The sequence below is a fragment of the Clostridium sp. MCC345 genome (assembly GCF_018785345.1).
In the GTDB taxonomy this organism is placed as follows: domain Bacteria; phylum Bacillota; class Clostridia; order Lachnospirales; family Anaerotignaceae; genus Anaerotignum_A; species Anaerotignum_A faecicola.
The window spans coordinates 57672-115342 of sequence record NZ_WQPP01000009.1 but is presented as its reverse complement, the minus strand read 5'-3'; the positions used below and the strand labels follow the sequence as shown (position 1 = coordinate 115342).

At 49.1% G+C, this 57671-nt stretch carries 50 protein-coding genes (2 of these 50 cut by a window edge); 15 read left to right on the top strand and 35 right to left on the bottom strand.

Annotation, left to right across the window (positions count from 1 at the left end; translation table 11 throughout):
* A protein-coding gene (gene clpB, locus GPK49_RS02430) for an ATP-dependent chaperone ClpB (protein WP_215676622.1) crosses the window boundary here: on the bottom strand, nucleotides 1-2242 show its 5' portion. It extends 344 nt beyond the left edge of the window; 2242 of the gene's 2586 nt are visible here — the first part of the coding sequence; it begins with the start codon at nucleotides 2240-2242; its stop codon lies beyond the left edge, outside the window.
* Between the two features lie 283 nt (nucleotides 2243-2525).
* On the opposite strand from clpB, the gene GPK49_RS02425 reads away from it, so the two are divergent.
* The gene (locus GPK49_RS02425; protein ID WP_215676621.1) at nucleotides 2526-2909 is read left to right on the top strand and encodes a hypothetical protein; all 384 of its coding nucleotides are present in this window, start codon (nucleotides 2526-2528) and stop codon (nucleotides 2907-2909) included.
* Between the two features lie 141 nt (nucleotides 2910-3050).
* Here GPK49_RS02425 and GPK49_RS02420 read toward each other — a convergent pair whose 3' ends face one another.
* The 11 genes from GPK49_RS02420 to GPK49_RS02370 form a co-directional block, all read right to left on the bottom strand.
* Complete coding sequence (locus GPK49_RS02420) at nucleotides 3051-3215, bottom strand: hypothetical protein (protein ID WP_215676720.1); 165 nt, start codon at nucleotides 3213-3215, stop codon at nucleotides 3051-3053.
* Between the two features lie 12 nt (nucleotides 3216-3227).
* Nucleotides 3228-5993, bottom strand: a complete 2766-nt coding sequence (gene mgtA, locus GPK49_RS02415; RefSeq protein ID WP_215676620.1) for a magnesium-translocating P-type ATPase — start codon at nucleotides 5991-5993, stop codon at nucleotides 3228-3230.
* Between the two features lie 24 nt (nucleotides 5994-6017).
* Nucleotides 6018-6329 carry a DUF3784 domain-containing protein gene (locus GPK49_RS02410; RefSeq protein WP_215676714.1) on the bottom strand — a complete coding sequence of 104 codons (312 nt, stop codon included), beginning with the start codon at nucleotides 6327-6329 and terminating at the stop codon, nucleotides 6018-6020.
* Between the two features lie 183 nt (nucleotides 6330-6512).
* Nucleotides 6513-7013, bottom strand: coding sequence for a winged helix-turn-helix domain-containing protein (locus GPK49_RS02405; protein WP_016408523.1), 501 nt, complete (start codon nucleotides 7011-7013; stop codon nucleotides 6513-6515).
* A gap of 15 nt (nucleotides 7014-7028) precedes the next feature.
* On the bottom strand, nucleotides 7029-9692 hold the full coding sequence (mgtA, locus tag GPK49_RS02400; protein ID WP_215676619.1) for a magnesium-translocating P-type ATPase: 2664 nt from the start codon (nucleotides 9690-9692) through the stop codon (nucleotides 7029-7031).
* Nucleotides 9693-9988: 296 nt separating this feature from the next.
* The gene (locus tag GPK49_RS02395) at nucleotides 9989-10519 is read right to left on the bottom strand and encodes a hypothetical protein (protein ID WP_215676618.1); all 531 of its coding nucleotides are present in this window, start codon (nucleotides 10517-10519) and stop codon (nucleotides 9989-9991) included.
* On the bottom strand, nucleotides 10516-11370 hold the full coding sequence (locus tag GPK49_RS02390) for a metal ABC transporter permease (protein ID WP_016408526.1): 855 nt from the start codon (nucleotides 11368-11370) through the stop codon (nucleotides 10516-10518). Before GPK49_RS02390 ends, GPK49_RS02395 begins: the two co-directional genes overlap by 4 nt.
* Nucleotides 11367-12080, bottom strand: coding sequence for a metal ABC transporter ATP-binding protein (locus tag GPK49_RS02385; protein WP_016408527.1), 714 nt, complete (start codon nucleotides 12078-12080; stop codon nucleotides 11367-11369). Before GPK49_RS02385 ends, GPK49_RS02390 begins: the two co-directional genes overlap by 4 nt.
* Before the next feature lie 12 nt (nucleotides 12081-12092).
* Nucleotides 12093-13121 carry a metal ABC transporter substrate-binding protein gene (locus GPK49_RS02380; protein WP_215676617.1) on the bottom strand — a complete coding sequence of 343 codons (1029 nt, stop codon included), beginning with the start codon at nucleotides 13119-13121 and terminating at the stop codon, nucleotides 12093-12095.
* Nucleotides 13122-13244: 123 nt separating this feature from the next.
* Entirely contained in the window at nucleotides 13245-13547 is a 303-nt protein-coding gene (locus GPK49_RS02375; protein ID WP_124984527.1) for an AraC family transcriptional regulator, read from the bottom strand.
* Between the two features lie 31 nt (nucleotides 13548-13578).
* Complete coding sequence (locus GPK49_RS02370) at nucleotides 13579-13971, bottom strand: transcriptional repressor (RefSeq protein WP_215676616.1); 393 nt, start codon at nucleotides 13969-13971, stop codon at nucleotides 13579-13581.
* 401 nt (nucleotides 13972-14372) lie between these two features.
* Between GPK49_RS02370 and GPK49_RS02365 the strand changes: the two genes are divergently transcribed.
* The 3 genes from GPK49_RS02365 (at nucleotide 14373) to GPK49_RS02355 (ending at nucleotide 18310) form a co-directional block, all read left to right on the top strand.
* Nucleotides 14373-14588, top strand: a complete 216-nt coding sequence (locus GPK49_RS02365; RefSeq protein WP_215676615.1) for a hypothetical protein — start codon at nucleotides 14373-14375, stop codon at nucleotides 14586-14588.
* A complete protein-coding gene (locus GPK49_RS02360) occupies nucleotides 14506-17586 on the top strand; it encodes an S-layer homology domain-containing protein (protein WP_215676614.1) in 3081 nt (1026 codons plus the stop codon). Before GPK49_RS02365 ends, GPK49_RS02360 begins: the two co-directional genes overlap by 83 nt.
* A 337-nt stretch (nucleotides 17587-17923) precedes the next feature.
* The gene (locus GPK49_RS02355; RefSeq protein ID WP_318283817.1) at nucleotides 17924-18310 is read left to right on the top strand and encodes a response regulator; all 387 of its coding nucleotides are present in this window, start codon (nucleotides 17924-17926) and stop codon (nucleotides 18308-18310) included.
* A 112-nt stretch (nucleotides 18311-18422) separates the two neighbouring features.
* Here GPK49_RS02355 and GPK49_RS02350 read toward each other — a convergent pair whose 3' ends face one another.
* The 3 genes from GPK49_RS02350 to tgt all read right to left on the bottom strand — a co-directional run bounded on the left by GPK49_RS02350 (nucleotide 18423) and on the right by tgt (nucleotide 20711).
* Nucleotides 18423-18866, bottom strand: coding sequence for a hypothetical protein (locus tag GPK49_RS02350; RefSeq protein WP_016407327.1), 444 nt, complete (start codon nucleotides 18864-18866; stop codon nucleotides 18423-18425).
* A 169-nt stretch (nucleotides 18867-19035) separates the two neighbouring features.
* Nucleotides 19036-19476, bottom strand: a complete 441-nt coding sequence (gene yajC, locus GPK49_RS02345) for a preprotein translocase subunit YajC (protein WP_016407328.1) — start codon at nucleotides 19474-19476, stop codon at nucleotides 19036-19038.
* 101 nt (nucleotides 19477-19577) lie between these two features.
* Complete coding sequence (gene tgt / locus GPK49_RS02340; protein WP_118578832.1) at nucleotides 19578-20711, bottom strand: tRNA guanosine(34) transglycosylase Tgt; 1134 nt, start codon at nucleotides 20709-20711, stop codon at nucleotides 19578-19580.
* Between the two features lie 208 nt (nucleotides 20712-20919).
* Here tgt and GPK49_RS02335 point away from each other — a divergent pair, with 208 nt between their 5' ends.
* Nucleotides 20920-22071, top strand: a complete 1152-nt coding sequence (locus tag GPK49_RS02335) for a THUMP domain-containing class I SAM-dependent RNA methyltransferase (protein ID WP_215676613.1) — start codon at nucleotides 20920-20922, stop codon at nucleotides 22069-22071.
* 92 nt (nucleotides 22072-22163) lie between these two features.
* Here the strand turns inward: GPK49_RS02335 and GPK49_RS02330 are convergent, their stop codons facing one another.
* The 8 genes from GPK49_RS02330 to GPK49_RS02295 form a co-directional block, all read right to left on the bottom strand.
* On the bottom strand, nucleotides 22164-23717 hold the full coding sequence (locus GPK49_RS02330; protein ID WP_118578836.1) for a D-alanyl-D-alanine carboxypeptidase family protein: 1554 nt from the start codon (nucleotides 23715-23717) through the stop codon (nucleotides 22164-22166).
* The gene (locus tag GPK49_RS02325; RefSeq protein WP_215676612.1) at nucleotides 23714-24643 is read right to left on the bottom strand and encodes a putative ABC transporter permease; all 930 of its coding nucleotides are present in this window, start codon (nucleotides 24641-24643) and stop codon (nucleotides 23714-23716) included. The genes GPK49_RS02330 and GPK49_RS02325 overlap by 4 nt, the downstream gene beginning before the upstream one ends.
* A 13-nt stretch (nucleotides 24644-24656) precedes the next feature.
* Nucleotides 24657-25613 carry a tRNA (adenosine(37)-N6)-dimethylallyltransferase MiaA gene (gene miaA / locus GPK49_RS02320; protein WP_215676611.1) on the bottom strand — a complete coding sequence of 319 codons (957 nt, stop codon included), beginning with the start codon at nucleotides 25611-25613 and terminating at the stop codon, nucleotides 24657-24659.
* Nucleotides 25614-25625: 12 nt separating this feature from the next.
* Nucleotides 25626-27632: a DNA mismatch repair endonuclease MutL gene (gene mutL / locus GPK49_RS02315; RefSeq protein ID WP_016407334.1), complete on the bottom strand. Its 2007-nt coding sequence runs from the start codon at nucleotides 27630-27632 to the stop codon at nucleotides 25626-25628.
* Nucleotides 27633-27653: 21 nt separating this feature from the next.
* The gene (gene mutS / locus GPK49_RS02310; protein WP_215676610.1) at nucleotides 27654-30275 is read right to left on the bottom strand and encodes a DNA mismatch repair protein MutS; all 2622 of its coding nucleotides are present in this window, start codon (nucleotides 30273-30275) and stop codon (nucleotides 27654-27656) included.
* Nucleotides 30276-30367: 92 nt separating this feature from the next.
* Complete coding sequence (locus GPK49_RS02305) at nucleotides 30368-30772, bottom strand: YlbF family regulator (protein WP_016407336.1); 405 nt, start codon at nucleotides 30770-30772, stop codon at nucleotides 30368-30370.
* An 11-nt stretch (nucleotides 30773-30783) separates the two neighbouring features.
* Complete coding sequence (gene miaB, locus GPK49_RS02300; protein ID WP_016407337.1) at nucleotides 30784-32220, bottom strand: tRNA (N6-isopentenyl adenosine(37)-C2)-methylthiotransferase MiaB; 1437 nt, start codon at nucleotides 32218-32220, stop codon at nucleotides 30784-30786.
* Between the two features lie 118 nt (nucleotides 32221-32338).
* Nucleotides 32339-32836 carry a prolyl-tRNA synthetase associated domain-containing protein gene (locus GPK49_RS02295; protein ID WP_318283816.1) on the bottom strand — a complete coding sequence of 166 codons (498 nt, stop codon included), beginning with the start codon at nucleotides 32834-32836 and terminating at the stop codon, nucleotides 32339-32341.
* 388 nt (nucleotides 32837-33224) lie between these two features.
* Between GPK49_RS02295 and GPK49_RS02290 the strand changes: the two genes are divergently transcribed.
* From GPK49_RS02290 to GPK49_RS02265, 6 genes are all read left to right on the top strand, one after another.
* On the top strand, nucleotides 33225-34478 hold the full coding sequence (locus tag GPK49_RS02290; RefSeq protein WP_215676609.1) for a glycerate kinase type-2 family protein: 1254 nt from the start codon (nucleotides 33225-33227) through the stop codon (nucleotides 34476-34478).
* A gap of 219 nt (nucleotides 34479-34697) precedes the next feature.
* A complete protein-coding gene (nadA, locus tag GPK49_RS02285) occupies nucleotides 34698-35603 on the top strand; it encodes a quinolinate synthase NadA (RefSeq protein WP_215676608.1) in 906 nt (301 codons plus the stop codon).
* Between the two features lie 13 nt (nucleotides 35604-35616).
* Nucleotides 35617-36798, top strand: a complete 1182-nt coding sequence (locus tag GPK49_RS02280) for an L-aspartate oxidase (RefSeq protein WP_016407341.1) — start codon at nucleotides 35617-35619, stop codon at nucleotides 36796-36798.
* Nucleotides 36795-37649 carry a carboxylating nicotinate-nucleotide diphosphorylase gene (gene nadC / locus GPK49_RS02275; protein ID WP_124984521.1) on the top strand — a complete coding sequence of 285 codons (855 nt, stop codon included), beginning with the start codon at nucleotides 36795-36797 and terminating at the stop codon, nucleotides 37647-37649. The genes GPK49_RS02280 and nadC overlap by 4 nt, the downstream gene beginning before the upstream one ends.
* 18 nt (nucleotides 37650-37667) lie before the next feature.
* On the top strand, nucleotides 37668-38207 hold the full coding sequence (locus GPK49_RS02270; RefSeq protein ID WP_016407343.1) for a transcription repressor NadR: 540 nt from the start codon (nucleotides 37668-37670) through the stop codon (nucleotides 38205-38207).
* A gap of 113 nt (nucleotides 38208-38320) precedes the next feature.
* A complete protein-coding gene (locus GPK49_RS02265) occupies nucleotides 38321-39049 on the top strand; it encodes a YebC/PmpR family DNA-binding transcriptional regulator (RefSeq protein ID WP_016407344.1) in 729 nt (242 codons plus the stop codon).
* A 98-nt stretch (nucleotides 39050-39147) separates the two neighbouring features.
* Here GPK49_RS02265 and GPK49_RS02260 read toward each other — a convergent pair whose 3' ends face one another.
* From GPK49_RS02260 to murA, 12 genes are all read right to left on the bottom strand, one after another.
* Complete coding sequence (locus GPK49_RS02260) at nucleotides 39148-42243, bottom strand: AAA family ATPase (RefSeq protein WP_215676607.1); 3096 nt, start codon at nucleotides 42241-42243, stop codon at nucleotides 39148-39150.
* Complete coding sequence (locus tag GPK49_RS02255) at nucleotides 42240-43373, bottom strand: exonuclease SbcCD subunit D (RefSeq protein ID WP_215676606.1); 1134 nt, start codon at nucleotides 43371-43373, stop codon at nucleotides 42240-42242. The genes GPK49_RS02260 and GPK49_RS02255 overlap by 4 nt, the downstream gene beginning before the upstream one ends.
* Before the next feature lie 88 nt (nucleotides 43374-43461).
* The gene (locus GPK49_RS02250; protein WP_215676605.1) at nucleotides 43462-44052 is read right to left on the bottom strand and encodes an FMN-dependent NADH-azoreductase; all 591 of its coding nucleotides are present in this window, start codon (nucleotides 44050-44052) and stop codon (nucleotides 43462-43464) included.
* 262 nt (nucleotides 44053-44314) lie between these two features.
* Nucleotides 44315-45199, bottom strand: coding sequence for a site-specific tyrosine recombinase XerD (gene xerD, locus GPK49_RS02245; protein ID WP_118578872.1), 885 nt, complete (start codon nucleotides 45197-45199; stop codon nucleotides 44315-44317).
* A 168-nt stretch (nucleotides 45200-45367) separates the two neighbouring features.
* Nucleotides 45368-45943: a stage II sporulation protein M gene (locus GPK49_RS02240; protein ID WP_215676604.1), complete on the bottom strand. Its 576-nt coding sequence runs from the start codon at nucleotides 45941-45943 to the stop codon at nucleotides 45368-45370.
* Nucleotides 45944-45984: 41 nt separating this feature from the next.
* Nucleotides 45985-46518, bottom strand: coding sequence for an NUDIX hydrolase (locus tag GPK49_RS02235; RefSeq protein ID WP_215676603.1), 534 nt, complete (start codon nucleotides 46516-46518; stop codon nucleotides 45985-45987).
* 76 nt (nucleotides 46519-46594) lie between these two features.
* Nucleotides 46595-47791: a pyridoxal phosphate-dependent aminotransferase gene (locus GPK49_RS02230; RefSeq protein WP_016407351.1), complete on the bottom strand. Its 1197-nt coding sequence runs from the start codon at nucleotides 47789-47791 to the stop codon at nucleotides 46595-46597.
* Nucleotides 47792-47820: 29 nt separating this feature from the next.
* Nucleotides 47821-48369, bottom strand: coding sequence for a hypothetical protein (locus tag GPK49_RS02225; protein WP_016407352.1), 549 nt, complete (start codon nucleotides 48367-48369; stop codon nucleotides 47821-47823).
* A 160-nt stretch (nucleotides 48370-48529) separates the two neighbouring features.
* Nucleotides 48530-49327: a sporulation initiation factor Spo0A C-terminal domain-containing protein gene (locus GPK49_RS02220; protein WP_215676602.1), complete on the bottom strand. Its 798-nt coding sequence runs from the start codon at nucleotides 49325-49327 to the stop codon at nucleotides 48530-48532.
* Nucleotides 49328-49680: 353 nt separating this feature from the next.
* The gene (ftsZ, locus tag GPK49_RS02215) at nucleotides 49681-50865 is read right to left on the bottom strand and encodes a cell division protein FtsZ (RefSeq protein ID WP_118578878.1); all 1185 of its coding nucleotides are present in this window, start codon (nucleotides 50863-50865) and stop codon (nucleotides 49681-49683) included.
* Between the two features lie 237 nt (nucleotides 50866-51102).
* Complete coding sequence (locus GPK49_RS02210; RefSeq protein WP_215676601.1) at nucleotides 51103-51921, bottom strand: FtsQ-type POTRA domain-containing protein; 819 nt, start codon at nucleotides 51919-51921, stop codon at nucleotides 51103-51105.
* Between the two features lie 20 nt (nucleotides 51922-51941).
* Complete coding sequence (gene murA / locus GPK49_RS02205) at nucleotides 51942-53204, bottom strand: UDP-N-acetylglucosamine 1-carboxyvinyltransferase (protein ID WP_215676600.1); 1263 nt, start codon at nucleotides 53202-53204, stop codon at nucleotides 51942-51944.
* Between the two features lie 139 nt (nucleotides 53205-53343).
* Here murA and GPK49_RS02200 point away from each other — a divergent pair, with 139 nt between their 5' ends.
* From GPK49_RS02200 to GPK49_RS02185, 4 genes are all read left to right on the top strand, one after another.
* Nucleotides 53344-54273, top strand: coding sequence for a P1 family peptidase (locus GPK49_RS02200; RefSeq protein ID WP_215676599.1), 930 nt, complete (start codon nucleotides 53344-53346; stop codon nucleotides 54271-54273).
* Between the two features lie 115 nt (nucleotides 54274-54388).
* Nucleotides 54389-55678, top strand: coding sequence for a glutamine-hydrolyzing GMP synthase (gene guaA / locus GPK49_RS02195; protein ID WP_118578886.1), 1290 nt, complete (start codon nucleotides 54389-54391; stop codon nucleotides 55676-55678).
* A gap of 133 nt (nucleotides 55679-55811) precedes the next feature.
* Entirely contained in the window at nucleotides 55812-56729 is a 918-nt protein-coding gene (locus GPK49_RS02190; RefSeq protein WP_318283815.1) for a DUF4300 family protein, read from the top strand.
* 79 nt (nucleotides 56730-56808) lie between these two features.
* A protein-coding gene (locus GPK49_RS02185) for an iron-containing alcohol dehydrogenase (protein ID WP_215676598.1) crosses the window boundary here: on the top strand, nucleotides 56809-57671 show its 5' portion. It continues 307 nt past the right edge of the window; only the first 863 of its 1170 coding nucleotides appear in the window; the start codon lies at nucleotides 56809-56811; the stop codon falls past the right edge of the window.

Here is a 57671-nt window from a genome sequence, read left to right as displayed (position 1 = left end):
ATGCTTCTACTGCCGCTCTTGCGTCCGCTGTAATCTCGCCGTTGGCATCAATGCCATCCAACAGGTAGGAGGAACCAAGGTTGGAGGTCAGGATGATAACGGTATTCTTGAAGTCTACCGTTCTGCCCTGCGAATCTGTGATTCTGCCGTCATCCAATACCTGCAGCAGGATATTGAATACATCGGGATGGGCTTTTTCCACCTCATCGAACAGGATAACGGAATAAGGTTTCCGACGAACAGCCTCGGTCAGCTGACCGCCTTCCTCATAGCCGACATACCCGGGAGGCGCACCAATCAGACGAGACACGCTGAATTTTTCCATGTATTCGGTCATATCGATACGAACCATGTTCTTTTCATCGTCAAACAGGCATTCTGCCAGTGTTTTTGCCAGCTCTGTCTTACCAACACCGGTAGGACCGAGGAACAGGAACGAACCGATGGGTCTGTTTGCACTCTGGATGCCGGCACGACTTCTCAGAATTGCTTCGGAAACCTTTGTAACGGCTTCCTCCTGCCCGACAACTCTTTCGTGCAGAATATCCTCCAGATGCAGCAGCTTATCTCTTTCGCCCTCCATCAGCTTTGCAACAGGAATCCCTGTCCAACGCTCAATGATACGGGCAATTTCTTCTTCTGTTACTTTGTCACGCAGCAGGGTATTTCTGCCGCTGTTTTCCTCTGCAAGGTGTTCCTTCTCCTGCAATTCCTTCTGGAGCTGAGGCAACTTGCCGTATTTCAGCTCTGCCGCCTTATTCAGGTCATATTTTCTTTCTGCCGCTTCGATTTCGGCATTGACATCTTCAATTTCCTCTCTCAGCTTCTGCACAACGCCGATGGCATCCTTTTCATTCTGCCATTTTGCCTGCAAAGCAGAGAAGTTTTCACGCATTTCAGCCAGTTCCTTCTGGATTTCCTGCAAATGCTCCTTAGACAGCTTATCGTCCTCTTTTTTCAGTGCCGCTTCTTCGATTTCATGCTGGATAATCTTTCTCTGGATGATATCCAGCTCAGTAGGCATGGAGTCCATTTCGGTACGAATCATCGCGCACGCTTCATCCACCAGGTCAATCGCTTTATCAGGCAGGAATCTATCCGAAATGTATCTGTTGGACAGGGTTGCCGCCGCAATGATTGCCTGATCCTGAATTTTTACGCCATGATAAACCTCATATCTTTCCTTCAGACCACGCAGGATTGCGATGGTATCCTCAACCGTAGGCTCATTGACCATAACCGGCTGGAACCGACGTTCCAGAGCAGGGTCTTTTTCCACATACTGTCTGTATTCATTCAGTGTAGTTGCACCGATACAATGCAGCTCACCTCTTGCCAGCATAGGCTTCAACAGGTTGCCTGCATCCATTGCGCCGTCCGTTTTGCCTGCACCGACAATCGTATGCAGCTCATCAATAAAGAGGATAATCTTACCTTCGCTCTTTCTAACCTCATTCAGAACGGCTTTCAGTCTCTCCTCAAATTCACCACGGAATTTTGCGCCTGCAATCAGAGAACCCATATCCAGAGAGAAGATGGTTTTATCCTTCAGGCTGTTGGGTACATCCTCTTTCACGATACGCTGTGCCAAACCTTCTGCAATGGCGGTTTTGCCGACACCGGGTTCACCAATCAGAACAGGGTTGTTTTTCGTCTTTCTGGACAGAATACGGATGACGTTTCTGATTTCATCGTCACGCCCAATCACAGGATCAAGCTTTTTGCTTCTTGCCTTTTCCACCAGGTCTGTGCCGTATTTCTTCAAAGCATCATAGGTTGCTTCGGGAGAATCACTGGTTACTCTGGTGTTGCCACGGACGGTTGCCAGAATTTTCATAAAGCCGTCTCTGTCCACGTTGTACTGACGGAACAGCTCCTTCAAAGCGGCATTGGGTGCATTGACCATTGCCATAAAGATATGCTCTACGGAAACATATTCGTCCGTCATATTTTCTGCCAGCTTTTCTGCCGCGGTCAGTGCTTTTTCCAGATCAACCGCAACTCTTGTTTCGCCGCCGCTGACACGAGGCAGCCGTTTTACCTCATTCTCCACTGCCTGCGTCAAGCCGTTGACATTGATATTCATCTTCTGCAGCAGTCCCGGAATCAAGCCATCCTCCTGCTGGAGCAAAGCCAACAGCAAATGCTGCTGATCCAACTGCGGATTCCCATATTCAACTGCATTCGACTGGGCGTTTTGAATGGCCTCCAAAGATTTTTGTGTAAATTTCTGTAAGTTCATAACCATTCCACCTTTCAAATGTTTTTTACAAATTCAGGTGATGGGGGATAGCTCCATTCGGGTATCTCCTTATCACAAGACCTATTATATACTGTTAGCACTCGCTTGTAAAGAGTGCTAACAAAATTTTTTTGTAAATTTTTTGTGACGAAAGCATGAACCGTTTAGACATATTTTCCCAGTCAATCTCCGATATCCATAAAATAAGAGGAAACTTTTTGCATTTTTTTGCGTCTGAATAGGTGGAAGAAAAGAAGAAATCACAATAAAAGGAGGCAAAAAGATGAAAAAGCTGCTGACATTGCTGCTTGCCGTTACCTGTGTATGCGGCTGTTCGCAAACGAAAAATCCCACAAATGAATCAAAAACAGCACGCATCCCCATGGTCATGGTGGATGGAGAACTCTACATGGATACCGGCTATGACAGCACCATAGAAGGACGCTGCGGCGTAATGGATGGCGAAATTACGTCCACAGTCGATGGAACGGAACGCCCCATCAAGGATAACCAGTCCAACTTCGGAAAAGACATTGGCTATCAGTATGGTACAACAGAAGGTACGATTGAAATCTACCAGAATGAGAAATGGCGGATTTTCGCTACTGAGGATGTCCGAGAGCAAATCCAGTCCGAACACAAAAACGATATCATCCAGACAGAATAAACATAGAAAAAGCCCTTTTACTTTTATGTAAAAAGGCTTTTTCGCTTCAATAAATAGCCGCCGGAGCTTCTCTGTTCAGACCTTACACCCTTGCAAGCAATCTTTCCCCCTTATATATAACATATAAAAGACCTCCTATTTTTATTTTTCTTCCTTTTGCGTTTGCGGCTTCATGCCCCAAAATACAACATTCATCAGAATAACAATCCCGATTACCACAGCCATGGATACCCAAAAGCCGATATTCAAGCCAAGCCATTCACAGTCTCCGAAAAGCGATACCCAGATTTCTTTCCAATTCATCATTTCCTACACCTCCTATAAAAGCTCGCCATAATGACGAACATAGGCCTTTTTCAAGCTGGTTGCCAATATCATATACAGCAGAATACAGGGAATCAAATATGCAAAATATGCGGCAGGCAAAGCCACAAACCCAAGCACCCTTCCGAATGCCGTGAAGGGAATCACTGTCAAAACGGCAATGCCTGTCATGGTCAGAAGTGTCACAGAGGCAGAGGCACGGCTTTGCAAAAACGGCAGCTTAGGGGTACGAATCATATGAATAACCAGTGTTTGGCTCCACATGGATTCCACAAACCACCCTGCCTGGAACAGCCCGATATACCGCGCCTGCATTGCCGCAAGCTCTGCGCCATTATAGTGCGCCGCCAAGTCATTGAACAAAATCCCCTTCGAGATAAACAGCGGGCAGAACACAAAATACATAAAGATGTAAGTTGTGAAATCAAAGATGGAGCTGGTAGGCCCAATCCAAATCATAAAGCTGCCCACACTGGAGGCATCCCATTTTCTCGGCTTTGCGATAAATTCCTCATCCACATTATCCCAAGGGATTGCTGTGCAGGATAAATCATAAATCAAATTCAGGAAAATCAAATGCACGCTCATCATCGGCAGGAAGGGCAGCAGTGCAGATGCCGCCAATACCGAAAACATATTGCCGAAATTGGAAGATGCTGTCATTTTGATATACTTCATCATATTCGCATAGGTTTTGCGCCCCTCGATGATTCCCTGCTCCAAAACCATCAAATCCTTTTCCAAAAGAATGATATCTGCCGATTCCTTTGCCACATCAACCGCAGTATCTACGGAAATGCCGATATCCGCAGACTTCATAGCGGCGGCATCATTGATGCCATCCCCCATAAAGCCAACCGTATGCCCGTTTCCCCGCAGAACCGAAACCACGCGGGATTTCTGGTCGGGTGTCAGCTTTGCAAAAACATCCGTTGTCTCTGCCGCTCTTGCAAGGGCTTCATCCGTCATGCCGTCCAAATCAGAGCCAAGGAGCATATTGCGTACCTCAAGCCCCACCTGCTTACAAATGGTGCGTGTTACCTTATCATTATCGCCCGTCAAAATTTTTGTTGTCACGCCATGCGCCTGCAATGCGCGAATGGCATCTGCCGTGGATTCCTTCGGGGGATCTAAGAAGGCAAGATATCCAATCAGCACCATATCACACTCATCCTTCACACCAAAAGACTCTACAGGAGAAGGGTTACTTTTCTGTGCTATCGCAAGCACACGGAAGCCTTTTTCATTCAGCTCATCCACTGTTTTCAAAATCCGCCGGCGAACCTCCTTCGTAAGAGGATGCACACTGCCGTCGCACTCTGCATAGGCACAAATGGAGAGCATTTCCTCCACAGCCCCCTTGGTTACCATCTGCGTCTTTCCGTTTTTATCCTGCACCACAGTTGTCAAACGGCGGCGTGTGAAATCAAAGGGAATTTCATCCACCTTCACGTAGTTTTCGGACAAATCCAGTAATCTGGAATCGGTCTCCTCTGCCTCCTCCGTTTTATGAATAATCGCCACATCCATCAGGTTTTTATAGCCTGTCTGGAAATAGCTGTTTAAATAGGCATGGCGCAGCACTCTTGTATCATCCTCGCCGTTTACATTCAAATGGTATTCCAAAACAACTCTATCCTGCGTGAGTGTCCCTGTTTTGTCGGTGCAAAGAATATCCATCGCACCAAAATTTTGAATCGAATTGAGATTCTTCACAATAGTCTGCTTTTTGCTCATCGAAACCGCACCTTTGGCAAGGCAGGTTGTCACAATCATGGGCAGCATTTCCGGTGTTAAGCCGACAGCAATCGAGATGCCAAACAAAAAGGCATTCAGCCAGTCCCCCTTCGTAATCCCGTTGATAAAGAAAACAAGAGGCACCATGACAAGCATAAACCGAATCAACACCCACGAAACCGCATTGACCCCCTTGGTAAAGCTCGTCTCCACAGCCTCCCCTGCAATCGCAGATGCCATAGAGCCAAACAGCGTAGCGTCTCCGGTGCTGACAACAACCGCAGCTGCACTGCCCGAAATCACGTTGCTTCCCATGAATGCAATATTGGTATAATCGGTTATACTCTCCTTCTGCACACTTCTGCTCGGTGTTTTTTCGATAGGCTCACTTTCGCCCGTCAAGCTGGATTGGCTGATGAATAAGTCCTTCGCCTCTAAAATGCGGACATCCGCAGGAATCATATCCCCTGCCGCCAAATGCACAATGTCGCCCACAACCAAATCGTCCATCGGAATTTCTATCTTTTCCTGCTCTCTGCGAGTAACGGTGCAGGTCGTTGTTATCATTGCCAGCAGCTTTTCCGCTGCATTGCCGCTTCTGGATTCCTGCACAAAGCGCAGTGTGCCGGAAATAATAACCATTGTCAAAATGATGACTACGGTTAAGGGGTCAAAGTCCTCCGGCGCGCTCCCAAAAAGTGCAAAATAAGGGAACACCATATCCGTTATGGTGGATACCACAGCCAGACAGAACAAAATCGCCGTAAATGGATTGATAAAAGCACCTGCCAGACGTTTCGCCAGAGATTGCTTTTTCTCATGTGTCACTTTATTTGAGCCGTACTTGGTGCGGCTGACCGCCACTGCCTCTGCATCCAGTCCCCGCAGGGTGGTATGCAGGCTTTTCAAAACCTCCTGCACAGGATTGGCAGCCGCAAATTGAATACGCTGGTTCTGCTCATCCCGCAGCACTGCCTTTTCCACCGTCTGCCGCACAGCCATGCGGTTTTCTTTCTTGTTCATTTCTCATACCTCCTTTTTCTGCGATTATTTTCTGTAATACCGATTGCTTTTTTCGATATACCAAACATCAAAGCCTGCCACAATGAACCATGCAATCATAGCCATCACAAACCAATGGCTTGTAAAGCCTGCACAGCAGCCCTTCATCAGAAAAATGATGCCGTTGAGCGCAATCACTTCCCCAATATTGCGGCAAAGCGGCACAATTTGTATCCGCTTCTTTTCCTCCTGCGGCATTTTCTTCCACGCCGATAAATGAATATGTCCTTTCCCACATGCAAACAAAAAGCCTGCTATCGTGAAAAGAATTCCAAAAAAGATACAGGTCACATTCATCACTTTTCACTCTCCCTTCATCGATTTCGCCTTTTTAAAATTCAGTGAATCCTTTGATACCGTTTCTCTCGGTGCCTTTCACAGAATACAAAAATCGCAAGGAAAATCACATGATTAAAACCTTGCGATTTCCTTGCGATTTAGCAAGAATTTTGGCGGACAAAAATATGCCCGCCAAATTTGTTACACCCGATCATTAAATTTATAGCCAATGCCCCAAATCGTCAGAATATATTTCGGCTCATCCGGATTGGGTTCGATTTTCTTTCGCAGCTTTCGGATGAACGCCATGATATTGCTATCATCCAAAAGATAATTTTCAGACCAAACCGCTTTATAGATTTGCTCCTTTGTAAAAACCTCTCCTCTGTTTTGTGCAAGAAAATAGAGGATTTCAAACTCCTTCGGCGTAAGAGAAACCTCCGCTCCCTGCATCCTCACTCTCCTGCTCTTCGGATAAATTTCCAGCGCACCGATTCGTATTTCATCGGAGGGCGGGAGAGAGGACTCCGCCTCCTTCGAGGTACTCAAAAGCAGTGACGTTGCCTCTCCGCTGAGCATATCATGTATGCCCGAAAGCAAATCCTCCGCACATTCACTTTCCGGCGGCTCCTGTATCAGCTTCTCCAGCAGCCATTGTGCAAGGACAGAATCCATTGAAACAAAACCAATCTTCTTTTTCACGACGGATTCCTCCTTTCAAATCAGCTCATGATATTTCTTCTGATAAAAGGCCTTAACCACCGTTGTCAGAAGCATATACAGCAATGCCACAATCAACAAAAATATGAAATACCAAAATGGCAAATGCGTCAGGCCGAAAAATGCCGCCCCCTTGGTAAAGGTAATTGCGGTAAAAGCAATGATACCCGCAAGGGTAATGCAAATCACCGGTGCAGATGGTCTGCTTTGCACAAAGGGAATCTTTCGTGTACGCAGGAAATGCAAAATCAACACCTGTGTCCACATGGACTCCAAAAACCACCCCGTCTGAAACAGAGCTATATATTGCATCTGCATTGCAGAATCGATAAGGCTTTGATACGTCACTCCGCCGCACAGCATCGGGCAGAGAATATAATACAAAAACAAAAACGTCACGATATCAAACAAAGAGCTGATTGGCCCAAAGGAAAGCATAAACCGCCCCAATGTCCTCCCGGACCAATCCCTTGGAGAAAGAGTTTCCTCCTCATCCACATTATCCCAGGGCAGAATGATACACAGCACATCATACAGCAGATTCAACAGCAAAATCTGCAAGGAGGTCATTGGCAAAAACGGCAAAAACGCACTGGCACACACAATGGAAAAAATGTTGCCGAAGTTCGAACTTGCTGTAATTTTAATATATTTGAGCATATTGGTAAAAGTTTTTCGCCCCTCCAAAATGCCCTGCTCCAGCACACCCAAATCCTTTTGCAACAGCACCACATCCGCCGCATCCTTCGCCGCATCCACGGCAGTATCCACCGAAATGCCTACATTTGCCTCACAAAGTGCAGGAATATCGTTAATGCCATCCCCCAAAAATCCGACAGTATGCCCATTTTGGCTCAAGGCGGAAACCAGACGCACCTTTTGCCCCGGTGTCAGCTCCGCAAAAACATGGATTTTTTCAACGGCTGCGCCAAGTACTGCATCCGTCATCTCATCCATCTGCGCACCTGTCAGCACCGTTTCGGAGGGAATCCCTACCCTGCGGCAGACGGAAACTGCCACATCTGCTTGGTCTCCCGTCAGAATCTTCGGGGTAACCTTCAGCCTTTTGAGCGCCTCCACAGAGGTTTTTGCGGTTTTCTTCGGTGCATCAAAAAAGGCAAGATAGCCCATCAAAATCATGCTTTGTTCATCCTCCGGCAAAATCCGATTTTGCTTTTCTATCCTCTTTCGTGCAACAGCAATCACCTTCATCCCATCCTGCAGCATTTCATCCACCACAGAGGCCACGCTTCGCATCTTATCCTCATCCATCGGCAAAATGGCATCCCGATATTCCACAAAGCCGCAGCGCGCCACAACATGCGCAATATCCCCCTTGATAATGAGCTGCCCTGCTCCGTCTGCCTCCGTCACAAGCGTGCTGACAAATTTACGGGCATAATCAAATGGAATCTCGTCCGTTTTTTGATACTGCGCAAGCAATCTTGTATAATACGCACTGCGCCCCGGCATTGTCTGGCACGCAAGAATTGCATTATCAATGGGATTGCAGACACCCGAATGATATATGCTGTTCAAAAAGGCAAAATCCAGCACCCTTGTGCTTTCGTTCCCTAGCACATCCATGTAGTATTCCAGCAAAATGCTCTCATTCGTCAGCGTTCCCGTTTTATCCATACAAAGCACATCCATACTGCCAAAACCCTGCATGGCGTTGATATCCTTGATGATGGTCTGCTTACGGCTCATGCTCAGGCTGCCCCTCGCAAGGCAGGCGGTAATTACCATCGGCAGCATTTCCGGCATCAGCCCTACCGCAACGGAAAGCGCAAACGCAAAGGATTCCAACCATTTTCCGCCCGTCAGCCTTAACAGCACAAACACAATGGGAATCAGCACCACAATAAAGCGAAGCATTACCCATGCAATCGAATTGGCACCCTTTTGGAACGACTGCTTCTCCTCTGCATCCGATTTTTCAAAGCTGCCGTATAACGTATCCTTCCCAACCGCAAGCACAATTCCCTCGCCCTTGCCGCCGATAACCGTTGTTGCCATAAAGGCAAGATTTTCAAGCTGTGTCAGCGTTTCCGTACTGCCATAGCTGAGGGTATTGCAATTTTTTTCCAGAATCGCACTTTCGCCCGTGATGGCAGCCTGCGAAATAAATAAATCACTGACCTTCGTCAAACGGATATCCGCAGGCACGCGGTCTCCCGCCGAAAGCAGAACAATATCCCCGACCACCAATTCTTCCGCCGATATTTCCTGCAGATCTCCCGCTCGCCGAACTGTAATGCTTTCGTGAATCAGCCGTTCCAGCTGCTGCGCCGCATTCTTCGCCCGCAGCTCCTGAATCAGACGGATTACACCGCTCGTCAAAATCATGGAGAAAATGATGATAGCAGTGGTGGCGTTTCTGGCAAAATTAGAGGCAAGCACAACATCGGTTGCCAAGGAAATCATCCCAAGCACAAAAAGAATAATATGAAACGGGTTGATAAAGGCACGACGCAAGCAGCGCAGCATGGTATCCTTCTTCCTTTTTGCAAAGCTGTTTTCGCCGTATCTCCGGCGCATGCCATCCACCTGTTCGGGAAACAGTCCCTGCGGGGAAGCCCCAATCTCTTTATAAATTTCCGATATTTCACGATAAGCGTATTTTTTGATACAACAATCAATCAAGGTTGTTTTTGACACGAAATAGCTCCTCCTTTGCGATACATATATTGCTATTTTAACATCATTCGCAAAAAACGCCACGCTTATATTCTTGCTTTTTTCTTGCATTTACACAAAACAGTCCTTTACCCTCCTGTATACGCAGTTTTTCAAACAACAAAGGCAGCTGCAATTTTTTCGTCAGCTGCCTTTGTTTCGTTCAGATATTTAATTATAAGCCCTTCTCTGATAGCAAATTATAATGCAGAATACAGAGCATTTTCTTGTCACCACTTTTTGAATCATGCTTCGGAAAGCAGAGCACACCATCAGCCTTAGCTCTCAATCGCAGCATTCGCAAGCCTACAATACTTTATTCCGTTTTTCTCATAAATCTCAAAGGCTCCTGTGACTGTTATCTCTGCGTTTAGCTCCGGATAATCGTCCGGATAGGTGTACTCGTCGGTCGGAATAAAATCCAATCCCTGTGAACAGCAAGCCATCGCATCGGCAATGATGCAGGCAAAATATTGCTCCTTTGTTTCGGGGTCCTCGTAATATGCAAAAGCACCCTTCATTTTAACCGTTTTCCCAATATAGTCATCAGGGGTATAGAGCATATTGTAAACCTCAGAATAGACCATTGTACTGCTGAGCTTTGTCAGGTCAACATCAATGCCGTCTGCGCTTTGCACAGGCGCGGAGGCAGCAGGCGCAGACCCCGATTCCTTTTCCATCGATTGATTTTGTGAAGCAGAGGCATTCGGTGTCTGATTATCGGCTGTCTCTTTATCCCCCTCACCTCCGCAGGCGGCAAGAGCGCAAAGCATCAGGGCAATCAGTACTACGCAAAACAGATTTTTCATTTTCTCACACCTCCGATAGCTGTACCTGTCAGCCACGATAGAGCGAAAGCGACAATCTGAACAGCAACGATTGTCGAGCCTACCGGTGTTCCGGCGAGGATAGATGCCAGAATACCAATCAGCGAACACAACACCGACAAAACTACGGCGCAGATCGTCACGCTGCGGAAGCTCTTGAACATCCGCATAGCGGACAACGCCGGGAAAATTACCAGTGCGGAGATGAGCAGAGAGCCGACAAGGTTCATCGCCAGCACGATGATGATGGCAACAACGATTGCAATCAGCAGATTGTAAAGCCCTGCCTTTGTGCCGGTTGCCCTTGCAAAGTCCTCATCAAAGGTCACAGCGAAGATTTTATTGTAAAACAGAATAAACACCACCACGACCAGCACCGACATTCCAACGCAAAGCCACACTTCTACGGGAGACAGCGTCAGGATGGAGGTGGAGCCAAACAGCGTACTGCACACATCGCCCGAAAGGTTGGATGAGGTGGAGAAAATATTCATCACCAGATAGCCGATGGCAAGCGCTCCCACCGAAATCATGGCAATCGCCGCATCGCCCTTGATTTTCGCGTTCTGCCCTGTACGCAAAAGCAGCACGGCGCTGCTGATCGTAATGACCATTACCAGCGGCATTTCATTTGTGATTTGCAGCACGGCGGCAATCGCCATTGCGCCAAACGCCACATGGGAAAGTCCGTCGCCGATGAAGGAAAACCGTTTCAGCACCAGCGTCACGCCCAGCAAGGACGAGCATAGCGCAATCAGCACGCCGACTACCAGCGCATAGCGGACAAAGGGATATGTCCAATAGAGGGTCAGCTTTTCCAAAATAGCGGTCATTGTTCATCGCCCCCCTTCTCTGCGGCAAACAGCCGCCCCTGCGGGCTTCTGAGATATTCCGCTTTTGTTCCGAAAAAAACGGTGTCTCCAATATGCAGAAGATGGCTGGCATATTGAACTGCGGCAGTAATATCGTGCGAAATCATAATTACCGTAATGCCATCGTTTCGGTTAAGCTCTTCGATAAGCGCATACATTTCCGCTGTCGCCTTGGGATCAAGTCCGGAAACAGGCTCGTCGAGAAGCAACATTTTTCGGGTGGCACACAGCGCACGGGCAAGCAGAACCCTCTGCTGCTGTCCGCCGGACAGCTCCCGATAGCAGCGTTTTGCAAGCTGTGCAATCTGCATCCTGTCCATAGCCGCCGCCGCAAGCTGCTTTTCTTCTTTGCTATAAAAAGGACGGCTGCCACAGCGTCCCTGACACCCGGAGAGAACGATTTCTCTCACAGCTGCCGGGAAGTCCTTCTGGACAACGGTCTGCTGCGGCAGATAGCCGATTTCATTTTTCCTCAGCCCATCGCCTGTCAAAATTCTGCCGCTGATAGGTGGCTGCAAGCCGAGAATCGTTTTCATAAGTGTACTCTTGCCGGAACCGTTTTCTCCTACGATGCAGAGATAGCTGCCTGCAAAAATCTCAAAATTGAGTTCTTGCAGAACGGACTTTCCCTCATAGCCGACGCAGAGCCTTTGACAAGTGAGCTGAGCCATGAACCTACCTCCTTATCTCAATGCTTCCTTCAGCACAGAAAGATTTTTCTCCATAACGGAGAGGTAAGTCGTGCCGTTTTTCACATCTTTAGAAGTGGTGGATTGCATGGAATCCATCGTCAGCACCCTTTGATTTTTCGCTGTCGTGTTCCGAACAATGGTTTCGGCAATCTTGTGCTGTGCGCCCTCAATAGTCAAAACGCAGGGCAGCTTCAATTCGTCCACCCTCTTGGCAAGGAACGAAATGGTTTCAAAGCCGGCTTCGGTTTCAGTGGAGCAGCCAACAAAAGCGGCATAGTAACGCAGACCATAATCATCCACCAGATAGCGGAACGGAAAACGGTCGCCAAACAGGATGGTTTTATTGCTTGCTGCGTCCACGGCTGTCTGATACTCTGCATCAAGAGCAGACAGCTTCTTTACATAAGCATCGGCATTGGCGGCATAGATATCCTTGTTGTTGGGATCAAGCTCCTGCAAGGCTTTGGAAATCACTCTGACCAGCATTTTGGCATTTTTCAGGGACAGCCAAACATGCTCGTCAGTTTCCTCCTCGTGCTCGTGCTCCTCTGCATCCTCATGTGCATGGGCATCCTCGTGCTCGTGTTCCTCTGCATCCTCGTGCTCGTGCTCCTCCTCCTGCATCCCCTCAACGATTTCTTCCGTTTTTACGGAATCACCCAGTACCTCCAGCAAATTGATAACCTTCATATTCCCGTTGGCGGCATTTCTCAGAGCATCCTCCACCCATTCGTCGGACTCGCCGCCTACATAGATAAACAGGTCGCAATCTGAGATTTTAACAATATCATCAGCGGTAGGCTGATAGCTGTGCAGGTCAACGCCGTTATCCAGCAGCATTGTGATTTCTGCGTTATCAGCCTTGTCACCAAGGATTTCCCTAACCCAGTCATATTCAGGAAAAATGGTGGTGACAATGCTCAGTTTATCAGTCTGATTGGTATCATTCTGCTTTCCGCAGCCGGCAAGAGCGCCGACAAGCATGAAAAGCGCAAGCAGCAGCGCAGTTATCTTTTTCATGATTATATTTACCTCCGAATTATAATAAGAACTAAAAATAGGCACAAAAATACAAGGGTAACAGCAACGCCGCAAAAGCCTATCCGAAAACAGATAGACTTCACCCTTGTAAAAGGCTCTTATTTAATTCGAAAGCTTCACCTTGAGAGATACCAAGGTATCTCTTTGTGCATAGTCCGTGCAGAGAGAAATACACCTGCACAAAATATATGTAAACGCAACAGCAACGGCTGTAACGCATACAGCAAGCGAAAGGCTTTTCAGTGTGTTTTGGCAAGCATCAATCTGATAGCAAATCGGGCAGCCTTCGCCCACGCAATCGTGGTCGGCTTCTGCCGCAACAAAAAAAGCAGAGTAAAGCATGATGACCAGAATGGTCACGGCAAGAAGCAATGCTGCAATTCTATTTCTCTTTTTTCTTTCCATTCTGCTCACCACCCTTCTATTTTCTGCTCTTTTATTTTCTGCAATCGGCGCAAACGCCATACAGAATCGTTTCCGTTTTGTCGATTTGAAAGCCTGTGCTTTCCAGCGTGCTATGCAGAAGCTGTTCCGTTTCCTTTTCTCCAAGATGAATGCTTTTCCCGCATACCCGACAGGATAGATGCAGACTGTCCTTACATCCCTCTGCGGCAATATATTGATAATACACCTCTCTGGTGTTCTCTCGGATACTGCGCTTCAGAATTCCCTCCTCCTCCAAGGCGGATAAATTACGATAAACGGCGCTGATGCTGATGCTCTCTGCCGTCAGTGCATCGGCTATCTGCCGTGCGGTCATCTGTTCGTCTGTATGCTCTGAAAGATATTTGAGAAGCTGCTTGCGCTGCCGCGTCAGATACCTTACCATCAGTCACCCCTCCAATTTGCAACTTATTTGCAAATTAGTATACCGTACTGTTTTGCATTTGTCAATATGCGAATTGATTGCAAATAGAGGGTATTCTGCGAGGTCAGGCACAGTGCAGAGAGCGCCATCGAACGGCAATCCGTTTCCAAGAGCCACATTGTTAAAAAAAATTGAAAAAATTTAAAAATATTTGCATTTTGGGTGAGAGTTTTTCCGATTTTATGTACCTATATAAGTGAAAAGACTTTTCAGCCACAGCTTCACACAAACGGAGAAAGGAGGTTCGAACGATATGTACGATACCGCAATACGAGTCGCGCTCGTCAAGCAAAGAGTGCGCGAAAACACCCGTTGGATGCATCTTCGGCACGATACTGCTGTGGGAGAACGCGAACGGCCATGTGCCGATGACCTTCGTTTCCTTTGCAGCGGCGGCAGCGATTATCGCGCTGTGCATTCGGCTCAGAAACAAAGAAAATCAGAAAAAAGGTGGGACGAGCAAGTCCAACCGAAACGAACAGGAGGAGAAAGCCTATGAAGAAACGAATACTCAGCATCCTGCTCACCTTGTGTATGGTGCTATGCCTTATGCCAACGGCGGTCTTTGCCGAGGGTAACGAGGATACGCCTACGCAAGCGTTGACAAGCGTCGATATTACCTTCCCCAAACCGGAGGAAGGCAAAAAGATAGGAGATGGCTCGGCAGCATCCGCCAGTGGCTTGACGTTCCTTGAGTTTGGCCCCGCGCTGTGGCAGCAGGACGGCGAGCCCAAAAAGCTGAAAGCGGATGATACTTACGAGAAGGACAACATCTATCTGCTGTATTTCGCCTTCTACACGCAGAAGCCCATCACAGATGAGACTGTCTTGACATGCAACGGCAATCCTATTACGCGCTATCCAGATTATCCGGCATTTGAAAAGGCAGCAAGTGACTATGACGGGACGCAGGATGCCTACCTTGGCTTGGTTATGTTCAGCGAGGATGGTACCGGCGATCCATCGATGGGGGATCTGAAAAATATCTATGTTGTCGGGCTCTACGCCCTTGTCCGTGCGCAGGAGGCGCAGACCCCGGAGGATACGGTCGAGGAGCAGTTCAACCTTGATCCCGGCGACACCTATTACTTTGACCTCTCCGCCGAAAACATTCTCGGCACGGTGAATGACGCTCTGCCGGATAATACAATGCACTATGTTCCCTTTACCTACGCCGGGACAGTGGATGCCTACAAGCTTACATCAGCGATGGCAACCACCGAGGAGTATGCAAAGAACAACAAATATCCCCACAGCCTGTTTGTGGCGGATTATGCCGTAACGAAGGATGTAAGCAGGGATGCCCTGAATACCGCAAAGCTGATTTTCGGCAAAAACTACGCATCCGGCGGCGTGGACTATACGCTGCGTGCGCCGTCCGTGGGAAGTGGTAGTACAGGTTCGGGTGAGTCCCGGCGCGTCACGCCACAAAACAACGAATGGGATAAGATGCTGGACAAGGACGACAAATATATCAAAAACTGGGGCAAGATGTTTTCGTGGGGACAAGATACTTGGAGTACTTCTGCGCCGCGCTGTGCGGTCCGTGGGTACGACTCTGCCCGCTACGGGGATCACCACTCGTCCTGGTATAATTACGTCGGCCTCGGTTTCCGCCCCGTCCTTGAAGTTCTGAACCCTGACACACTGGACTCTGACGGGCTGAAAGCCGTTACCCTTGCCCTTGGCGGCGGCAAGCTGGGTAATAGCTCCGAGGATATTCAAATCATCGTGAAAAACGGCGAGAGCTTTACCGCGCCTGCATCCCATGGTCTGACCCGCCCCGATGGAAATAACGAAGATTACTTTAAGTGGCTTGACAGTGACGGAAACCTTTACGCGCCCGGCGATCGCGTTCCGGCGGATGTAACCAAGCTGACGGCACTGTTTTACGAGCAGTTCAACCTTGCCCTCGGCGGCAGATATTACTTTGACCTATCGGCAATGGGTATTCCCGGAACGGTGAATGACGCACTGCCGGATAAAACAATGCACTATGTCCCCTTTACCTACGCCGGAACAGTGGATGCTTACAAGCTCACATCGGAGAGGGAAACCACCGAGGAATATGCACAGCAGAACAAATATCCCCACAGCCTGTTTGTGGCAGATTATGCCGTAAAGCATACGGTAAGCTGGAATGACCTGAATACTGCAGATCTGATTTTCGGCAAGGACTATGTCGCCGGCGGCGTGGACTATACCCTGCGCGCACCGTCTGTGGGAAGTGATCGTACAGGCTTGAATGAGTCCCAGCGTGGCACGCCCCAAAGCAACGAATGGGATAAGCTACTGGACAAGAACGACGGATATATCAAAAACTGGAAGCGGATGGCTTCCTGGGGGCAAGACACCAGACCCGATAATTCGACTCCATTCCGTGCGGTTCGCGGGTTCCACTCGGCCCGCGGCTGGGAGTTCAACTCGTCCTCGTACCAGAACGGCATCCTCGGTTTCCGCCCCGTCCTTGAAGTCCTGAACCCTGACGCGCTGGACGCTGACGGGCTGAAGGCCGTTACCCTTGCCCTTGGCGGCGGCAAGCTGGGTGATAGCGCTGAGGATATTCAAATCATTGTGAAAAATGACAGCGCGTTTACCGCGCCTGCGTCCGATGGTCTGACCCGCCCGGACGGAAATACCGAAAATTACTTTAAGTGGCTTGGCAGTGACGGAAACCTTTACGCGCCCGGCGAAAGCGTCTCGGCGAATGTAACCAAGCTGACGGCGAAGTTTGCAGGCGGCAGTGGCGGCGGTGGCGGCAGCCGCAAACCGTCCGTCACCTATTACACGCTGCACTTTGAAACCAATGGCGGCAGTGCTATAACCGACATGCGGGAAGCAAACAACACCCTCATCAGCCTGACAAAATACGTTCCGACTCGGCATGGGTATACCTTTATCGGCTGGTACAGCGACCACAACCTGACAAATCAGGTTTCCGAGGTTTCTCTTACGAAGAATATGACCGTATACGCAGGCTGGCGCGCAAATGAAAATCCGGACATAGTCGTAAACCCCTTTACTGATGTTTCCGAAAAGGACTGGTTCTACAACGATGCGATGTTCGTTTACAAAAATGGTCTGATGCTCGGCACGAGCAAGACCCTGTTCAGTCCGCACGGGATGGTGACACGCGGCATGATGGCAACCATTCTCTGGCGCATGGAGGGCAGCCTCGCGCCGAAGGGCGAAAACAGCTTTACCGATGTGGAAGCCGGAAGGTGGTACGCCGACGCAATCACATGGACGGCAGAGAACGGCATCTTTGCAGGCTACAGCAAAGACAAATTCGGCCCGGACGATCCCATTACCCGCGAACAGCTTACCGCCATCTTCTACCGCTACGCGGACTACAAGGGCTACAAGCTGACCGTCACAGGAAATCTTGACAAATTCGAGGACGCGGACAAGATTACGGATTACGCAAAAATGGTAATGCAATGGGCAGTCGGCAACGGATTGATAAAGGGAAAAGCCGAAACTCTGCTTGATCCACAGGGTACGGCGACCCGCGCTGAGATCGCCGCCATGCTCCATCGCTTCATTGAGAAGGTTAAGCCGATGCAGGCGGACTGATAAATCGGAAAGCATCGAAAAGGAAACAGACTCACTCTTGGGGGTGCGGGCTATTTGCCCGCACCTCTTTTTTTATCAATCTGTTGACGTGTACATAAAATCCATGTTATGTTATCTTTAGGTGAATAAGCTTCCATCATAAATAAATATGATTTATCTTGTAAAAATACTATTCTAAAAGGAGTACCCCGAAATGGATAAATGCAGCACCGCCGTAAAAAGAGCCAAAAAGATATGCCCCAAAATTGCCTTACCGTTGAATGTGGGATTCCGAACGATACCTGGTATGTGGATATTGCCCCGACTGCCGGATGGATTCCGACTGTCTGGTGGGTAATTGATTGCCCGCATCGAAAGCGGAACAGCCACCCTGCGATTAGAGGCTGAGGATATAGAGGCGCTGTTCCATTCTTTGTATACGATTTTTGAACACGCCGCGGATGGTCAGATGTGTGTGGATATGCTTAGTTATGCAGAGGATGGCTATTATGACTTGATTCCGATGGATATTCAAATGCCGATTCTAAACGGCTATGAGGCAACGAAAAAAATCAGGCAGCTGGAAAATCGAAAAAAAGCAGAAATACCCATTCTTGCAATGACAGCGAATGCTTTTTCCGAGGATCAGCAGGCCGCACTGGAGGCAGACATGAATGACCATGTTGCTAAGCCTATTGACATGAATGTTTTGCTTCAGGTTATGATGAAATATCTAAGCAACTAAAAAACAATAAATAAGGACGTTCTTTCTTTTTTGATGAACGTCCTTATTTGGTTATTACCAAAAAACGAACTCTATGCTGCCATAGAGTCCGTAAGCTGTCAAATAATTTCTCTCATGCTTCCTGTTCCCTTTCCATCAAATTGTGATAGCATAAATAATTTCTTGCAAACACTACGCCTGCCAATGCCAAGGCGCAGCCCAAGCCGGAATAGAAAAACGCAACAAATGTATCCGGAAAAGCCCCTGCGGCACACAGACCAATGCCGCCACCCATCATGCAAGCCATCATAATATAAGCCTTTTTATCAAAAAAATGCCAAAACGGACGATATTCCTCATAGGCTATAATGCGCTTTGTATGCTTTTTGCTCATCTTAAAAAACATTCTTCCAAAAAGAAAAAACACAAGCATGGACAGCAAATATAAATACCACTGCCTTTCAATCTGCAAATAGGACAGCACACCCAATCGGGCAACATTAAAGCCTGCCATCAGCCACACAATGCCTGCAATCAGCAAAAGGCTTTTTTCCTTTACAAAAAATCTATTTTTCATTTACCTTTTCCTTTTCCAAAAATAATCCGCATTGCCGTAAAGCTATGAAATACGTTCCTGTAAAGCTGCTTTTCCTCCTCAGCCAAGCCGGATAAATTATTCTTTGCAAATTTTGCAAATAAAAAGCATCGGCCTTTATCGAAACCAATGCTTTTTCTTTATTTCATAATTATCCTCTGCGGAACAGACCCTTTTTCTTCGGTTCTTCTTCTACCGGAGGTGCTTCGTTGGACATATTGGGTTCTGCTTTACCGAAAACCTCTGTTTTCGCAACAGGGATACGAATTCCTCTGTTTAGACCGAATTCCACAATCAGTGTATCGTATGTTGTATCAACAACCTTGCCGTAGAATCCGCTGTTTGTGATGATACTGTCACCAACCTCGATTGCATTTCTCAGCTCAGCCAGCTTTTTCTCCTTCTTCTGTGTGGGTCTGATGGACAGGAAATACATGATAACCAACAGAACAACGCAGTAAACCACAATCAGCATAACGGGGTGGTCTGTCATCCATGTGCCGAAAAGGCCTGTGCTCTGTGTTGTGCCGGAGGTTGCTTTTGCTGCCTCGCCGGCAGGTTTTACGACTGTGTCAAGTAAAAATGATCCCATTTTTTTCTCTCCTAACTTTTTCTAAATTTAATGTTACATCTAGTAGATAATTATATAGAATTTTTCATTTTCCGTCAAGTAGCCTATGTGTAAGAAAGCGCTTATTTCCCGTTTTCGCGAAATCCATCCAGCTTTGCAGCCTTATATGCGTGGAAGCGGTCTTCCTCAATCGCCTGTCTGATTTCCTCCATCATGCTGTTGAAGAAATACAGATTATGCATCACACAAAGGCGCATAGCAAGCATTTCCTTTGCTTTGAACAGATGGCGGATATAGGCTCTGCTGTATCTTCTGCACGCAGGACAGCCGCAGGTATCATCAATGGGCGAATCATCCTTTTCATATTTCGCATTTAACAGGTTCAGCTTACCCTTATTCGTATACACATGAGCATGGCGGCCGTTTCTTGCAGGCAGGACGCAGTCAAAGAAATCAACGCCGCGTTCTACCGCCTCCAGAATATTTTCGGGTGTCCCAACGCCCATCAGGTAAGTCGGCTTCTCCTCAGGCAGATACGGCACAACCTCATCCAGAATACGATACATTTCCGCATGGGATTCCCCTACCGCAAGACCACCGATGGCATAGCCATCCAGCTCCATCTCGGAAATCCGTTTTGCATGCTCGATACGGATATCCTCGAAGGTTGCCCCCTGATTGATGCCGAACAGCATCTGCTTGGGGTTAACGGTATCCTCTAGCTGATTCAAGCGGTGCATCTCTTTTTTGCAGCGTTCCAGCCAACGGGTTGTTCTGGCAACGGATGCCTCTACATAAGGGCGTTCCGCAGGCAGCCCGATGCATTCATCAAACGCCATCGCGATCGTGGAGCCAAGATTGGACTGAATCTGCATACTTTCCTCCGGCCCCATAAAAATCTTTCTGCCATCAATATGAGAGCTGAAATAAACGCCCTCCTCCTTGATTTTGCGCAGAAGCCCAAGAGAGAATACCTGAAAGCCGCCGGAATCGGTTAGAATCGGTTTATCCCAGACCATGAATTTATGCAGACCGCCCATTTCCTTAATCAGCTTATCCCCGGGGCGCAGATGCAGATGGTAGGTATTGGAAAGCTCCACCTGACATTTCAGCTGCTCCAGATCCTCTGTGGAAACAGCCCCCTTAATCGCACCCGCTGTGCCGACGTTCATAAAGACGGGTGTCTGGATTACGCCATGAGGGGTATGGAATTCGGCACGCTTTGCTCTGCCGCATTTTTTCAATACTTTGTACATAATTTTCCTCGCTTTATCAAAATTTTTCTATCCTTTCTATGATACCCTTTTTTCGCGCTTTCTTCAAGAGGTGGCAGCAAAATTTGCAAAAAATGCGGAAAAACCTGTCAGGAAAAATCTGCCGATTAGCCTTTTCTTTTGGCAGGAAAAATGATAGACTGTTCCTTAGGAAATCATATCGTTACAGAAAAAAGATGGGAGAGAACAAATGAGCATCAATCTGATTGCAACAACCACCTTCGGCTTAGAAGCCGTAGTCAAGAGAGAGTGTCAGGCTCTCGGTTTTCAGAATATCAAAACCTCAGACGGAAAGGTTGAATTTACAGGGGACGAATCCGATATCGTAAAGGCAAACCTCTGGCTGCGGTGCGCCGGGCGTGTCTGGGTGAAAATGGGCACCTTTACCGCCGTTACCTTTACGGAGCTATTCGACCGGACGAAGGCACTGCCATGGGGAGATTGGATTCCGGAGGACGGGAAATTCACCGTTGTGGGGAAATCCGTAAAATCCACCCTGTTCAGCGTTTCGGACTGTCAGGCAATCGTCAAGAAGGCTGTTGTCGAAAAGCTGAAGGAAAAATATAAAACAGACTGGTTTGATGAAACAGGCGCATCCTATACCATTCAGGTCGGGATTCTAAAGGATGTTGTCACCCTTGCGATTGACACCAGCGGCAGCGGCTTACACATGCGCGGCTATCGTGCGAGTGCGTTGGATGCCCCCCTGAAGGAGTCCCTTGCATCCGCCATGGTACAGCTCAGCTACTGGCGAAAGGATCGTATCCTGTTAGACCCCTTCTGCGGCTCAGGAACAATTCCCATTGAAGCCGCCATGCTCGCGCGCAACATTGCCCCCGGTCTGAATCGCAAATTCGCATCCGAGGAATGGGAACGCATCGGCAAGGAGCGTTGGAAGCAGGCAAGAAAAGAGGCATATCAAGCGATTGATTATGATGTTATGCCCGAAATTTACGGCAGTGACATTGACCCTGCGGCAATCGAGCTGGCAAAGGCAAATGCAGAGCTTGCAGGCGTGGATGACTGCATCACCTTCGAGGTAAAGCCCTCGCAGGAGATTGTATTGCCCGGGAAATATGGCGTGCTGATTTCCAATCCGCCCTACGGGGAGCGTATCGGGGAATTGAAGGAGGTTGAAAATATGTATCGTGCGCTTGGCGCAACCATGCAGACCGACCCCACCTGGTCAACCTATATTATCACCTCCATGGAATATTTTGAATCCCTCTTTGGCAGAAAGGCAGACAGAAAGAGAAAGCTGTTCAACGGGCGCATCAAAACGGATTATTATCAGTATGAAGGTCCTCGTCCGCCGAAAAAGCAAAAGGCAGAAGAAAACTGAACATAAACGCATCAAAAAAAGGATAAATCCTCATTTCTCAGAGGACTTATCCTTTTCTTTTTGTCTTTATGAAATTTCACAGAAAGCCTTTATCAGAATCTTCTTCTGCCGCCTCTGCGTCTTCTGCGTCCGCCGCCAAAGCTCAGCCCACTGCTGCGACGCGGAGAACCAAAGCTGTAGCCGCGTCTGTTTCTTCTGCCGTTGATGAATTTGATAATCAGAATGATAATCGCAATCACGATGATGACGATAACCAGCTTCAGCAGACCCTTCACTGTAAACAGATTCTTGAAGAAATCACCGATTGCACTGAAAATGGTACCCTTAGAAACATCTCTGCCTGCGTAAACGGGAGCCTCCAGAACGGTTTTGCCCTTCACCTCATACGTTGCCGTACCGATTTCCGCACCCTTTTCGATGGGAGCCTTCAGGGAAACATTGCCCTCCTTATCCGTTACCGCATAGGTATCGTTATAGGAAACGGTCAGCTTCATATCCTTTGCGGTGTCCTTCGGGAGAATTGCCGTAACCTCCTTCCGGAATACAACAGGAACCGTATTCCCTTCGGATTTTTTATGCTTTGTCAGAGGTGCATCTGCAATAGCTTCCTCTGCCTTTGCAACTGTAATCTTTTCATACTGGTTATAGCCGTATTCAAAGAGATTTTTTGCATCCAGCCAACGGTTCGGGTCTTCGGATTTGAAGATAACCGCTATCAGCTCCTCGCCGTCCTTTTCTGCCGCTGCTGTCACGCAGTCCCCTGCTTCATCGGTGAAGCCTGTCTTAATTCCGATGGCATAGGGATAATTATATTCCCCATCCGTAATCAGCAGGTTATGGCTGCGCCAGTTGTAATCCTGTGTTTTTACGGAAGTATCCTCCGCTTTGACTAAACCCTCTGCGCCGTTGCCGGAATAGCTTTTTTCCTTCGCAATTTCTGCCAGCGTTTTATTTTCCATAAACGCTCTGCCAATCAGCGCAAGGTCGTGCGCGCAGGTATAGTGGTCATCGGAATGGTAGCCGTGCGCGTTTGCAAAATGGCTGTTGGTTGCGCCCAGCTCCTCCGCCTTTTTATTCATCAGGTCTGTGAAAACAACCTCACATTTACCGAAGGTCATGTTTTCGTCATTCTCCGCCTTTTTCGCAACTGCTGCCGCAACCACATTTGCAGAGTCATTGCCGGAGGGAATAATCAGACCGCGGATGGCATTTTCTACTGTCAGCGTTTCGCCCAGCTCATGCCCCGCCTTGCTGGAATCCAGAGAAACCTCATTGATTTCAGAACCAACCACAATTAAATCCTCCGGCTTGAAATAATCCAACGCCACCAGAGCGGTCAGCATTTTTGTCATGCTGGCAGGATACATCTTCTGGGTGGCATTTTTTTCATACAGAATTGTCCCCGAAGATGCCTCAATCAAAATTGCAGCCTCCGCCTGAAGCTCAGGTGCCTGATCCGCAAGCATTACTGCTGTCTGCAAGGCATCCGCCGCTTTTTCGGTTTTCTTGTCTTCCTTTGTATCATCCGCTGCCACAGCATTTTTATCCTGCTGTGTCTCCTTCTTCTCCTTACCGCAGCCGGCTGCACCAAACGCTACCGCCGCCGCCAGACATAAGGCAGTCAGTTTTGCGAAAGATTTTTTCATTTTGAAACATCCTTTCTGCTTTTCTTACTTCTCTTTTCCATAAGCTCCCGTTTCCACGCCTTTAATTCTTCATCAAACCGCTTGGAATGCATACCGGGGTATGCACGCATCAAACGGCGCTCGATAAGGCTGCTCTTCTGCAAAGCATTGATACGGGATTCCAGTTTTTCCTTGATTTCCTCCTGAACCAGCTGCCGACGCAGACGTTCCTCCTCGCGCAGCTGCTCCAGCCTTTCATTTTCCTCTGCCATGCGTTCCTTAAATTCACGCAGAAATTCCGCAGCAGGCATGCTCTCGAAACGCGTAATGATTTCCTGTCGGGAAGCATAAAGCCTCGTTCCCTCGAGCTTTTTCTGCAGCGCATCGTGCGCTTCGCTGAGGGATGCCAGCTTTTCGTTGAACCGCAGGATATGCAGCACCGTAATCGTGGTATCCACAGCCAGATATGCAAGCAACAGTGTTGCCGCAAATTCGCCCCATGCACGGGGAATTGCCGCCACAAAATCCGCAATCACAGGCTGCACCACACGCATCACGAAGGCTGTCAGAACGCCCCACTCCACGGAACGCTCCAGGCAGACGCGCCCCTTGATATTAAAGGGCTTTTGGGAATAATCCCACCATGTGGCATGGAAAAGCTTTTCCAATATCAGCCCGATGAGATATTCCACAACGGTTGCAATCACAAAGCCGCCCAGAAACAGCAGCAAAATCGAATCCGAAACAGGCTTCAGTGCCAGAAGAATCAGCAGTGCGCCTGTGCCGTAAATGGGGCAGAACGGGCCATTGATAAAGCCGCGATTCACCCATTTTTTCGCATTGATAGAAACATACGTTGATTCCATTGCCCATCCCAGAAAGCTGTAAATCATAAAATACGCATATAATTCAAAAAAAGTAAACGAAAACCAAACGGTTGACCACATCGCAATCCCTTCCTTATGAATTGTTATTTGTCTGCAAAACACCCTGTTCCTTTAAATATGTCATCGTCTGCGCCAGTGCGCCTGCCCCGTCTGTTTTGCTCATGTCAATCCAAAGCCCTTCAATCTGCCGCCGGAACCATGTCAGCTGTCGCTTTGCAAAGCGGCGCGTATTGGTTTTCAGCTGCGTAACTGCTTCGTCCAGCGTACAATCTCCGTTGAAATACGGCACAAATTCCTTATAGCCGATGCCCTGCATAGAAACCAGCTTCGGTGAATAGCCCCTGTCCAGAAGTCCCTTCACCTCTGCCAGAAGCCCCTGCTGCATCATCAAATCAATCCTCTGCTCAATGCGTGCATATAGCGCTTCCCGCTCCATCGTCAGGAGAATCACCGCCGCATTGTAGGGGGTTTCCCTTTCCTTCTGCTCCGCATTATGCTCGGAAAATCTCTGTCCCGTCAGGTAATGGTATTCCAAGGCACGCGTCACACGCTTGACGTTGTTCGCATGAATCGTTTCCGCATAGGCAGGGTCGATTTTCCGTAAGCGTTCATACAGCACCTGCGGCCCCTCCTCCTTGGCGATACGGTAGCACTCCTCCCGATAGGAGGTATCATTTTCCGTTTCGGTAAAATCATTATCATACAGCAGGGCATTGATATAAAACCCCGTGCCGCCGACCAGAATGGGAATCCTTCCCTTCGCCCAGATTTCCTCCATATACGCCTTTGCCTTCTGCTGAAAGAGCATAACATTATATTCCTCATCGGGGTTCAGCTCATCAATGAGATAATGCGGCACACCATCCGCTTCTTCGGGTGTCACCTTCGCCGTCCCAATGTCCATATAGCGGTAAATCTGCATGGAATCGGCAGAAATCACCTCGCCGCCGATTTCCTTTGCAAGCCGAATCGAAAAGCCTGTTTTGCCGCAGGCGGTTGGGCCGCCAATCACAATCAATGGTTTTTTCATCATTTCACCTGCTCAATTCTGGATGCGTTTAAACATCTTTTCCATTTCATATTTCGTCAGCTCGATAATCGTCGGTCTGCCATGGGGGCAGGTAAAGGGATGCTCCAGACCAAGCAGTCTGTGAATCAGCTCCTCCGCCTCTCTCGTGCTCAGCACATCATGCCCCTTGACCGCCGCCTTACACGCCATCGTTGCCACTGCCAGTATCTTTGTATCATACACATTGGAAATGCGCTCCTCTGTCAGCCTGTCCAGAATATCGGTAAAAAAACCAACCTCTGTCGGGTTCTGCAAGAGATACGGCGTTGCGCGCAGGGCATATTTCTCGCCGAATTCCTCCAGCTCAAAGCCGAAGCTTTCCAGAAGTGCCAGATTGCGCCGCAGTACCTCTGTTTCCATTGGTGTCAGCTGCAGCATCAGAGGTGTCAGCAACCGCTGCGAGGCGACCCTTTCTTCCTTGAATTTATTCATAAATTCCTCATACAGCACCCGTTCATGTGCGGCATGCTGGTCAATCAGATACAGGCAATCGCCCTGCTCCACAATCCAATAGGTGCGAAAGACCTGCCCGATGATTTTATAATTCTGGAAAAACGGCTGCTTTTCTTCTGTCGGCTTTACCTCTTCCGTTTTTTCATCAGAAACAATCGGCTTCAATTCTATCGGCTGTTCCTCTTTCGGCTTCAGCTCTTCCCTGCGGTACGGCACTGCCGTCTGTGCAAAGCTCTCCGCCTTTGGGGTGCGCTTCAGCAGCTCATCCACACTGCGTCCGCCCGATGTGGGGGTCTGCGGCTTTTCTGCCGCACGCAGGAGCTTTTCCCTTTCCTCTTTGGAAAGAATCACGCCCTGCGATTGCGGGAGCGGAATTTCTTTAGAGGGATTTGCTGTCGGCTCTGCCTTTGGTTCGCTTTCCTTCAGGATGCTTTCCTTTGGCTGCGCCGCTTCCTTTGGCATATCCGCAAGGGTCTGCTGTTCCGCCTGCGGCAGTCTTTCCTTCGGCTTCTTTTCCAGAACCGCCTTGGGAATCAGCACCGTTTCCTGCAATGCCTTCGCAACCGCGTTGTAGAAAAATTCATATACCTCATCGTCATTCTTAAAGCGAACCTCCAGCTTCGCAGGATGCACATTCACATCCACCTGTGCAGGCTCAACCGCAAGATTCAGCACGAAAACAGGAAATTTCCCAATCAGCAGCTTTGTTTTATACGCATCCTCCACCGCAGCGGAAACCACGGGGTTTTTGATAAATCTGCCGTTGATAAAAAGATTTTCATAATTGCGGTTCGCGCGGCAAAATTCGGGCTTCCCAATCAGACCGCTGACGGCATATTCTCCCTTACGGTAGGAGATGGGGAGCATGCTGTTTGCCGCATCCTTTCCGTAAACATAAAACACCGCCGTTTTCGGGTCATTGTTCCCTGCCGTATGCAGAACAGTGTTGCCGTTATTGATATAATGAATCGCAACCTCAGGGTGCCCCAGTGCGATTTTGTTCACCAAATCCGAAACATAGCCGCTTTCGGTCGCAGGCTTTTTCAAAAATTTTCTGCGCGCAGGCACGTTGTAAAAAAGATTCCGCACCGTAATGGAAGTGCCCTCCCGACAGGCGGCATCCTCCAGCTCCTGTATTTCTCCGGCATGAATCACAATGCGCGTGCCCGTTTCCTCGTCTCTGGTTTTTGTCAGCATTTCCACCTGCGCCACCGCCGCGATACTCGCCAATGCTTCGCCGCGAAAGCCCAGTGTAAAAATATGCTCCAAATCCTCAATCTGCGACATTTTGCTTGTAGCATGGCGCAAAAAGGCTTCCTTCACCTGCTCCTTGGGAATCCCTGTGCCGTTATCGGTAATGCGGATATAGGAAATGCCGCCCTCCTTAATTTCTATCGTCACACTGCCGGCGTTTGCATCAATGGCGTTTTCCGTCAGCTCCTTTACAACGGATTTCGGAGATTCTACTACTTCCCCTGCCGCAATTTTATTGATGGTTTTTGCATCCAACAGTCGGATTTTCTGCATAGACCTCCTCCTTTCCTCGGCTTACAGCCCTTTTGCCTTTTTCTGCAATTCAAAAAGCGTTTGCAGTGCTTCAATAGGGGTCATCGCCATCACATCCAGCTTGGAGATTTCATCCGCAAGCTGCGTTTCCGCAATATGGAACATATCCATCTGCTGTGCGGTTTCCTCCTGCTGCTCCTTGGATTCCACTGCAATCTGCTTTGCTTTTTTCGTAATATCCGCCGCGTTCAGCTGCTTGAGAATCTGTCCGCTGCGGCGAATCACCTTATTCGGCAGACCCGCCAGACGCGCCACCTGCACGCCGTAGCTATGGTCTGCGCCGCCGCGCTGAATTTTTCGGAGGAAAATAATATCCTCGCCCTGCTCCTGCACGGCAATGCAGTAATTCTTCACGCCGGAAAGCTTGCCCTCCAGCTCGCTTAATTCATGATAATGCGTTGCAAAAAGCGTTTTCGCGCCAATCTGCTTCGTATCCGCGATATATTCCAGCACCGCCCACGCGATGGAAAGCCCATCAAATGTGCTTGTGCCTCGCCCGATTTCATCCAGAATCAGCAGGCTTTTGTTCGTTGCGTTATGCAGAATGTTCGCAACCTCTGTCATTTCCACCATAAACGTGCTCTGCCCTGCGGAAAGGTCATCCGATGCACCGACACGGGTGAAGATTCTGTCTACAATGCCGATATGCGCCTGCTCCGCGGGAACGAAGCTGCCAATCTGCGCCATCAGCACAATCAGCGCGGTCTGCCGCATATATGTAGATTTCCCTGCCATATTCGGGCCTGTGATGATGGCAAGTCTGGTGTCCTCCCGATCTAAATAGGTGTCATTCGGGATAAACTGCCCGTCCATCATTTTTTCCACAACGGGGTGTCTGCCGCCCTTAATTTCAATTACATCACCGTCATCCACAAGCGGCTTCACATAGCTTCTGTTCTGCGCCACCTCTGCGAGGGACTGCAGGCAGTCAATAACAGAAACGATATACGCACAATATTGAATCCGCTCCACCTCTGCCGCAACGGCATTGCGAATTTCGCAGAACATATCATATTCCAGAGTGGTAATCTTATCCTCCGCGCCGAGAATCAGCTCCTCCAGCTCCTTTAATTCGGGTGTAATAAAACGCTCCGCATTGGCAAGCGTCTGCTTGCGGATATAGCCTTCCGGCACCAGCTCCAGATTGGATTTTGTGACCTCAATATAATAGCCGAACACCTTATTATAGCGCACCTTGAGGTTTTTGATGCCCGTCTTTTCGCGCTCCTCCTCCTCAAGCTGATGAATCCATGTGGTGCCGTTTTCCTTCGCCTTGGTGTAGGTATCCAGCTCCTCATTGAAGCCCTCACGAATCATGCCGCCCTCGCGCACGGAAAACGGAGGGTCTTCGACGATGGACTGCGCAATCAGCGCATGGATATTCTCCAGCGTGTCCAGTCTGTCATGCAGAGTGGACAGATATGGACTCCTGCAGCGAGAAAGAATCTTCTTCAGCAACGGCAGATTTTCCACGGAATTTTTCAGCGCCGCCAAATCCCTTGCGTTTGCATTCTGATACACCACACGGGACATAATGCGTTCAAAGTCATACATGGAATGGAGAATTTCCTTGATTTCCTCTCTGAGGAACAGGTCTCGGAACAGCTCCTCCACCCCATCCAGACGCTGATTGATTTCTTCTTTAGAAAGCAGGGGCTGCTCCACCCATTTGCGCAGAAGCCTTGCGCCCATCGCAGTCTGGGTTTTATCCAGCACGCTCAGAAGCGATCCTTTTTTGTTCTTCTCGCGCATGGTTTCCGTCAGCTCCAGATTTCTGCGGCTGGAAACATCCAACAGCATGAAATCCCCTGTTGTGTAATATTTCAGGGCGGAAATATGGCTCAAATCGTTTTTCTGCGTTTCATTCAGATACCACATCAGCGCACCCGAAGCCGAAACCGCCAACAGCTTTTTCTGCAAGCCGAAGCTTTCCAGTGTTTTCACCTTGAAATGTGCAAGCAGGGTATCCTTTGCGGTATTATATTCATACATGCGGCTGTCGATATCATTCAGATACAGGTGAAACCGTTCCTCGATTTCCTTCGCCAAAGGGGTGGAAAGAAATTCGCTGTTGCAGACAAGCTCCGCAGGGGAAAACCTTGCTGTTTCATCCAGAATTTTTGCCGCCGCCTGCACGCTGCGAAATTCCGTTGTCTGAAATTCGCCTGTTGTCACATCGCAGACCGCAATGCCATAGCCGTTTGCACTGCTGAAAACGGAGAGAATATAGTTATTTTTTGTTTCATCCAGAACAGTATTATCCACAACCGTCCCCGGAGTAATGACACGCACAACATCGCGCTTGACCAAGCCCTTTGCCGTCTTGGGGTCCTCCACCTGCTCGCAGATGGCAACCTTATAGCCACGTTCCACCAAACGGGCAATATATCCATCCGCAGAATGGAAAGGCACGCCGCACATAGGGGCTCTTTCCTCCTGCCCCCAATCCTTCCCCGTCAGGGTGATTTCCAGCTCCTTCGAGGCAATGACCGCATCCTCGAAAAACATCTCATAAAAATCCCCTAAACGAAAAAAAAGCAGACAATGCTTATATTGTTCTTTAATTTCAAAGTATTGCTGCATCATGGGTGTGATTTTCGCCATGGATGTTGTCCTCCTTCTCCTTTTTCTGCAAGCAAACCCGAATAAAGAACGGATTCTCTATTCGGGCTTTTCTTCCTTTATTTCTATTTGAATCAGTGGCAGCCGCCGCCGCAGGAGGAGCAGCAGCTGGGATCGCAGCCGCCGCCCTGTTCGGGTTCTTCGCCTGTCAGGGTTGCTGTGATGATGTTGAATACGGAATTTACGAAGTTATTGAAATTCTGTTCCGCAACGTACAAATCAGATGCCAGCTTATTGGTTCTGATTGCTTCGCCCTTTGCCTTCATCTGTTCATTGAAGGCTCTCTGCTCCTCTATGGAAATGCCGCCTGCATTCATCTTTGCTTCAAAATCATAATGCAGCTTTGTGTATTCCTCTACCAGCTTTGCAATTTCGGGGTCGCTTTCGTATGCAGCCTTTGCCGCTACCAGCGCTTCCACCTGAGGGGTTTTCTGCAATTCCTCACCCAATGCTCTTGCCATTTCAAAAATCGTTGCCATAATGCTTCACCTTACATCCTTTCGCCTATTAAATAAAATGTTTTGTTTTCTGTAATCTTCACAGGAACCATCTGCCCGATTAAGTCCTCCGTGCCCTTAAAATGCACCAGCATATTGTTATCGGCACGCCCTGTCAGAACAGTCTTATCCTGCTTGCTTGCTTCCTCTGCAAATACCGTCATCACCTTGCCCAGCTGCTCCTCATGCACCTCATGCACGATTGGGTTAAGAATATTGAGCATCCTGTCGAAGCGATCCTTAATGACATTCTCCGGCACCTGATTTTCCATAGTTGCCGCAGGGGTACCTGTCCGCTTGGAATAAATAAAGGTAAACGCGGTGCTGTAACGGGATTTGCGGATGACATCCAAGGTTTCTTGGAAATCCTCCTCCGTTTCCCCGGGGAAGCCCACGATGATATCCGTGCTCAGGGTGATATCCGGCATTGCCGCTCTTGCCTTGCGCACCAGCTCCATGTAGGATTCCTTTGTATAATGGCGGTTCATGCGGCGCAGAATTTCATCACTACCGCTCTGCACAGGCAGATGCAGATATTTACATACCTTATCACAATCCGCCATTGCCTGTATCAGCTCATCGGACAAATCCTTCGGGTGAGAGGTCATGAAACGAATCCGTTCAATCCCCTCCACCTCGTTCACCATCCGCAGAAGCTCTGCAAAGGAAACGGGTGTTTCCAGATTTTTGCCATAGGAGTTTACATTCTGCCCTAAAAGCATAACCTCCTTCACACCGTCCGCCGCAAGCCTTCTTACCTCCGCGAGGATATCCTCAGGGGTACGGCTGCGCTCTCTGCCGCGCACATACGGCACGATGCAGTAGGAACAGAAGTTGTTGCAGCCAAACATAATATTGACCGATGCCTTATAGGGGAAATGCCGAATCGCAGGCAAATCCTCCACAACCTCACGCTGCTCCTGCCAGATATCATACACCGTTTCGCCGCTTTCCATGCGTGTTGCCACAAGCTCCGGCAGCTTGTAGAGATTAAATGTGCCGAAGACGATATCCACATGGCGATATTTCTGCCGCAGGGTCTGCAAAACCGTTTCCTGCTGCATCATGCAGCCGCAAAGCGCAATCACCGCATCGGGATTTTTTGTTTCCTTATAGTGCTTCAGCCAGCCCAGCTTGCCATATACCTTCTGCTCCGCGTTTTCGCGCACACAGCAGGTGTTGTAGATGATAAAATCGGCCTCTGTTTCCTCGTCTGTTCTGTCAAAGCCCATTTCGTCAAGCATCCCTTCCAGCTTTTCGGAATCATGCGCGTTCATCTGACAGCCCATCGCAAGGGAATAGAATTTTTTCTTTCTGCCGTTTTCTGCCGCAAAGGCATCATTTTCCGCACGAATGGCGCGGATATATTCCAGCTGTCTTGCCAGCTCTGTTTCGCCCGGCTTAACAGCAGTTCCAGCTTTCCTTTCCATTCTTTCTTCCTCTCGAAACTGAATTCTTATGAAAAGACAGTCTTTCACAAGTATATTTCAGTATAGCATACCTTCCCTGCTTTCTCAATGATTTTTCCCCAAAACTTACAGAAAAGGCTTACGCAAAGGAAAGCACCTCAAGCGAGTTGCCATGCTCCTTTATAATTTGCATAAGATCCGCCGTTTTCAGATAAACCGATGCCGTATTGTCATTGGGATGCACCCCGATTTCCTCCTTTTCCAGAAAATCCCTGTCCAGAAAAACCTTTACGGCGCAGGCAGTATCATTCAAAATGCCCAAGGGTGTCACTGCCCCTTTTTTCAATCCAAGATATTTTTCCAGACGCTCCTCCGATGCAAAGGAAAGCCTTACGCCTCCAAGCTTCTCTCCCAGCTCCTTCAGATTCGCCTGCTTATCGGCACGAATTACCACAAGAAAATGATTTTTTCCCTTCTGGTCTCGCAAAAAGAGATTTTTTGCCGTCTCCTCCATTTTTTCCAGACCTAGCTCCTCCATCTCCTCAATGGTATAAACCGCTTTATGCTCCACCCAACGAAAGGGGATTCCTTTTTCCTTCAGAAATACCTTTACTTCTTCTTTTCCAAACATTTTCATCTGCTCCCTTCCTGCCTCTTTCTTTTCCTTCGTCTTTCTTCTTTTCCTGCGTCTTTCTAAGGAAGATAGTATCATATTTTCCGCGAAAAATCAGCAAAAGCAACGGGGTTTTCAAAGAGATTCCCTCATTGTTTACAAAACGTTCATATTTCAGCCACACCAGATTCATATTGACAGGATATGATAAAGATGTCCTCAAAGAAGAGGATAATGAATAAACATAGTATACATACCCTCCCCTTTACAGAGAGCCACTTCCCCAGTGGCTCTTTTCCCTTTATATATGCCTTTTTTATACGCCTTTTTCGATTGTTTTTTCCCCTCTGATTTGCTATACTTGAAAAAACAAATATAAAACCGATATACAAAAGAAAGAGGTGCATTTTCTGTGAATGAGATTTTATCTGATGCAAAAAAGATAATTCACAATGCCATTCAGACATCCCTTCCCGATGAAGCCGTAAAAAAGTTCATCGGCGGCAAGACCTTCGCTTTTGAAGGAAGGGTGATTGTCATTGCCATCGGCAAAGCGGCTTGGAACATGGCAAAGGCGGCGGCGGAAAATATCCCCCACAGGATTGATGCAGGCATTGTTCTGACGAAATATGACCATGCGAAGGGCGAAATCCCCGGCTTTACCATCCTTGAAGCAGGACATCCCCTTCCCGATGAAAATACAATTCTCGGCACACAGAAAATCATGGATGCCGTTTCCGGTTTAACTGAAAAGGATACGGTGTTCTTTCTGGTTTCGGGCGGCGGCTCTGCGCTTTTTGAATGTCCTGCCGGCAAGCTGACCCTTGCGGATTTTCTGGACATCACCGACCAGCTTTTGAAATGCGGCGCGGATATCGTGGAAATCAACACCATCCGCAAGCATCTTTCTGCCGTAAAGGGCGGCAAATTTGCGAAGCTTTGCGCCCCTGCACAGGTGTACTGCATTGCTCTGAGCGATATTCTGGGCGACCGCCCCGATTCCATTGCCTCCGGTCCTGCCTGCGCGGATGCGTCCACGGTGGCAGAAGCATTTGCCATCTCGGAAAAATACAATCTCAAGCTGACAGAGGAAATGCGAAAGCAGCTTGCCATGGAAACGCCGAAAACGCTTGCCAACGTCACTATGGAAATCACAGGCAGCGTGACACAGCTTTGTGCCGATGCGGCAAGGGCGGCAGAGCAGCTTGGCTATGCCCCTCTGGTTCTGACGAATATGCTTGACTGTGAGGCAAGGGAGGCCGGCAGATTTCTTGCATCCATCGCAAAAACAATCCGGAAGGACGATCTGCCCCTGCGCCCGCCCTGTGCCATTCTCTGCGGCGGCGAAACCGTTGTGCATATCACCGGGAAGGGCAAGGGCGGCAGAAATCAGGAGCTTGCCCTTGCGGCGGCGGAGCGCATTGCCGGCATGGAAGGCATTGTGATTGCGGCGGCAGGCTCTGACGGTACGGATGGGCCGACCGATGCCGCAGGCGGTATTGTGGACGGGAAAACCTGCGGTATCCTTGCGGAAAAGGGCATATCCATTCCTGCGGTTCTTGCGGAGAATGATTCCAATACCGCATTGGCGGCGGCAGATGCCCTTCTCATCACAGGAGCAACCGGCACAAACGTAAATGATATTTATCTTCTTCTCTGCCAATAAAAACTAAGTCGAAAACAAATCACCTTCGTGGGGCGCGCCCCTGCGGAGGTTTTTGTTTTTTGTTTGGCATAACAGCTGCTTCTGAAAAAAATACAAAACAATACAACTTTTCTTTCATCTGTCTTGTCACTTGTAAATAATTGTGCTATACTAAATTCCACTGCAAAAAAATTTATTTACAATACTTATTTACAAAATACAGTAGAATCGAGGAAAAGCATGAATATCAAAGATGAAATCAAAGCCTTAAAGGAACAGAAAAATGCAGTCATTCTGGCGCATTATTATGTAGCGGATGAAATTCAGGAAATCGCCGATTATGTCGGGGATTCCTTCGCGTTGAGCAAAACGGCGGCAACCCTGCCCAACCCCATCATCGTTTACTGCGGTGTCTCCTTCATGGGGGAAAGCGGCTGTCTGTTAAGCCCCGAAAAGAAGGTGCTGATGCCGGATGCAAGCGCGGACTGCCCCATGGCGCACATGGTAACAAAGGCAGAGGTGGACGCGGCAAGAGAAGCCTACGAGGATTTGGCGGTTGTCTGCTACATCAATTCTACAGCGGAAATCAAATCCTGGTCTGACGTAAGCGTGACCTCCGCCAACGCGGTGCAGATTGTCCGCAACCTGCCCAATCAGAATATCCTCTTTATTCCCGATCAAAACCTCGGTCGCTTCATTGCGGCGCAGGTGCCTGAAAAAAATATCATTCTCGTCAATGGCTACTGTCCCATCCATCAGAATATCTCTCCTGCCAAGGTACAGGAGCTGAAGGACGCACACCCCAATGCAGAGGTTCTGGTGCATCCCGAATGTCCCGAAGCTGTGACAAAGCTGGCAGATTACATCGGCTCCACCACAGGCATCATCAAGCATGCGACCGAAAGTGAAAAGCAGGAATTTATCATCGGGACGGAAATCGGCGTGCTGTATGAGCTGAAAAAGCGCAATCCAGATAAGACCTTCTATTTCCCGAAAACAGCACCCACCTGCAGGGACATGAAGCTGATTACATTGGAAAAGGTGCTGCATGTTTTGCAGACAGAGGAAAATCAGGCATCCGTAGACCGGGCACAGGCAGAAGCGGCAGGCAACACCCTGACACGCATGCTGGAGCTGAGCAAATAAGGAGGAGCATAAAATGGAAAAAGAGCTTACCTATAACACCGTCATCGTCGGCGCAGGAGTCAGCGGCTTATATGCCGCACTCAAGCTGCCCAAGGAGCAGAACATTCTTCTCATCTGCAAGGAGGATTTGCCCAGCTGCGATTCCATGCTTGCACAGGGCGGCATCTGCGTCCAGAGGGATGAAACCGACTACGATTCCTTCTTCGAGGACACCCTCAAGGCAGGGCATTACGAAAATCGCAAGGAAAGCGTGGATATCATGATTCGCAACAGCAGAGCCGTGATCAACGACCTGCTTGCCCTCGGCGTAAGATTTGACAAGGAGGCGGACGGTAGTTTAAAATATACCAGAGAAGGCGCACACGCCAAGCCCCGTATCTGCTTCCATAAGGACATCACAGGGAAGGAAATCACAGAAACACTGCTCAGAAATGTGCAGGCACTGCCCAATGTCACCATTATGGACTATACCGTGATGGAAGACCTTCTGGTGGAGGGAAACACCTGCCATGGCATCGTTGCGAAGGCAGAAAACGGCGATATCCTGCGGATTCATGCGGAAAACACAATTCTGGCAACAGGCGGCATCGGCGGTCTGTATGAACATTCTACAAACTTCCCTTCCCTGACGGGGGATGCACTCCGTCTGGCAGAAAAATACGGCGTGGAGCTGGAAAATATGGACTATGTGCAGATTCACCCCACCAGCCTTTACAGCGAAAAGCCCGGCAGACATTTTCTGATTTCCGAATCTGCCCGCGGCGAGGGTGCAATTCTGCTCAACAGCAAGGGCGAACGCTTTGTCAATGAGCTTCTGCCCAGAGACAAGGTTTCTGCTGCCATCCATGCAGAAATGGAAAAGGAAGGTACAAAGCATGTATGGCTTTCCTTTGCTCCCGTTCCTGCGGAGGATATTGAAAATCATTTCCCGAATATCTACAAAACCTGTCTGGAGGCAGGCTATGATATCAAAAAAGAGCCTGCGCCCGTTGTGCCGGCACAGCATTACTTTATGGGCGGCATCCATGTAGACCGCCATTCCAAAACAACCATGGAGCATCTCTATGCTATTGGCGAAACCAGCTGCAACGGCGTACACGGCAAAAACAGACTGGCAAGCAACAGCCTTCTGGAAAGCCTTGTTTTCGCAGAAAAAGCAGCACAGCACATTGCAGGAAAGGAAGGATTAGAATGAACCCGATTACCATGCAAATTGTAGCAGATAAATATATCCGCATGGCTCTGGAGGAGGATATCAACAGCGAGGATGTTTCCACCAACGCAGTCATGCCGCGGTATCAGCTTGGCACAGTCGATTTAATCTGCAAGCAAGACGGCATCATTGCTGGTCTGGATGTGTTCGCAAGGGCGTTTCAGCTTCTGGATGAAAAAACAGAAATTGCCTTTCATGCCGCCGATGGAGATGCTGTGAAAAAGGGGCAGCTTCTGGCAACTGTGACGGGAGATATCCGTGTTCTGCTTTCCGCAGAACGCACCGCCCTCAATTATTTGCAGCGCATGAGCGGCATCGCAACCTATACGAATGCCGTTGCAAAGCTGCTTGCGGGTACAAAAACAACCCTTTTGGATACAAGAAAAACCACTCCCTGTATGAGAGTGTTTGAAAAATATGCCGTAACCGTCGGCGGTGGCTCGAATCACCGCTATAATCTTTCCGACGGCGTAATGCTGAAGGATAACCATATCGGCGCAGCAGGCGGCGTAAAGGAGGCCATTGCCGCAGCAAAGGCGTATGCTCCCTTCGTCCGCAAAATCGAAGTCGAAACGGAAACTCTGGATATGGTAAGAGAAGCAGTCGAAGCCGGTGCAGATATCATCATGCTGGATAACATGAGCCCTGCGGAAATGGCGGAGGCCATCCGCATCATTGACGGCAGAGCAGAAACCGAATGCTCCGGCAATATGACAATCGAAAATATCAAAACCATCACAGCGCTTGGGGTAGATTATGTATCCAGCGGTGCGCTGACCCATTCCGCACCTATTCTGGATATCAGCCTGAAAAATCTCCATGCGGTGGAATAAGCAGGAGTGATTGAAAAAATGACTGGCACAGAAAGACGAAAGAAATTATTAAATCTGATGAGGGAATCAAAAACACCTCTCTCCGGCGGTGCGCTCGGCTCTGCCACGGGGGTCAGCCGTCAGGTGATTGTCCAGGATATTGCTTTGCTTCGCACAGAGGGTCATTCCATTCTGGCAACGGCAAGGGGCTATCTTCTGGAAGAGCCTGCGGATACCATGCGGCTGTTCAAGGTCTTCCATGATGCCGCGGCAACAGAGGAGGAGCTGACAACCATTGTGGATTTAGGCGGCTGTGTCGTGGATGTCATGGTAAACCACAGAGTCTATGGGAAGGTTTCCGCTCCCCTGCAAATCAAAAACCGCAGAGATGTACAGGCGTTTCTGAAAAATCTGGAAAGCGGCAAATCCACTCCCCTTTTAAATGTCACCTCAGGGTATCATTTTCACCATGTTTCCGCCGAAAGCGAGGAAATTCTGGATGAGATTGAGGATGCCCTGCGCCGCAAGCATTTCCTGACAGAGGTTTTCCCCTATGAGCAGGAGGAAATCCGAAAATAAGACGATTTTTGCCAAATTCTATAAAAAACAGGCTTTCCGATACGAAATTCCTTGAATTATGCAGAAAATAATGATAAAATATTTTGGTGAAATTTTAAGGAGGAGGGTTCCTAATGTCAGGACATTCTAAGTTTGCAAATATCAAACATAAAAAAGAAAAAAACGATGCAAAAAAAGGTAAAATCTTTACCATGCTGGGCAGAGAAATTCAGGTTGCGGTAAAGGCCGGCGGTCCCGACCCCGCCGTAAACGGCAAGCTGCGTGATGTTATCGCAAAATGCAAAGCCAACAACATGCCAAACGATACCATCGACAGAAGTATCAAAAAGGCAGCCGGCGGCGGTGAAGACGTAGAATACGAAAACGTAACCTACGAAGGCTATGGTCCCAACGGCGTAGCTGTTATTGTAGAAGTGCTGACAGATAACAGAAACCGTGCAGCAGCCAATGTCAGAAACGCCTTCACAAAGGGCGGCGGCAACATGGGCAACAGCGGCTGTGTATCCTTCATGTTCGATGAAAAGGGTCTGATCGTGATTGATAAGGAAGAAATCGATATGGACGAGGAAGAGCTGATGATGGCTGCTCTGGATGCAGGCGCAGAGGACTTCGCCGCAGAGGAGGACAGCTACGAAATCACAACCGCACCCGATGATTTCTCCGCAGTGCGCGAAACACTGGAGGCAGCAGGCATCCCTATGGCAAGCGCCGAGGTAACCATGATTCCCCAGACCTATACGGAGCTGACAGACGAAGAGGATATCAAGAAGATGAATAAGCTTCTGGAAATGCTCGACGATGACGATGATGTTCAGAACACCTACCATAACTGGGATGAATAATTTTTTCTGATAATAATAAAACCTCTTTCCCTTTGGCGTTTTTATACGCTTTGAGGAAAGAGGTCTTTTTTTATTTCCTTATTTTTTTATTTCTTTTTTTATTCCTGCCATGCAATGCTGCTGCCGGCACTGCCCTTTTTCACGATAATCTTCTTATCAATGCTTTCCTTCAGTTCGGAAACATGGGAAATAATTCCCACCAGACGATTCCCATAAGAAAGCCTTTGCAGCACCTGCACCGCCTGCTCCCTTGACTGCTCATCCAGAGAGCCGAAGCCCTCATCAATGAACATCGCATCCACACGGACACCGCCTGCGTGCGCCTGAATCACATCGGAAAGCCCCAATGCCAAGGAAAGCGAAGCCTTAAACGCTTCCCCACCCGAAAGTGAACGCACCGAGCGGCTTTTACCCGTATAATGGTCCAACACCTCCAGCTCCAAGCCCGCCTGCGAGCGTTTATTCATCGCCTTCTCTGCGTGCAGCAAAAGATATCTGCCCTCTGTCATATCCTGCAAACGCAGATTTGCCGCCTGCAAAATCCTTCGGAAATAAACCCCCTGCACAAATTGTTCAAAGGCGATTTTCTCCTTACCGGGCAATTCCCCGTTGGCAGTGCGAGAAAGCTCCCGAATCGGGAGATACGCCGCCGCAGCGTGCATCCTCTCCTGCCATTCCTTCCTTGCATTTTGCAGGAGATTTGCCAGAACAGCAGCCTGTTTTCTTGTTTCATCTGCCATCTGCTTTTTCGCCGCGCGTTCCGTCAAAAGCGTTTTTCGCTCCTCCTCCAAAGCGGAAACATCCTTCCGCTCCTTTTTCGCACAGCTCTCCGCAAACATTTCTGCCAGTTGCTTCTGCTTTTCCAAAGCTGCGAAAAACTGTCTGTTTTCTTCCTCCGCACGCTCCAATACCGTGCGCTCTGTGAGATATGCTTCATATTCTGTCTGATTTGCAAAGCTCTTTTCCCGCAAAATGGCAAAAAATTCTGCTTCCGCTCCCTGCTCCGTCTTTGCGGCGGCTTGGCTCTCCTGCTCTGCCTGCTTCCGCAGGGCAAGAAAACGCTCCTTTTTCTCTCGTGTCTGCTGCAAAGTCTCCTGCAGGTCGGATTCCTTTTTCTCCGCAAGGGAAATTTCCTTCTGCAAAGCGGCGCATTTCTCTGTCAGCACTGCGGCAGTCAGATTTCCAAGCTGCGCCTGCAACAGGCTATATTCGCCCTGCTTCTGCCGCAAAGCGGTGTTCGTTTCCTCCGCCCTTTTCTGCAATGCTGCCAAGGCGGCTTGGCTTTTCGCAATGCGTTCCTGCAAGCCTTCCTTTTCGGGGCGCAGGGCTTCTGCTTCGTCTATCCTCCTTTGCTTCTCTGCCAGCAGTGCCATTTCCTGCTTGAATGCGACTTCTGCCGTTTCCTTTTCCGCATAAAGCCCCTCCGCAGCTGTCCCCAGCCTTTCACAGCCTATGCGGAACGCTTCCTGCGCCAAGAGCAGCTTTTCCCCTGCAACCTTCGCCTGCTCGGATGCCCTTCGCAGAGCCGCGCTTGCCGTTTCCTCCTGCGCCTTTTTCTCCTGCCATTCCGCCTGCGTGATGGCATTTTCCGTCAGCGCCGCCTTATGGGGATGGTGCGTTGCGCCGCAGACAGGGCAAGCCATCCCCTCCGTGAGGTTTTCCGCCAGAAAGCCTGCCTGTTCGCGCAGATAAAGCGTTTCCGCCTGCGTTGCCGCTGCCTTCGCCGCCTGCCATGTCCCCTCCGCCGCAAGGTATTTCTTCTGCATGCCCTGCAAATCCCTTTCCTTTTTGGCGATATCCGCTTTCTGTTGCAGAAGTGCTTCGATGCCTTCGATGAATTCTCTTTTTCTGGCAATCGTCTGCTCCTGTGCTTTCTTCTCCAACAGCAGCTTTTCCTGCATAAAAAGCATCGCCTGCCATTCCTGCTGCGCCTTTTCCTGCGCCGTGAGCCGTTCCTGCAACGCCTGTATCTCGGCTTCCGCCGCGCTTTTCTCCGCAGCAAGCCGTTCTGTCTCCTGCTTTGCTTTTTCCCTCTGCCAAACCCGTTCTTCGTCCGCCTTCAGTCTGCGCAAAAGGCTTCGTTTTTCCTCAAGCTGTGGCTTTTCTGCATCCAGAAGCAGCTTTTCCGCCTGTAAACGGGCAAGTATTTCCTCCGCCTGCTTCTCCTTTTCCGCGTTTTCGATGGCACCTCTCTGCCAGTTTACTCGCGTTTTTTCCGCCGTTTTCCAAGCCTGCTCCAAGGGGAAAACAAAATCAAGCGCATCTCGCTGCTTTCTCAGCCTTGCCGTTTCTGCCTGTTTTTCGGGCAGAAGTGCCGCCTGCGTTTCCAAAAGCCGCCGTGCTGCCGCCGCCTTCGCAAAAAGCTGCTCCGTTTCCGCGCCTTCGCTGATGGCATGCTCCAGCTCGCTAAGACGTTTTTGCTGTGTTGTCAGGGCTTCGTCTGTTTCCTGTAGGCTCCGCTCCATTTCCTGCAAGCGTTTTTCCTGCACGGAAAGCAGCTCCTCCCCGTCGAAAAGTGCTTCCTTTTTCAAGGCTTCCCCCGTCATTTCGCTGAAATGTCTCAACAGCTGCTTTTCGCTGTCCTCCAAGGCAATGCGTTTTTCTCGCTCCGCATCCTTCAGCCGTTTCTGAAAGGCGGCATAGAGGTCGGTATGGAACACCCTGCGGAAAATATTGCCGCGCTCTGTGCTGTCCGCATAAAGCAGCTTCAGAAATTCCCCCTGCGCAATCATGGAAATCTGCTTGAACTGCTTTGCATCCACGCCCAAAATCGTTTCAATCTCGTTTTTCACAGGCGTAAATCCGGTCGCAAGTGTTGCCCGCTCCGCGCCCGATTCCTGATACAACGCCGCATCCGCACTCTCCGCCGTCATGCCCTCGCCGCGCAGCTTGGGTCGCTGATACGCCGGGTTGCGCACCACGCGGTACTGTCTGCCCTGATGGGAAAACGTCAGCGACACAAAGCTTTTGGTCTGCGGCTTCGCAAAGTCGCTCCGCATACTGTCCACACCACGGTTCGAGCCGCTCGCCTCACCGAACAGCGCAAAGCAGATGGCATCAAAGAGCGTAGTTTTCCCTGCGCCTGTGTCGCCGCTGATGAGAAAAAGCCCCTGCTTTCCTAACCGTTCAAAGGAAATCTCCGTTTGCTCCGCAAAGGGGCCAATGGCGGAAATCGTCAATTCTAATGGTTTCATGCCTTCTCCTCCGTTCCCTTCCAGATGCACTCCAATAGCTTTTTCTGCGTTTCATCCAGTTCCTTTTCGTTCTGCCTTTCAAAAAAGCGCGCAAACAATTCCTCCGGGCGGGCAGTCTCTGTATCCAAAAGCACCTCATCGGAAAACGAAGCTGCCTGCTGTTCAAATTCCAGCGTCATTAAATTCGGGTAAATGCGCCGCAGCTGTCCCACAGGGTCAAGCAGGGCTTCGCTGTTCGTCAGGATGCAGCGGATATAATCCTCCGAGCCGCCCGTTTCCCTTCCTGCCGCAAGGATTTCCTCCAACGGGCCCTTGATTTCCCGAAACTGCCGCTTTGTTTCCAGTGGGATAAAATCCAGAGAAACCACACCTTTTTCCTTGAGTTCAACAACCGTAATGCCCTTTTTCCTGCGGATTTCCGAAAAGGAATACGGCATGGGAGAGCCGGCATAGCGCACCGTTTCCCTTCCCAGTCTCTGCGGATTGTGCAGATGCCCCAGTGCAACATAATCAAAATCAAAAAACAGCCCTGCATCAATTTCATCCACGCCGCCCAAGGAAAGCGTTTCGGAATCACTGCGCTCCGCCGCCCCTCTCCACGTCACAAACTGATGCACCAGAATCACGTTTCGCTTGGAAAAATCAATCTCCTCTCGTTCCAACAAAAGCTTTGCCGCCGCCGCATAGGAAGAAGCCTCCTCCTCGCGCAGCAGGGCGTTCACATGTGCCGGCTTGAAAAACGGCAGCAGCCAGATTTCCACCGTACCATATTCATCCGTTTCCGTAACATGCGCCAATCCCTCGCCAATGCTGCCGCTGATATGGATGCTTTCCCTGCCGAAAATTTCCTTGCCGAATTCCAGACGCTGTGCGGAATCATGGTTGCCTGCAATCAGATAGGTATGCAGTCCTCGTTTGGATACTTCCGTCAGAAAATCATCCAACAGCTTCACCGCCTCTGTCGGCGGCACAGGCTTATCGTAAATATCACCGCTGATGAGCAGTGCCTGCGGCTGTTCCTCGTCTATGCTCCGCAGAATTTCCAAAAGCAGCTCCCTCTGCTCCTCCAGCATGGAAAATTCATATATCCGCTTGCCTAAATGCAAATCACTGATATGAAATAGCTTCATAGTTCCTCCCGCATCCTTCCTAATAAAAAACGGTATCACAGAAAACCCCTTTCGGAATCAGAGCCATGTCATACCGTGTTTCTTTTATTTAAAATGCCTTTGCGACCTCTGCCGCCTTCTCCTTTGCCTGCTCCATCAGCTCCACAACAGGCCATGCGCCGATATCCAGCCCCTCCGCGGCAACGCAGTCGAATTTTGCAATGCCGAAGAACGCCGCCATCTGCTCCAAGTAGCGCGCACCCTGCTCCATGGGGGAATCCGTATAAATACCGCCCCTTGCCGTCAGGAAAACCATGTGGTCTGCCTTACAAAGCCCATGCAGCCCCGTTTCATCCGAATGAAAGGTAATACCATCCACGCAGAGGTTTTCAATATACACCTTCAAAAGCGCAGGAAAGCTTAAATCCCAGAAGGGCGCGGCAATCACGATTTTATCCGCCGCCGCAAACCGGTGCGCATAGCGGAAACGAGGATGGTCGAATTTTCCCTCCGCCAGAAGGGCTTCTCTCTGAAAAAAGAATCCATCGGAAAAATAAGATAAATTCTCATCCATCAGGCATAGCCGCTCAATTTCATACGCACCCGTTTCCTCTAATTTTTGGATAAAATACTCCGCCAGCTCCTTGGAGCGGGAAGCCTCTCTGCGGATGCAGCAATCCACAAACAATACCTTTTTCATGCTTCTTCCCCCTTTTGCACAGAAATTCTTTTTTCGGTATATTTTTTCCAGTATAGCATACTTTCTGCGTTTCTTCAAAGAGACTACACATTCTTCCCCCACGCGGTTTCGACAAATTTTACAGCTCTTTGCGGAACAGACTCTCCTTCTTTCTTATCTTACTTTATCCGCCTTCCGAAAGCAACAAACGCTCCGTGGAGTGATTTTCTCCATCAAAAAAGCCCTCCAAATCTCGTTGGAGAGCTTCGTCTTTCTTATGGATTTACGCACGGGGATGCGTTTTTGCGTATACATTTTTCAGCTTCTGATTCGTCAGCTTCGTATAAATCTGCGTGGTGGAAATATCGGAATGACCCAGCATTTCCTGCACAGAGCGCAAGTCCGCACCGTTTTCGATTAAGTGCGCCGCAAAGGAATGCCGCAGAATATGCGGTGTGATATCCTCCTCGATGCCCGCTCGCCTTGCATAGGATTTGATAATCTTCCAGAAGCCCTGTCTGGTCATGGGTCTGCCGTTGCAGTTGACAAACAGCGCCTCCTCCTCCGGAACGGAAATCATGTGCTCCCGCACCCGTTCCATATACTTATGCAGAGATGCCTTCGCCTGTGCGCCGATGGGAATGATACGGCTTTTTGCTTCGCTGCCGCAATGGATATATTCCAAGGGCAGATTCAAATCCGAAACCTTCAGAGAAATCAGCTCAGTCACGCGAATGCCGGTCGCATAAAGCAGCTCCAGCATGGCTTTATCGCGCACCTCCTTATCCTCTTCCCCTCTCGGCTGCTCCAAAAGCAGCTCCACCTTTTCCAGAGAAAGAATCTCAGGGGCTTTTTTCTCCACCTTCGGCAGCTCTATATCCGCCGCAGGGTTTTCCGTCACCATGCCCTTCTTCTGCAAAAACTGGTAAAAAGAACGAATGGACGCAATATTTCTGGAAACCGTTGCCCCTGCCTTTTTCTGCTTTTGCAGCTCATAGACATACGCCATCACATTCGTGCGATTCACCTTTGCGGCATCCGAAACTCCCGCCTCCTGCATAAAGCGGCAGAACCCCTTTAAATCTCTGCTGTAGGAGAGAACAGTATTTTCCGGTGATTTTTTTTCATTCCGTAAATATGCGGTAAAATCAGCAATACATTGTTCCATTTCAACAATCCCCTTCGTCTTTAGTTCTTTAAATTATACTTATTTTTCCATGGCTTGTCGATATGATTTGCTGAAAAATGTTAATTTTGTGAACTTTTTGTGAACAATTTGCAAAATTTCACATGAATTTTTTACAAAACAACGTTTATTTTTTTCGATAAGAAGCCCTCACAGCAGTAAAAGCATCCGTTCCAACCCAGAAGCCGCCGCAAGCAGCAGTACAGACCCCCCAAAGAGAATACAATATTCCAGCTGCTTTCGCCTTTTTTCTCGCTTCAGCGTCCGCTTGCCGCCCTCCTCCTGCCAGGAAAGCAGATAATACACACAGGCTGACATCATCAGGATATAGCAGGGAATCAGCAGAAGATTCTGCGGCAGAAACGCAGTCGCGGAAAGAAGCACCCCCTTCATGCCATACGCCGCCATCATCATGGCAGAGGTGAAGCCGACACAGACGCTCCGAAACAGGAACGCCGCCCCCGCAAAGAAAAGCCCCAGCTGCATCCATCCCCCTAACCAGATGATGATATCATATTTCAGATATTTCCAGAAAATTGCCGCAAAGCCGATTTCGTCTCCATCTGCCAGCGCCTGCTGCAAAAATGCAGAAAGCTGCCCCTGCTGCCCCTGCGGCAGAAGATTTGCCAGAAGCGCGCCGCCTGCCGTCCCCAATAAAAAAGAAAGGCAGACAATGCCTATAATTCGTTGCAGCTGTTTGTCTGTCCTTCGTTTCTGCCTTTTCATTGCCATCCCCCCTGATACAAGGTATGGCTCGTCTGTTTTAATTATGCGTTTTTTCTTGCCTGCCATGCAAAAAGCGCCGCAATGGTCTTTCCGTCCTTGATTTCGCCCTTATGAATCATTGTGATGGCTTCCTCCAAAGTATATTTTTCAATCTCCACAAATTCATCCGCATCCAGCTTCTGTGTGCCTGCGGTCAGCTCTGTGGCAAAGAAAAGCTGAATTTTTTCCGTACAGAAGCCGACAGAGGGATACAGCTCGCAGAGAAATTCCGCTCTGCCTGCCCTTTTGCCCGTTTCCTCCTCCAGCTCGCGCAGCACGGCTGCTTCGCCGCTTTCGCCCTCCTCTATCACGCCGGCAGGGATTTCCAGCAGCATTTCCCGAAACGGGTGCCGATACTGGCGGACAAACAGAAGCCTCCCATCCGTATCCACCGCAAGCACGCCTGCGGCGTTTTTCTTACGGATTACGGTTTCGCGATAGGCCTCACTGCCATCCGGCATCCGCAGCTTATCGACCGTAATCGTCACAATCTTCCCTTCATAGGTTTTCCTGCTTTCCAAAACCTCATAGCTCATTGGCTCGCTTCCTTTCTCCTGAAAAAGGCGGCACTCCCTTTATCGTTCAGATATAAGATGCGCCGCCTGCGTTTTCTTATTTCAATTCCTTTACCATTTCTTCGATTCTGTCCATGCCTTTTTTAATCAGCTCCATGCTCGTTGCATAGGAAAGGCGGATATAATCGGGCATGCCGAAATCGGCACAGGGCACAACCGCCACATACTTCTTTTCCAGAAGAATGGATGCGAAATCCGCCGCCGATTCGATTTTCTGCCCCTCGTATGCCTTGCCGTACAGTCCGGAAACATCCACAAACAGATAGAAGGCACCTTCGGGCTTGAGTGCGGAAATGCCGGGGATGGCTTCCTCTCTTTCATAAATGTAATCTCTGCGTTTTTTAAATTCCACGCACATTTCTGCCACACAATCCTGCGGACCATTCAGCGCAACCACCGTTGCCGCCTGTGCGATGGCGTTGGGGTTAGAAGCCATGTGGGACTGCAGGGATGCCATCAGCTTTGCAATCGGCAAGGGTGCCGCCGCATAGCCGATTCTCCAGCCTGTCATAGCATAGCTTTTGGAAACACCGTTGATAACGATGGTTCTGTCATAAATATCCTGCCCAAGGGATGCAATGCTGATGTGCTGCTTATCATCCTCATAAATCAGCTTTTCGTAAATTTCATCGGAAACCACCAGAATATCATGGCTGACTGCAAATTCCGCCACCATTTCCAGATCTGCTCTGCTCATCACCTGTCCTGTGGGGTTGGAGGGTGTTGTCAGCACAACTGCCTTTGTTTTTGCAGAATAGGCATTTTCCAGCTCCTCCTTGGTCATCATGAAGCCGTTTTCCTTTTTCGTATGAATAATCACAGGCACACCGCCGGCAATACGCACCATTTCCGCATAGCTTAACCAGAAGGGCGCAGGAATAATCACCTCGTCCCCCTCATGCAGGATTGCCATGAAGGTATTCATCAGGGAATGCTTTGCGCCGTTGCTGATTACCACCTGTGCCGGTTCGTATTCCAGACCATTATCCCGTTTCAGCTTATCGCAAACCGCCTGTCTCAGCTCCGGTGTCCCTGCCGCAGGGGTGTAGCGTGTCTGCCCGTTCTGAATGGCATCAATGCCTGCCTGCGCGATGTGTGCAGGGGTATCAAAATCGGGTTCCCCTGCGCCGAAGGAAACCACATCCACCCCCGCTGCCTTCATTTCAGCCGCACGGGAGGAAATTGCCATTGTTGTAGAAGGTTTGATGCTCATTGCTTTTTTCGATAATTCCATTTTCTTCACCTCATTATTTTCTTTTGTACTCATGCCTGCCGTCTGCCAAGGAAGATACGCACCCCGAAGATGCCCATTGCCGCAAGGCAGACAACCATGAATTTGAGATACATCATCGGTCTCACCTCATCGCTGAACTGAATCCCGATGTCATTGCCAAAGCGAACCGTTGCCTGATAGGCAATCGCGCCATCGTTTACGGAATAGGTGATGCTGTCACCCGTTATGGTGTCGTTCCTCTCCGCATAAACAATATTTTCCGCAGGCTCCTCTCCCTGCACGCCGGTATAAAATTCCAGCTCCTTATATTTATCAAAAAACATGCTGCGTCCATAGGTTGCACATGCCCGTTTGCCGTCTGCCGTCTGCATGGCAAAGGTAATGCTGTTGCCATAGGTTTCGGAAATTACCTCACCCTCGCCGCTGACACTGCGCGCGGCTGCCTCCTTGCGGAATACGCCCTCCAGCTCATCCGGCTGATAGGGATGCCGCCCGATGCCATTGAACAGCAGAAAGCCTGCCAATGCAACAACCACCATCGTCAAAACGCCTTTCAGCACTGCTTTTTTCGTATCCATCCCAACCGCCCCTTTTCTGTTTTTCTCAAAAATACTCTTTCTAGTTTCTTATTTTATAATGATATGGCAAGAATTACAATGAAAATTTGTGAATTTCGACCGAAAAAAAGAACGAATTGTCATACAACAAGCTTCGTTCTTTTTTCCTTCCTATTTATTTTCAGCTGATTTTTTTCGATTTTCCTTTTTCCTTAATGCGAAAATATTCCGACAGGGCGGCAATGAACTGCCCATTTGTGGGCTTTTCGGTCGGCAGATAGCCTGCAATCTCGAAATAAATCTGTGGCCCGTTCTTTTTCCAGACGCTTTCAATCGCATGGCGAATGGCACGCTCCACCTTGCTTGCGGTTGTTTTATACTGCTTGGCAATATCGGGATACAGCCCCTTCGTAATGCCGACCAGCACGTCCTGATTTTCCACTGCCATCATCACCGCTTTGCGAATAAAGTGATACCCCTTTATGCTGGCAGAGATTCCCATGCGACTGAGCAAAATGGAAATTTCGCTTTCCAGCTCCTCGAAAGGATTTTCCCTCCGCTCCGTTGCTTTCGGTTTCGCTGCTTCCTTTGTTGGCGTTTCCTGCTTCAGCATCTGATGGATGCGCTCCAGCAGAAGCTCCCCCTGAATCGGCTTCGCCATATAATACTCCGCACCAAGGCTGATTGCCTGCCGCACCAGCTTATCGCTGTCAATCGCGGAAATAAAAATGCAGATACACGGAAGTCCCCTCTTTTTGATGTTTTCCAGAACCCATAAGCCATCCCGCTCCCCTAGCAGGATGTCTGTCAGAAGCACAGCAGGCTTTTTCTGTATCACCAAATCCAGCAGGGCTACACCGTTATCCGCCATGCCTACTACTGTCATATCCCCCCTTCTCTCCAGACAGCGCTTCAAGCGTTGCAGATAAAATCCGTCTCGATCCGCCAGTACCACTTTTGTTTTTTCTTGTTCTTTCATAAAATACACCCCAATTCTTACTTTGCTGCTCCTTCTCCAAAAGAGAAGGAGGAAGATGCCCCTCTTCCGTTTTTCATTATAAGATAATTTATCTGATTTTGCTACAGATTCCGAACGAAATACACAATTTTCAAACTGAAAAAGGCACAAAATAAATTGTTTTGACAAAAAAACAATCTTATCTTTATTTACTATCTGCTTTTTTCTACAAAAGAACAATATTTTTCCTCTTATTTTTGTGCTTTATTTCGGTTGTTTTCCACAAAAAAACCTCATACCGCAGAACAGACTCCACGGATATGAGGTTTAAAAATCGAATTATGTAATTTTTTGTCTGAATTGATTGCAGAAAATCAGAATTTCTTTCTTGTCAGAAAATCGGGAATCTTGATTTCGGATTCATAATCATAATCCAAATCTGCGAATCTTCTTGCGGCAGGACGTGCGTCCTCCTGTGCAGGCTCTTCGGAAGCCTCCTCTGTTTCCGCAGCATGTTCCTCTTCTCTTTCTGCTCTTTCTGCTCTTTCGCCTCTTGCAGCAATGGTTTCCGCAAAGGAACGTCTGGCAGGTGCTTCTGTGTGCGCTTCATCCTCCAGACCTGTTGCGATAACCGTAACCACAACCTCGTCATTCAGCTCTTCATTCAGTGTAGTACCGAAGATGATTTCTGCTTCGGGGTCAATAGCTTCTCTAATCAGCTCTGCAGCTTCCTCTGTTTCCATCAGACCAAGGTTCATGTCACCGCTGAAGTTAATCAGGATATGCTTTGCACCCTCGATGGTTGTTTCCAGGAGAGGGCTCTGGATTGCCATTTTCGCAGCAACCTCAGCCTTATTTTCACCGCTTGCGCGACCGATGCCCATGTGTGCAATGCCTCTGTTTGCCATGATGGTTCTGACATCGGCAAAGTCCAGATTGATCACGCCGGGCTTGGAAATCAAATCGGCAATGCCCTGTACACCCTGTAGCAGAATTTCATCTGCCTTGCGGAAGGCCTCTGTCAGGGTTGTTTTCTTATCAATAATGGAAAGCAGTCTCTGGTTGGGGATGATAACCAGCGTATCTACGTTCTTTTTCAGCTCTGCAATGCCCTTTTCCGCATTGCCCATTCTTTTCTTGCCTTCAAAATTGAAGGGCTTTGTCACAACGCCGACTGTCAGAATGCCCAGCTCCTTGGAAATGGACGCGATGCGGGGAGCCGCACCTGTGCCTGTGCCGCCGCCCATGCCTGCGGTGATGAATACCATATCGGAACCACGCAGTGCCTGCGCGATATCATCCTGTGTTTCATCCACGGAGCGCTGACCGATTTCAGGGTTGCCGCCTGCGCCCAAACCCTTTGTCAGCTTTTCGCCAATCTGGATTTTCGTTGCGGATTTGGATTTGGACAGAGCCTGTCCGTCTGTATTGATGGAAATGAATTCCACCCCATCCAAGCCGTCTTCAATCATTCTATCTACTGCGTTGTTGCCGCCGCCGCCAACACCGATTACTTTAATCTGCGCCATATTACTCATAGGGATATCTAATTCGAGCATGCTATAATCTCCTCCTAGGTTGTTCTGAAAATTTATCAACTTATATTATACACGAAAGAAAAGCCGATTGCCATAGCAAAAACAAGTTTTCCTACGAATTTTTGCTTTTTTTTAAACGCCTTTTTCCATTTTTGTCAGTTATATTCTATCATAGTATCTTTTCTCTTTTTATTCAAGCAGAAAATCACAAATTCAGCAAAAAATATTTCAGTGCCGTTTTCTTTTTTCTCCGTCCCATCAGGTCAGGTATTGAAAGGTAACATTCGCCTTGGGGTTGTCCAATCCGCTGAGGTCTAAAATCCCTCTGTCCTCCTTGGGAATCGTTTTTACAATCTGCTGCATATACTGAATTTTCATATCGCCGTTCGTCATATTCCCCAGATGAATCTGCACCTGGTTCACATAGGCATAAATATCCTTCGGCTTGGAAACATCAATTTCCACCACCTCATCCAGAAGCTCATATTTTTCCATCAGCTGCGAAATTTCCAGAATCACTGCAAGCGCATCCGTATTCTGCACGGGAAGGATTTCCCCCTCCGTAAAGCTGTCAAATTTCAGCCCCTTGACCAGCGGCAGTGCATCCCTGCAGCTACCCGCCACCTCAAGCACACGCCCTTCCTCATCTATGTAGAGGTACGACCCCATATAGGGCACATACCCTCTCGCCTTTCTTTCCTTTATCGTGATTTTCATGGTATGGGGCAGCTTGGCGGAAAGCTTCGCAGAGGCGATATACGGGCTTTTCTCAAGCGTTTTTTCCGCTCTGCCTTTGCTGAACAGAAGCAGATTATCCCCCTTGGAAAGACCGATTTTTTCGCAAAGCTCGGATGTCGTAAACTGGCTTGCGCCCTCCACCTCTATTTTTTTCACCGAAAACAGCGGCGAAAACAGCACGCATGCAGCCACAACCACCACAAGCACCAGCGCAATCACGATTTTCTGGTCAAGCCCCTTTTTCTGCGGCTTTTTCTGATAGTAGCCGATTTCCTCCATCAGGTCAATATCAAGCATTTCCTGTGATTTTTTCTGTTGTTTGTTCTTCCGATGAAACATATCGTATCCTTTCTGTTCTATCAGCCCTGCTCTGTCAGCCGAATCTCGCCGCCAAGAAGTGAAAGCGCAGTCTCTATTTTTTCATAGCCACGCTCCACATATTCCGCGCCATGCACAAGGCTTTCGCCCTCCGCCGCAAGTGCCGCGCACAAAAGCGCCGCCCCACAGCGCAAATCCCTGGCAAAAACCTCCGCACCAAAGAGCCGCTCCACGCCGAAAACCGAAGCCCTTCTCCCCTCGATGCGGATATCGGCTCCCATGCGGCAAAGCCCCTCTGCCTGCGAAAAACGGGCTTCAAACACTGTTTCACTAATCATACAATGTCCTTTCGCCAATGTCAATAAAGCCATCAGCAAAGGCTGCATATCCGTCGGGAAGGCAGGAAACGGCCCCGTTATAATCGAAAAATCCGACAGCAGCCGCCTTGGCGGACGCATCCACAGGAGACCTCCCTCCTCCCAGAAAAGCCGGCAGCCCGTCATCCGCAGGGCTTCCGAAACCGCGCCAAGCTGCTCTCGTTCCAGTCCCTTCAAGCATAGCTCTCCCCCTGTCATGGCGGCGGCACAGAGAAACGTACCGCCCTCGATACGGTCGGCAGGAATCGTGAAAACCGCCCCATGCAGCCGCTTCACCCCCTCGATCAAAAGGCTGCCCGTTCCCTCGCCGTAAATTTCCGCCCCCATGGCACGCAGAAACCGCACCAAAGCTACAATCTCCGGCTCTCTTGCGGCATTATGCAGCACCGTTACCCCCTCCGCGCACACCGCCAGAAGCAGAATGTTTTCCGTTGCACCCACGCTCGGAAACGGCAAATCAATCCTGCATCCCTGTAACCGCTCCACCCTGCAATCAAGAATCTCGTTTTCCTCCGCAATGGAAACGCCCATCCTGCGAAAGGCGGCAAGGTGCAAATCTATCGGGCGTTTGCCAATCGCACAGCCACCGGGATACGCAATCCTGCCCGCACCGCTTCTGCCGAGCATTGCCCCCAGAAAAAGGATGGAAGAACGCATTTTTCGCACGGCTTCGCCGCAAAGCGCGATCGCCTGCATATCGCGGCTGTCTATCACCGCCGTCCGCCCCGTCAGCGTAACAGAGCAGCCAAGCTCCCGCAAAATTTCCAGCGTCTGCGAAACATCTCGAATCTGCGGCAGATTTTCCAGAACCACCTCATCCGCCGCAAGCACGCACGCCGCCAGAATGGGCAAAGCGGCATTTTTGCTCCCCCGCACCGCAAATTCTCCCTCTATCCGCTTCCCGCCCCGCACCAGATATGTCCCCATGGCGTTCCCTCCAAAAATTCCTTTACCCTCATGCTATCGGCAGAGAGCCTATTCGGTGCGTGTTTTATATTTACAAAAAAGAGAAAAACAGCTAAAATCAAGAGGAAACGATACTTTTGGACAAAAAGGAGTGCTTCAGATGGAATTAAAAAGAAATATCCTTGATATAAAGGGCATAAAGGTGGGACAGGCAGAAAATCCGACTGCGAAAACAGGTGTAAGCGTTGTGCTTGCGGAGGATGGCGCGATTTGCGGCGTGGATGTGCGCGGCGCAGGCCCCGGCACGAGAGAAACCGACCTCTTAAACCCCATCAATACCGTGGAGAAGGTGCATGCCGTTGTGCTTTCGGGCGGCTCTGCCTTCGGCTTGGAGGCGGCAAGCGGTGTTATGAACTGGCTTGAAAAAAGGGGCATCGGCTTTGATGTCGGCGTAACAAGCGTACCCATCGTCCCCTCTGCGGTGCTGTTTGATTTGGAATATGGGGATGCCTTCGTTCGCCCCGATAAGGAAATGGGCATGCAGGCATGCGAAAACGCCTCCGATTCTGTCCTTCTGGAAGGTGATTACGGCGCAGGCTGCGGCGCAACGGTCGGCAAGCTGCGCGGCATGGCGCATTGCACAAACAGCGGCATCGGCTCATGGAGCGAGGAAACGCCAAACGGGATTCGCGTGGCAGCGCTGATTGCGGTCAATGCCATCGGGGATGTTTACGAAAACGGCAGCATCATCGCAGGCACAAGGGCAGATGACGGCAGCTTTACCTCTACGGAGGAGGGCTTTTTGCAGATGGCATCCAATTTTTCCATCAGCGGCAAAAACACCACCATCGGCGTAGTCGCAACCAATGTGAAGCTGACAAAGGCACAGGCAACAAAGGTGGCAGGCATGGCGCACGACGGACTGGCACGCTGCATCCGCCCGATTCATACCTCCCTTGACGGGGATACGATTTTCTGCCTTTCCACAGGCGAGCTGGAATTCCCCGAAAACCCCGTAGATACGGTCGGTATCCTTGCCGCAAGGGTAGCGGAGCAGGCAATTATCCGCGCGGTGAAGGCAGCAAAATAATTTTTCGGAAAATATCGATTTTCTGTTTTCCGATTCCCTTCGCTATGGTACAATAAAATATCATAGTAAATATCATACAGAACAGTTACATGGTTATCAGCATTAGGAGGTACTTATGAAGCAGGACATGATTTTGATTCTGGATCTGGGCAGTGAGGAAAATCCCAAGATTGCCCGCGAGATTCGTGCATTAGGAGTTTATACGGAAATTCATCCCCACGATATTACCGCAGAGGAGCTGGCAAAGCTGCCCGGCGTAAAGGGGATTATCTTAAACGGCGGCGTGAACCGCGTGGTGGATGGCGTGGAAATTGATGCATCCGAGGCGGTTTACAACGCAGGCCTTCCTATTTTAAAGGCAGACCATAAAGGCGGCGCGGCTTTCCCTGCGGATGATGCAGAAAGAGAAACAGTTCTGAAGCATTTCGTATTCGATACCTGCAAGGCAGAAGCCAACTGGAACATGGAAAACTTCATTGCCGACCAGATTGAACTCATCAAGCGTCAGGTTGGCGATAAAAAGGTTCTGCTGGCGCTCTCCGGCGGCGTGGATTCCTCTGTTGTTGCGGCGCTTTTGATTCGTGCCATCGGCAAGCAGCTGACCTGCGTGCATGTAAACCACGGTCTGCTGCGCAAGGGCGAGCCCGAACAGGTGGTTCAGGTGTTCCGCGATGAAATGGATGCAAACCTGATTTATGTAGATGCCGTTGACCGCTTCCTGGATAAGCTGGCAGGCGTTGCCGACCCCGAACAGAAGCGTAAAATCATCGGCGCGGAATTTATTCGCGTATTCGAGGAGGAAGCAAGAAAGCTGGAAGGCATTGAATTCCTCGGTCAGGGGACGATTTACCCCGATATCATCGAATCCGGCACAAAAACCGTAAAGGTAATCAAATCTCACCATAACGTCGGCGGTCTGCCTGAGGATTTGGATTTTGCACTGGTAGAGCCTCTGAAAATGCTGTTTAAGGATGAGGTGCGTGCCTGCGGCAAGGCTCTGGGTCTGCCCGACAGCATGGTTTACAGACAGCCCTTCCCCGGTCCCGGTCTGGGCGTGCGCTGTCTGGGTGCCATCACAAGAGACAGACTGGAGGCTGTGCGCGAATCCGATGCCATCCTGCGTGAGGAATTTGCAAAGAACGGTCTGGAGGGCAAGGTTTGGCAGTATTTCACCGCTATCCCCGATTTGAAATCCGTTGGCGTGAAGGATAATAAGCGCGTGGATGAATGGTGCGCCATCATCCGTGCCGTAAATACAATCGATGCTATGACCGCAACCGTAGAAAATGTACCCTTTGAGCTGCTGCAGCATATCACCGACCGTATCACACATGAGGTTAAGGGCATAAATCGCGTGCTGTTCGATTTGACACCCAAGCCCACCGGTACGATTGAATGGGAATAATCTGAACTACCGTAAAAATCCAATATTTATCCGGTTTGCGCCAGTCTTGCAACATTTCGACCGGCGCATTCTTGGCTAACACCTTGAAAGAAGTATGCTCCACCCAAATCCATTATAAGGAAGGTAGATGCACATGAATTTGAAAAAATATGCCACCCTGCTGCTGGCTGCAAGCCTAACCCTAAGCGGCTTTTGCGGCTGTGCAGCAACAAAAGCAGACAGCCAACAGCTGCCACTGAAAACCGCTGTATATTCCAATCTGACGGATGAAGAATCTCGCAGCCTGCTTCGCCAAGGTCTCTCGGATGCTGGGGTAAAGGAAAACAGAATTGATACCCTTTTTGCCAAGGTCGATGCCTTTCGTGCAGATGTAAAAAGTGAGTGGCTGACGAAGGGCTTTGAAAGCGCGGCACCAACTGAAACCAAATATGATCCCTATGAAATGCAGGATGCTTGGATGAAAAAAAACGGTAGCTTTCCCGGATATAATTGCAGGATCACAGCCTTCAGTCTATTCGGCGACTTTGTCACAGCGGGAGCTAATCAGCCGAATACCCAAGGCGAGGATGCGCTTTTTCTGGATCTTGAAACGCTTTCTGCGGATTCCTCTGTTCTCTGCGGAGACAGTACCGCCAAATTCTGTGCTCTGTTCGCACCTGTAAATGCTGCAAACAGTACCGATGTAACCGAGCAGGTCAAGGCTCTGCAGGCAGGCTGGAGGGAACGCGGCATTTCGTTTACAGACGACAAGGCACGCCTGATCTCCGTCGTTCTGCATGACAAATTTTCGGATACGGATAATACGCTTTTTATCGGTCATGTCGGCATTTTGCTTCCCGCAGAAAACGGAGAGCTTTATTTTATCGAGAAGGTCGCCTTCCAGGAGCCATATCGTCTGGTAAAATTAAAAAATCGGACAGAGCTGAGTGATTATCTCATGGAAAAATATGATGTTGCGTGGGAGCAGGATACAACACGGCCGTTCATCATGGAAAATGACAATCTGCTGGAGGGATACCGCCAAAATCCCCTCGCACAACCCACAGAATAAATACGACTAAAATAAGAGCAGTCATCAAAAGGTGCATGATTTTTATAAGAATTAAAAAGAAAGGCATGGGTGAGCAATTATGTTAGGTAACTTTTCTTACTGCAATCCAACCAAGCTGTATTTCGGGAAAAAATCCTTGAACTACCTCAATGACGAACTATCCAAGTACGGCAAAAATGTTGTGCTGATATACGGCGGCGGCTCCATTAAGAAAAATGGAATTTATGATGCCGTAACTGCTCTTTTAAAGAAAAATAATAAAACTGTTGCAGAGATTAGCGGTGTTATGCCCAATCCCACCGTTGCAAAGCTGCATGAGGGAATTGAAATTGCCCGTGCGCATAAGGCAGATTTACTGCTTGCTGTAGGCGGCGGCTCTGTCTGCGATTATTCCAAGGCTGTCTCTGTTTCCGTTCATTGCGAGGAGGAGCCTTGGGAGAAATACTTTGTTCGCTTTGAAGAACCGAGCTGCGAAATCGTCCCTGTCGGCTGCGTCCTCACCATGGTCGGCACCGGCTCCGAAATGAACGCAGGTAGCGTGATTACCAACACAGAAACACATCAGAAAATTGCTCATGTTTTTGCCGATGAAAAAATCATGCCTCGGTTTACGATATTGAATCCTGAATATACGTTTACACTGCCGAAATATCAGATGGTTTCCGGTATATATGATATTTTCAATCATATCTGCGAGCAATATTTTTCGGATGAAGATGACAACACCAGTGATTACATCAGCGAGGGCTTAATGCGCTCTGTAATTCATTCCAGCCGCATAGCCGTACAAAATCCACTGGATTATGAAGCGCGCAGCAATCTCATGTGGACAGCCACATGGGCACTGAATACGCTCATTGACAAAGGAAAGCATACAGACTGGATGGTGCACATGCTTGGGCAGGCAGTCGGAGGCTATACTGATGCGACCCACGGCATGAC

Coding starts and splice junctions, on each gene's coding strand:
- miaA (WP_215676611.1), bottom strand. CDS start 25,613: ATGAAAAAACCATTGATTGTGATTGGCGGCCCAACCGCCTGCGGCAAA.
- GPK49_RS02380 (WP_215676617.1), bottom strand. CDS start 13,121: ATGAAAAAGATAACTGCGCTGCTGCTTGCGCTTTTCATGCTTGTCGGC.
- GPK49_RS02280 (WP_016407341.1), top strand. CDS start 35,617: ATGGAAAAAGAGCTTACCTATAACACCGTCATCGTCGGCGCAGGAGTC.
- GPK49_RS02325 (WP_215676612.1), bottom strand. CDS start 24,643: ATGTGGTCAACCGTTTGGTTTTCGTTTACTTTTTTTGAATTATATGCG.
- xerD (WP_118578872.1), bottom strand. CDS start 45,199: ATGGAACAATGTATTGCTGATTTTACCGCATATTTACGGAATGAAAAA.
- nadC (WP_124984521.1), top strand. CDS start 36,795: ATGAACCCGATTACCATGCAAATTGTAGCAGATAAATATATCCGCATG.
- tgt (WP_118578832.1), bottom strand. CDS start 20,711: ATGTACAAAGTATTGAAAAAATGCGGCAGAGCAAAGCGTGCCGAATTC.
- GPK49_RS02420 (WP_215676720.1), bottom strand. CDS start 3,215: ATGATGAATTGGAAAGAAATCTGGGTATCGCTTTTCGGAGACTGTGAA.
- GPK49_RS02330 (WP_118578836.1), bottom strand. CDS start 23,717: ATGAAAAAATCTTTCGCAAAACTGACTGCCTTATGTCTGGCGGCGGCG.
- GPK49_RS02270 (WP_016407343.1), top strand. CDS start 37,668: ATGACTGGCACAGAAAGACGAAAGAAATTATTAAATCTGATGAGGGAA.
- GPK49_RS02390 (WP_016408526.1), bottom strand. CDS start 11,370: ATGACCGCTATTTTGGAAAAGCTGACCCTCTATTGGACATATCCCTTT.
- GPK49_RS02265 (WP_016407344.1), top strand. CDS start 38,321: ATGTCAGGACATTCTAAGTTTGCAAATATCAAACATAAAAAAGAAAAA.
- GPK49_RS02230 (WP_016407351.1), bottom strand. CDS start 47,791: ATGGAATTATCGAAAAAAGCAATGAGCATCAAACCTTCTACAACAATG.
- GPK49_RS02305 (WP_016407336.1), bottom strand. CDS start 30,772: ATGGCAACGATTTTTGAAATGGCAAGAGCATTGGGTGAGGAATTGCAG.
- GPK49_RS02190 (WP_318283815.1), top strand. CDS start 55,812: ATGAATTTGAAAAAATATGCCACCCTGCTGCTGGCTGCAAGCCTAACC.
- guaA (WP_118578886.1), top strand. CDS start 54,389: ATGAAGCAGGACATGATTTTGATTCTGGATCTGGGCAGTGAGGAAAAT.
- nadA (WP_215676608.1), top strand. CDS start 34,698: ATGAATATCAAAGATGAAATCAAAGCCTTAAAGGAACAGAAAAATGCA.
- GPK49_RS02425 (WP_215676621.1), top strand. CDS start 2,526: ATGAAAAAGCTGCTGACATTGCTGCTTGCCGTTACCTGTGTATGCGGC.
- GPK49_RS02255 (WP_215676606.1), bottom strand. CDS start 43,373: ATGAAGCTATTTCATATCAGTGATTTGCATTTAGGCAAGCGGATATAT.
- GPK49_RS02410 (WP_215676714.1), bottom strand. CDS start 6,329: ATGAATGTGACCTGTATCTTTTTTGGAATTCTTTTCACGATAGCAGGC.
- GPK49_RS02295 (WP_318283816.1), bottom strand. CDS start 32,836: ATGAAAATGTTTGGAAAAGAAGAAGTAAAGGTATTTCTGAAGGAAAAA.
- GPK49_RS02375 (WP_124984527.1), bottom strand. CDS start 13,547: ATGGAAAGAAAAAAGAGAAATAGAATTGCAGCATTGCTTCTTGCCGTG.
- GPK49_RS02335 (WP_215676613.1), top strand. CDS start 20,920: ATGAGCATCAATCTGATTGCAACAACCACCTTCGGCTTAGAAGCCGTA.
- mutL (WP_016407334.1), bottom strand. CDS start 27,632: ATGCAGAAAATCCGACTGTTGGATGCAAAAACCATCAATAAAATTGCG.
- GPK49_RS02385 (WP_016408527.1), bottom strand. CDS start 12,080: ATGGCTCAGCTCACTTGTCAAAGGCTCTGCGTCGGCTATGAGGGAAAG.
- GPK49_RS02225 (WP_016407352.1), bottom strand. CDS start 48,369: ATGGATACGAAAAAAGCAGTGCTGAAAGGCGTTTTGACGATGGTGGTT.
- GPK49_RS02360 (WP_215676614.1), top strand. CDS start 14,506: ATGAAGAAACGAATACTCAGCATCCTGCTCACCTTGTGTATGGTGCTA.
- GPK49_RS02200 (WP_215676599.1), top strand. CDS start 53,344: ATGGAATTAAAAAGAAATATCCTTGATATAAAGGGCATAAAGGTGGGA.
- GPK49_RS02250 (WP_215676605.1), bottom strand. CDS start 44,052: ATGAAAAAGGTATTGTTTGTGGATTGCTGCATCCGCAGAGAGGCTTCC.
- GPK49_RS02350 (WP_016407327.1), bottom strand. CDS start 18,866: ATGAAAAATAGATTTTTTGTAAAGGAAAAAAGCCTTTTGCTGATTGCA.
- GPK49_RS02395 (WP_215676618.1), bottom strand. CDS start 10,519: ATGAAAAATCTGTTTTGCGTAGTACTGATTGCCCTGATGCTTTGCGCT.
- yajC (WP_016407328.1), bottom strand. CDS start 19,476: ATGGGATCATTTTTACTTGACACAGTCGTAAAACCTGCCGGCGAGGCA.
- GPK49_RS02220 (WP_215676602.1), bottom strand. CDS start 49,327: ATGAAAGAACAAGAAAAAACAAAAGTGGTACTGGCGGATCGAGACGGA.
- mgtA (WP_215676620.1), bottom strand. CDS start 5,993: ATGAACAAGAAAGAAAACCGCATGGCTGTGCGGCAGACGGTGGAAAAG.
- GPK49_RS02235 (WP_215676603.1), bottom strand. CDS start 46,518: ATGAGCTATGAGGTTTTGGAAAGCAGGAAAACCTATGAAGGGAAGATT.
- ftsZ (WP_118578878.1), bottom strand. CDS start 50,865: ATGCTCGAATTAGATATCCCTATGAGTAATATGGCGCAGATTAAAGTA.
- GPK49_RS02370 (WP_215676616.1), bottom strand. CDS start 13,971: ATGGTAAGGTATCTGACGCGGCAGCGCAAGCAGCTTCTCAAATATCTT.
- GPK49_RS02210 (WP_215676601.1), bottom strand. CDS start 51,921: ATGTTTCATCGGAAGAACAAACAACAGAAAAAATCACAGGAAATGCTT.
- mutS (WP_215676610.1), bottom strand. CDS start 30,275: ATGGCGAAAATCACACCCATGATGCAGCAATACTTTGAAATTAAAGAA.
- GPK49_RS02260 (WP_215676607.1), bottom strand. CDS start 42,243: ATGAAACCATTAGAATTGACGATTTCCGCCATTGGCCCCTTTGCGGAG.
- GPK49_RS02240 (WP_215676604.1), bottom strand. CDS start 45,943: ATGAAAAGGCAGAAACGAAGGACAGACAAACAGCTGCAACGAATTATA.
- miaB (WP_016407337.1), bottom strand. CDS start 32,220: ATGGAAAGGAAAGCTGGAACTGCTGTTAAGCCGGGCGAAACAGAGCTG.
- murA (WP_215676600.1), bottom strand. CDS start 53,204: ATGGGGACATATCTGGTGCGGGGCGGGAAGCGGATAGAGGGAGAATTT.